The 57,671-nt window shown below is 63.5% G+C and carries 44 protein-coding genes and 2 tRNA genes (1 of these 46 running past the window's edge); 19 read left to right on the plus strand and 27 right to left on the minus strand.

Annotated features, from left to right (window positions below; genetic code table 11):
- The 14 genes from ACZY1F_RS19700 to ACZY1F_RS19765 form a co-directional block, all read right to left on the minus strand.
- The coding region (locus ACZY1F_RS19700; protein WP_463944135.1) for a N,N-dimethylformamidase beta subunit family domain-containing protein at positions 1–2,622 on the minus strand (2,622 nt) is incomplete at its 3' end.
- 292 nt (positions 2,623–2,914) lie between these two features.
- Positions 2,915–4,255: a M18 family aminopeptidase gene (locus tag ACZY1F_RS19705; RefSeq protein ID WP_463944136.1), complete on the minus strand. Its 1,341-nt coding sequence runs from the start codon at positions 4,253–4,255 to the stop codon at positions 2,915–2,917.
- 10 nt (positions 4,256–4,265) lie between these two features.
- On the minus strand, positions 4,266–5,159 hold the full coding sequence (locus ACZY1F_RS19710; protein WP_463944137.1) for an intradiol ring-cleavage dioxygenase: 894 nt from the start codon (positions 5,157–5,159) through the stop codon (positions 4,266–4,268).
- A gap of 81 nt (positions 5,160–5,240) precedes the next feature.
- A complete protein-coding gene (locus ACZY1F_RS19715) occupies positions 5,241–5,933 on the minus strand; it encodes a response regulator (RefSeq protein WP_463944138.1) in 693 nt (230 codons plus the stop codon).
- The gene (locus tag ACZY1F_RS19720; protein WP_463944139.1) at positions 5,926–7,290 is read right to left on the minus strand and encodes a sensor histidine kinase; all 1,365 of its coding nucleotides are present in this window, start codon (positions 7,288–7,290) and stop codon (positions 5,926–5,928) included. Before ACZY1F_RS19720 ends, ACZY1F_RS19715 begins: the two co-directional genes overlap by 8 nt.
- Before the next feature lie 20 nt (positions 7,291–7,310).
- A complete protein-coding gene (locus tag ACZY1F_RS19725) occupies positions 7,311–8,198 on the minus strand; it encodes an ABC-2 transporter permease family protein (protein ID WP_463944140.1) in 888 nt (295 codons plus the stop codon).
- A 14-nt stretch (positions 8,199–8,212) separates the two neighbouring features.
- Positions 8,213–9,175, minus strand: coding sequence for an ABC transporter ATP-binding protein (locus ACZY1F_RS19730; protein WP_463944141.1), 963 nt, complete (start codon positions 9,173–9,175; stop codon positions 8,213–8,215).
- A gap of 171 nt (positions 9,176–9,346) precedes the next feature.
- Complete coding sequence (locus ACZY1F_RS19735) at positions 9,347–10,843, minus strand: bifunctional phosphatase PAP2/diacylglycerol kinase family protein (protein WP_463944142.1); 1,497 nt, start codon at positions 10,841–10,843, stop codon at positions 9,347–9,349.
- Positions 10,844–10,900: 57 nt separating this feature from the next.
- The gene (locus ACZY1F_RS19740) at positions 10,901–12,097 is read right to left on the minus strand and encodes an MFS transporter (protein WP_463944143.1); all 1,197 of its coding nucleotides are present in this window, start codon (positions 12,095–12,097) and stop codon (positions 10,901–10,903) included.
- Positions 12,094–12,867, minus strand: a complete 774-nt coding sequence (locus tag ACZY1F_RS19745) for a DeoR/GlpR family DNA-binding transcription regulator (RefSeq protein WP_463944144.1) — start codon at positions 12,865–12,867, stop codon at positions 12,094–12,096. The genes ACZY1F_RS19740 and ACZY1F_RS19745 overlap by 4 nt, the downstream gene beginning before the upstream one ends.
- Before the next feature lie 45 nt (positions 12,868–12,912).
- A complete protein-coding gene (locus ACZY1F_RS19750; protein WP_463944145.1) occupies positions 12,913–14,595 on the minus strand; it encodes an ABC-F family ATP-binding cassette domain-containing protein in 1,683 nt (560 codons plus the stop codon).
- Between the two features lie 99 nt (positions 14,596–14,694).
- On the minus strand, positions 14,695–16,683 hold the full coding sequence (locus ACZY1F_RS19755) for a penicillin-binding transpeptidase domain-containing protein (protein ID WP_463944146.1): 1,989 nt from the start codon (positions 16,681–16,683) through the stop codon (positions 14,695–14,697).
- 55 nt (positions 16,684–16,738) lie between these two features.
- Entirely contained in the window at positions 16,739–18,178 is a 1,440-nt protein-coding gene (locus ACZY1F_RS19760) for a phytoene desaturase family protein (RefSeq protein ID WP_463944147.1), read from the minus strand.
- The gene (locus ACZY1F_RS19765; RefSeq protein ID WP_463944148.1) at positions 18,171–19,637 is read right to left on the minus strand and encodes a glycosyltransferase family 87 protein; all 1,467 of its coding nucleotides are present in this window, start codon (positions 19,635–19,637) and stop codon (positions 18,171–18,173) included. Before ACZY1F_RS19765 ends, ACZY1F_RS19760 begins: the two co-directional genes overlap by 8 nt.
- A gap of 170 nt (positions 19,638–19,807) precedes the next feature.
- On the opposite strand from ACZY1F_RS19765, the gene ACZY1F_RS19770 reads away from it, so the two are divergent.
- Positions 19,808–21,337, plus strand: coding sequence for a glycosyltransferase family 39 protein (locus tag ACZY1F_RS19770; protein ID WP_463944149.1), 1,530 nt, complete (start codon positions 19,808–19,810; stop codon positions 21,335–21,337).
- Positions 21,338–21,346: 9 nt separating this feature from the next.
- Here ACZY1F_RS19770 and ACZY1F_RS19775 read toward each other — a convergent pair whose 3' ends face one another.
- The 3 genes from ACZY1F_RS19775 to ACZY1F_RS19785 all read right to left on the minus strand — a co-directional run bounded on the left by ACZY1F_RS19775 (position 21,347) and on the right by ACZY1F_RS19785 (position 24,200).
- Positions 21,347–21,508: a hypothetical protein gene (locus tag ACZY1F_RS19775; protein WP_463944150.1), complete on the minus strand. Its 162-nt coding sequence runs from the start codon at positions 21,506–21,508 to the stop codon at positions 21,347–21,349.
- A 602-nt stretch (positions 21,509–22,110) separates the two neighbouring features.
- Positions 22,111–22,695, minus strand: a complete 585-nt coding sequence (locus ACZY1F_RS19780; protein WP_185262037.1) for a histidine phosphatase family protein — start codon at positions 22,693–22,695, stop codon at positions 22,111–22,113.
- Entirely contained in the window at positions 22,692–24,200 is a 1,509-nt protein-coding gene (locus tag ACZY1F_RS19785) for a CCA tRNA nucleotidyltransferase (RefSeq protein WP_463944151.1), read from the minus strand. Before ACZY1F_RS19785 ends, ACZY1F_RS19780 begins: the two co-directional genes overlap by 4 nt.
- 207 nt (positions 24,201–24,407) lie before the next feature.
- On the opposite strand from ACZY1F_RS19785, the gene ACZY1F_RS19790 reads away from it, so the two are divergent.
- The 5 genes from ACZY1F_RS19790 to trxA all read left to right on the plus strand — a co-directional run bounded on the left by ACZY1F_RS19790 (position 24,408) and on the right by trxA (position 30,490).
- Positions 24,408–24,908, plus strand: coding sequence for an NUDIX hydrolase (locus ACZY1F_RS19790; protein WP_463944182.1), 501 nt, complete (start codon positions 24,408–24,410; stop codon positions 24,906–24,908).
- 92 nt (positions 24,909–25,000) lie between these two features.
- Positions 25,001–27,157 (plus strand): murein biosynthesis integral membrane protein MurJ, encoded by a 2,157-nt coding sequence (gene murJ / locus ACZY1F_RS19795; protein WP_463944152.1) that lies wholly within the window; start codon positions 25,001–25,003, stop codon positions 27,155–27,157.
- Positions 27,158–27,339: 182 nt separating this feature from the next.
- Entirely contained in the window at positions 27,340–28,923 is a 1,584-nt protein-coding gene (locus ACZY1F_RS19800; protein ID WP_463944153.1) for a protein kinase family protein, read from the plus strand.
- 247 nt (positions 28,924–29,170) lie between these two features.
- A complete protein-coding gene (gene trxB, locus ACZY1F_RS19805) occupies positions 29,171–30,127 on the plus strand; it encodes a thioredoxin-disulfide reductase (RefSeq protein WP_463944154.1) in 957 nt (318 codons plus the stop codon).
- Positions 30,128–30,163: 36 nt separating this feature from the next.
- On the plus strand, positions 30,164–30,490 hold the full coding sequence (gene trxA, locus ACZY1F_RS19810; RefSeq protein ID WP_111908381.1) for a thioredoxin: 327 nt from the start codon (positions 30,164–30,166) through the stop codon (positions 30,488–30,490).
- A 5,233-nt stretch (positions 30,491–35,723) separates the two neighbouring features.
- Here trxA and ACZY1F_RS19815 read toward each other — a convergent pair.
- The 8 genes from ACZY1F_RS19815 to rpmH all read right to left on the minus strand — a co-directional run bounded on the left by ACZY1F_RS19815 (position 35,724) and on the right by rpmH (position 41,451).
- Positions 35,724–37,028, minus strand: a complete 1,305-nt coding sequence (locus ACZY1F_RS19815; protein ID WP_463944155.1) for a ParB/RepB/Spo0J family partition protein — start codon at positions 37,026–37,028, stop codon at positions 35,724–35,726.
- Positions 37,029–37,094: 66 nt separating this feature from the next.
- Positions 37,095–38,162 (minus strand): ParA family protein, encoded by a 1,068-nt coding sequence (locus tag ACZY1F_RS19820; protein WP_463944156.1) that lies wholly within the window; start codon positions 38,160–38,162, stop codon positions 37,095–37,097.
- Positions 38,163–38,249: 87 nt separating this feature from the next.
- Entirely contained in the window at positions 38,250–38,900 is a 651-nt protein-coding gene (gene rsmG / locus ACZY1F_RS19825; protein WP_160676066.1) for a 16S rRNA (guanine(527)-N(7))-methyltransferase RsmG, read from the minus strand.
- A 20-nt stretch (positions 38,901–38,920) separates the two neighbouring features.
- A complete protein-coding gene (locus ACZY1F_RS19830; protein WP_463944157.1) occupies positions 38,921–39,487 on the minus strand; it encodes a Jag family protein in 567 nt (188 codons plus the stop codon).
- Positions 39,487–40,458 carry a membrane protein insertase YidC gene (gene yidC / locus ACZY1F_RS19835; protein WP_463944158.1) on the minus strand — a complete coding sequence of 324 codons (972 nt, stop codon included), beginning with the start codon at positions 40,456–40,458 and terminating at the stop codon, positions 39,487–39,489. The genes ACZY1F_RS19830 and yidC overlap by 1 nt, the downstream gene beginning before the upstream one ends.
- Before the next feature lie 16 nt (positions 40,459–40,474).
- Positions 40,475–40,870 carry a membrane protein insertion efficiency factor YidD gene (gene yidD, locus ACZY1F_RS19840; protein WP_111908386.1) on the minus strand — a complete coding sequence of 132 codons (396 nt, stop codon included), beginning with the start codon at positions 40,868–40,870 and terminating at the stop codon, positions 40,475–40,477.
- Complete coding sequence (gene rnpA / locus ACZY1F_RS19845) at positions 40,863–41,273, minus strand: ribonuclease P protein component (protein WP_463944159.1); 411 nt, start codon at positions 41,271–41,273, stop codon at positions 40,863–40,865. The genes yidD and rnpA overlap by 8 nt, the downstream gene beginning before the upstream one ends.
- A gap of 40 nt (positions 41,274–41,313) precedes the next feature.
- On the minus strand, positions 41,314–41,451 hold the full coding sequence (gene rpmH / locus ACZY1F_RS19850; RefSeq protein WP_003800212.1) for a 50S ribosomal protein L34: 138 nt from the start codon (positions 41,449–41,451) through the stop codon (positions 41,314–41,316).
- A 469-nt stretch (positions 41,452–41,920) separates the two neighbouring features.
- Between rpmH and dnaA the strand changes: the two genes are divergently transcribed.
- The 12 genes from dnaA to ACZY1F_RS19910 all read left to right on the plus strand — a co-directional run bounded on the left by dnaA (position 41,921) and on the right by ACZY1F_RS19910 (position 55,204).
- The gene (gene dnaA / locus ACZY1F_RS19855) at positions 41,921–43,342 is read left to right on the plus strand and encodes a chromosomal replication initiator protein DnaA (protein ID WP_463919671.1); all 1,422 of its coding nucleotides are present in this window, start codon (positions 41,921–41,923) and stop codon (positions 43,340–43,342) included.
- Between the two features lie 528 nt (positions 43,343–43,870).
- Positions 43,871–44,995 carry a DNA polymerase III subunit beta gene (gene dnaN / locus ACZY1F_RS19860; protein ID WP_463919674.1) on the plus strand — a complete coding sequence of 375 codons (1,125 nt, stop codon included), beginning with the start codon at positions 43,871–43,873 and terminating at the stop codon, positions 44,993–44,995.
- A 99-nt stretch (positions 44,996–45,094) separates the two neighbouring features.
- The gene (gene gnd / locus ACZY1F_RS19865; RefSeq protein ID WP_463944160.1) at positions 45,095–45,979 is read left to right on the plus strand and encodes a phosphogluconate dehydrogenase (NAD(+)-dependent, decarboxylating); all 885 of its coding nucleotides are present in this window, start codon (positions 45,095–45,097) and stop codon (positions 45,977–45,979) included.
- A gap of 45 nt (positions 45,980–46,024) precedes the next feature.
- Positions 46,025–47,227, plus strand: coding sequence for a DNA replication/repair protein RecF (gene recF / locus ACZY1F_RS19870; RefSeq protein ID WP_463944161.1), 1,203 nt, complete (start codon positions 46,025–46,027; stop codon positions 47,225–47,227).
- Positions 47,220–47,777: a DciA family protein gene (locus ACZY1F_RS19875; protein ID WP_463944162.1), complete on the plus strand. Its 558-nt coding sequence runs from the start codon at positions 47,220–47,222 to the stop codon at positions 47,775–47,777. The genes recF and ACZY1F_RS19875 overlap by 8 nt, the downstream gene beginning before the upstream one ends.
- A 374-nt stretch (positions 47,778–48,151) precedes the next feature.
- Positions 48,152–50,242, plus strand: coding sequence for a DNA topoisomerase (ATP-hydrolyzing) subunit B (gene gyrB, locus ACZY1F_RS19880; RefSeq protein WP_463944163.1), 2,091 nt, complete (start codon positions 48,152–48,154; stop codon positions 50,240–50,242).
- A 59-nt stretch (positions 50,243–50,301) separates the two neighbouring features.
- Entirely contained in the window at positions 50,302–52,980 is a 2,679-nt protein-coding gene (gyrA, locus tag ACZY1F_RS19885) for a DNA gyrase subunit A (protein WP_463944164.1), read from the plus strand.
- Positions 52,977–53,645 carry a DUF3566 domain-containing protein gene (locus ACZY1F_RS19890; protein WP_463944165.1) on the plus strand — a complete coding sequence of 223 codons (669 nt, stop codon included), beginning with the start codon at positions 52,977–52,979 and terminating at the stop codon, positions 53,643–53,645. The genes gyrA and ACZY1F_RS19890 overlap by 4 nt, the downstream gene beginning before the upstream one ends.
- A 99-nt stretch (positions 53,646–53,744) precedes the next feature.
- Positions 53,745–53,818 (plus strand) — tRNA-Ile (locus tag ACZY1F_RS19895).
- Positions 53,819–53,887: 69 nt separating this feature from the next.
- A complete protein-coding gene (locus tag ACZY1F_RS19900) occupies positions 53,888–54,004 on the plus strand; it encodes a DLW-39 family protein (protein WP_210412373.1) in 117 nt (38 codons plus the stop codon).
- A gap of 72 nt (positions 54,005–54,076) precedes the next feature.
- Positions 54,077–54,152, plus strand: a tRNA-Ala gene (locus ACZY1F_RS19905).
- Between the two features lie 107 nt (positions 54,153–54,259).
- The gene (locus ACZY1F_RS19910) at positions 54,260–55,204 is read left to right on the plus strand and encodes a DMT family transporter (protein WP_463944166.1); all 945 of its coding nucleotides are present in this window, start codon (positions 54,260–54,262) and stop codon (positions 55,202–55,204) included.
- Positions 55,205–55,251: 47 nt separating this feature from the next.
- Here ACZY1F_RS19910 and ACZY1F_RS19915 read toward each other — a convergent pair whose 3' ends face one another.
- Entirely contained in the window at positions 55,252–56,127 is an 876-nt protein-coding gene (locus ACZY1F_RS19915) for a glycosyltransferase family 2 protein (protein WP_463944167.1), read from the minus strand.
- Positions 56,128–56,264: 137 nt separating this feature from the next.
- Positions 56,265–57,242, minus strand: coding sequence for a hypothetical protein (locus ACZY1F_RS19920; protein ID WP_463944168.1), 978 nt, complete (start codon positions 57,240–57,242; stop codon positions 56,265–56,267).
- 155 nt (positions 57,243–57,397) lie between these two features.
- On the opposite strand from ACZY1F_RS19920, the gene ACZY1F_RS19925 reads away from it, so the two are divergent.
- On the plus strand, positions 57,398–57,671 hold the 5' portion of the coding sequence (locus ACZY1F_RS19925) for a peptidylprolyl isomerase (RefSeq protein WP_463944169.1). The gene runs 272 nt beyond the window's last position; 274 of the gene's 546 nt are visible here — the first part of the coding sequence; it begins with the start codon at positions 57,398–57,400; its stop codon lies beyond the right edge, outside the window.

Raw genomic sequence — 57,671 nt, forward strand, 5'->3', positions numbered from 1 at the left:
AGCCACCACAGCATTCGATGCATCCTTCAAACCGAACACCACCGAAGAACCCGTCACCGCCTGGTTAAACGTCGCCGCCGGCTTCACATCCACCGCCGCACCCGAAGCATTACTCACCGGCGACACCGACGACACCGCAGGAGCCGGCGGAGCCGGTACTCCAGAGGGATTGAAGATTGGATCCACCCAGTAGTACTCGGCGTTGTAGATCTGATCCGGGAAAGCGGAGGAACTTGCATAGCGGTAGAAGCCGTTGGGATTACCGGGTGTGCTTCGTGTGAAATGGAGCGGTGCACTATCAGTGCTTCCGCCTCCCGCTGGTGCCGGCGAAGGATTGTTGTAAAAGTAGCCGTTATGTTGGGCGTAGTGTCCCCTCGGTGCAAAGTAGGAGGCGACGTAGCGTGTGTTAGCCGTGACCGACAAGGGTGGGTTGATGGTTGCAGTTTGCCACCCCGTTGCTGACTCCCCTGAAAAGGTCGCCGTCGCAAGCCGCTGTCCCGTCGCACTCCAGATGTTTCCGACATGCGTTCCGGTGTTCAGGGCTGACTTGTAGAAGCGGATCCCGGAGATTGTTCCATCAACATCCGAATAGAACTTTGCCCCAAGCTCCACGGACCCGCCGTCATCGGAATCGGCCACTTCCGGCGTCGTGTTTACGCCGAACAGTGAACACGGGCAATTTACCTGCAGTGATCGTCCCGAAGCCGGAATCTCGAGGTTCCCACTGTCATCGACCGCACGGGAACGCAGGATGGAGCTAGGACTTCCGTGTGCAACATATTGGTAGCTCCAAGCGGTTGTGCCGTTGGCAAGGCGCCACGTTTTGCCGCTATCTGTGGAGACTTCCACACCTGCCACCACGCCGCCGACGTCCACCGCCATGCCGTTGACTGTCAGCAAGGAGCCGTCCGCCACCGCCGCTCCGGCAGCGGGCGAGGTAATGGTTGACGTCGGGCTGACGGTGTCACCGGACGCCTGGGCGATGGTCAGGCCAGCTATCAGCGTGGCAGGCTGCGTGCCCATGTCGGCAAACAGATTGACCGTTGCCTGTTGCATTGTTCGGTCTACGGGTTTATTTGTCGCGTAGCCGTCCAGACCCCATGGCCACTGGACGGTCCCTGCACCGAAGACGAGAGCGCCGCTGGGCGCCTTGTACATGGTGAGGTTGTGAGTTGTGGGGGTATTGCCTTGGACTCGGGAACCATAGTCAACAAAGACTTCAGCGTTGCTGGTGGTGCTGGAGAGCCTGAACTGACCGGCTGGTCGGAACCCATTTTCCGCATCGACGTCCCACTCGTAGCCAAGGGTTCCAATGTCCGCTCCGAGTGTTATTTGGCCTCCGGCCGGCATGGAAGAGATAGGCGTATTGCGCCAGAGCCTGAGCTTGCTGTAGGCAAAGGGAACTTTGATATCTGTCGTGCCTGAGTTGACCAGGAAGTACTGGCCTGTCAGTGCGTTTTCTGGATTTCCCCCGCCGCCGCTTGTCCCGAAGCGTGGGTCGCGCCATGTTCCCGTCCATGAAACAGGGTCAGTTGGCGCATCAAAATGGGTGTCCTTGTAGGAAACCAGAGTCCGGCCCGCGGTGTTCGAACCGTCGAAGCTCGGTTCCCAGCGGGTCTTCCAGAACATTTCGTTGCCGCTAAAGAAGGCAAGGTTTACACCGGCGTCCCTCGCTGCCTCCACATTCGCCCGCTGGTCAGCTGACCAATATTCGTCATGCCCCACCGAAAGAAAAGCCTTATGGTTCAGCAGGAGAGGCGCCTTGGTGGCCACGTCCAAACCACTCATGTAGCTGACGTCGTAACCGTTGGCCTCCATAAAGCGGATCATTGGATATTCGCTGTACATAAGCCAGCTTCGGCCAATGTCGTCTGCAGCCGAGTTGAAGGGACGGTTGTAGGAGACCTTGAAGGCTGCCTTATAGGCTTGCGGATTGCCTGGCGGACACGCCACCGTGCATTTGTAGAGACTGTTGCCGCCATACGAGTTATACGCCTGCCAGGTCGTGTCCGACGTCTGGAACAGCAGGCCCGAATGAGCTGCATCATCACGGACTACAAACGGAATCCAACTGGCTCCGCCGTTGTCTGTTCGGACCAGCCGCGCCAGGTAGACCCCTGAGACCGCCGACGCCGGCACCGGCCAGGACGCAGATACCGCCCAGTTGCCACAATCGATCAGCCCGGTCGCGGAGAACGTGGCGCAGTTCGGCTGGGACTGGGGTAGAGGCACTGAGGGAAGAATGTTTGCGGCGACTTTGCGGGCGCCAAGCCCCTGGTAGTACCCCAGCCGGTAGATGTCGATCCGGTATGCACTGGCGGTGCTCTTGACCTTGAAAGTCACCGTCTGCCCGAGGTTGACGCTCATCGATGTGGCGTAGCCCTGGATCGTGCTGTTGCCCGCGCCAGTTACCTGCCACTCCGAGGGTTGACTGCCCGGTTGTGTGTTTTCGCAGGCGACCTTGCTGACCACCGGCACATCGCACGGACCTGCGGCGCGGGCAGGAGCCAGCCACGAAGGGTCGGCCGCGATGGAAAAGGTGGAGACGATCAACGCAAGGACCAGCGCGGGCACGCACTGCTTGAGGATCCGCCGGGAGAACAATCCAGGTGCAGACTTCATTTTTCGGCTCCATAGTCGCGGCACAACCACGCAGCGGCCGGATCCGGGGCCTGCACTCCCGTGTCCTGCCAGCGGCACCGGCTTCCCGGCACCTGCTGTCGCGTACAGCTAGTTGTTACCGATGTCCTGGGTGGCGATAAATGAACCGCCGCAGCAGCCCGGAACCAAGGGCCGCATACCCAAAGGGCATCCGTGTTTTTCAACCGTAGGCGCGGCTGAGCGCCTCCACTACTGAAATGGTGTGACTATGTGGATATCCGCACCGGCAGTGCGGGGCTAAATCGTCCTGGCGCTATGCCGCCGACCGGAAGAACAGCTCCGTGACCGTAGCCAGCCGGTGCGGGTCCGCCACGCCGCAGAGCTCGCGGGCGGAGTGCATCGAAAGCAGGGGAACGCCGACGTCGACAGTTCGGATCCCGAGGCGCGTTGCGGTCAGGGGGCCAATGGTGGAGCCGCAGGGCATCACGTTGTTGGACACAAATTCCTGGTACGGCACGTTCGCCTCGCCGCACAGCCTCGCCCAGAATGCCGCGCCGGCGGCGTCGGTCGCGTACCGCTGGTTGGCGTTGATCTTCAGCAGCGGGCCGCCGTTCAGGACCGGGTGGTTGGCCGGATCGTGCCGCTCCGGGTAGTTGGGGTGGACAGCGTGGCCCGCGTCCGCGGAAACGCAGAACGACGCCGCCAGCGCCTGCCGCCGCTGGCTCGCCGTTGCGCCGAGGCCGTCGGAGACCCGCACCAGCACGTCTTCGAGGATGGGTCCGCACGCTCCCGAACGTGAATTCGAACCGATTTCCTCGTGGTCGAACGCGGCGAGGACGGCAATCGGCGCACCTTTGCCACCCGCCGCGGGGGCGGAAGAAGCGGAAGCACTGTGCGCGATCAGCGCCGCGAGCCCGGCGTGCGTCGCGGAAAGGTTATCCAGGCGCCCGGAGGCGAAGAACTCCCCGTTTGCCCCGAAAACCGCAGGTGCCTGCGTGTCCGCAATGACGACGTCGTACCCGCCGATCCGTGCAGGATCAACCGAAGCGCCACCGGGCACATGGGCCGCCAAAACGCCCAGCAGGTCGAAATCAGAGGGGCTACCCAGGCCCCACACGGGGTTCATGTGCCGCTGCTTGTCCAGAGTCAGGCCGTCGTTCACCGCACGGTCAAGGTGGATGGCCAGCTGCGGGAAACGGAGCATGGGCCCGGTGGCGGTGAGGTGTTCGGTGCCGTCCAGCATGACCAGCCGGCCCGCCAGCTGAAGTTCGCGGTCCAGCCACGAGTTGAGCAGCGGACCGCCGTAGACCTCCACCCCGGCCTGCAGCCAGCCGAACGCTCCGGTGGTGGGCTTGGGCTTGAGCTTGAAGGACGGGGAGTCCGTGTGCGCACCCAGGATGTTGAACCCGGTGGTGGGTCCGGCGCCTTCCGGGACCACCCAGGCGATCAGCGCGCCGTCGCGGACCAGATAGAACGATCCGGCCCCGCCGGCCCAGGGCTCACGCTCGTCCAGGCCCGTGAACCCGGCCTCGTCCAGCCGACGGGCGGCCTCGTGGACGGCGTGGAAGCTCGACGGAGATGCGCTGACGTACGTGCCAAGGTCCTGGATGTGGTCAACGGCACTGGACGCGGCGGCAGCGGAAGGTGAAGGCATGGTTCCGAGTCTAGATGGTCACATTGAGCCCGGCGGTGTAGCCGGCGGACGCCGAGCCGGTCATGGTGGCCAGCTGGTAGATGCCGCCGTCGTCCCCGAACACGTTGTCCGCCTGCAGCGTGGTGCGGGGGAAGTTCCGGGCGCTGGATTCATAGCCGGCCGTGGCATAGACCTCCTTACAGGCTGCGTCCGTCAGGGCGATCTGCGATACAGCCAGCACCTGTCCGGCGGCCGTGGCGTTGCTCATCGATTCGAACACCTCGAAGTGGATGTGCGGCCAGCGCCCGGAGTAGGCGCCGGGGAAGATGGACGTAAAGGTGACCTGGCCGCTGGCGTCCGCCTCCTGGACGCCGCGGAGATAGTTTTCGTCTGCCAGCCCGGAATCGTACATGGAGTACCTGCCGTCCCGGTCGCAGTGCCAGGCGTACACGGCCGCGCCGGCCAGTGGCACGCAGCCGTTGGCATTATCCAGCAGGGTCAGGGTGAACGTCAGCGGCACACCCTCGGCCGTGGCGCTGCCGGTTCCGAAGCTCGCGGTGATGTCCTGCCGCACCACCCCGGAGGCTGCCAGCACGTTGGGGCCGTTGGAACCGTCACCGGGGTACGGCCCTGCCGTTTCCTCCGGAATCTCCACGCCGCACTCCGCGATCGCCCGGGTGAGCGTGGGGCTGGCGGTGGGAGTCGCCGTCGTGGTGGCCGCGCTTGCGGTGGCTGAGGCACTCTCGGTGGCGGCCGACGTCGATGTGCCGGCTGTGGTGCCTGACCCGCCGGAGGTGCACGCTGCCAGCGCCGCTGCCGCACCGCCGGCGCCGAAGAACATTCCGAGGGAACGGCGGCTGACCAGGGTGGACAGGTCAAACTCGAGGCCGCGGTCGTGGTTGGGGTGGGGAAGGTGGTTGCTCATGGCTCCATCCAACGCGTCCCGCCTATCCCCTGCATAGGCCCGTCCTGTGCGGGACCTGTGCGTCAGTAGGCCGCGCCAGCGTCAGTAGTCAGGATTGCTCGGGACCACCAGGCCGGTCTCGTACGCGTACACCACCGCCTGGACCCGGTCGCGCAGGTGGAGCTTGGTCAGGATCCGGCGGACGTGGGTCTTCACCGTTGCTTCGGACAGGAAATACCGGTGCGCGATTTCGGCGTTGGAGAGGCCTTCCGCCATGGCTTCGAGCATTTCGGTTTCGCGCGGGGTGAGGTCTTCGAGCAGGGGGTCCCGCGGTGCGACGGAGGGGGCCGGCATGGCAGCGCCGCGGACATAGGTCTCCAGCAGCCGTTGCGTGACACGCGGGGCCACCACGGCATCCCCGCTGGCCACCACCCGGACGGCGCTGACCAGGTCCGACGGCGCCACGTCCTTGAGGAGGAACGCGGACGCGCCTGCCTGGAGCCCGGCGAACGCATATTCGTCCACATCGAAGGTGGTGAGGATGATGATCCGGGCACGGGATCTGGAGGCCGTAATGGCACGGGTTGCCTCGATACCGTCCAACACGGGCATCCGGACGTCCATCAGCACCACGTCGGGGTTCAGGTCGCGGACCAGCCGCACGGCTTCGGCACCGTCGGATGCCTCGCCGACAATATGCAGGTCTTCCTCGCCCTCAAGAATGAGGCGGAAGCCCATCCGCAGGAGCGGCTGGTCATCCACCAGCAGGACGTTTATCGGTTGGGTCTCAGTCACGGGTGCCTTGCAGTTGGGGTGGATGGGTGGGGGTTTCCGCGGGCTCGTCAGCCGGCCAACCCAGGACGGCATACACCCGCCAGCCGCGGCCGCGCCGTCCGGCCACCACGGCGCCTGCGTAAATACGCGCCCGTTCGGCCATACCCGCCAGCCCCTGGCCGGAACCGGGCCCGGCGGAACCCAGCCCGCCGGAACCCGGCACGCCGCCGTCGGAGGTTCCCGGACCCGGGACTCCGGCGCCGTCGTCGAGCACTTCAATGGTGACCCTGGAGCCGGCCCGGACAATGGCCACGTCCACCCGTCCCAGCGACCGGCCGTAGCGGAGCACATTCGTCAGGGACTCCTGAACTATCCGGTAGACCGTCAGCTGGAAGGCCGCGTCGGCGGGCAGCGCCGGGCCGGTATGCGAGTAGTGCAGCGGCAGGCCCGCGGTGCGAAAGCCTTCCAGGAGCTTCGCCAGGCTGTCGCCGGAAGCGAGGGGCTGACGCGGCGCCGCCCCGCCAGCGTCGTCCCGGAGTACGCCAAGGACACGCCGCATGTCCGCCAGCGCCGTCCGGCCGGTCCGCGACAGTTCCCCCAGCACCTCGCCGGCGCGCTCGGGACTTTTCCGGACCACGACGGCGGCACCGTCGGAGAGGCTGACCATCACCGTCAGCGAGTGCGCCACGACGTCGTGCATTTCGCGGGCGATCCGGTTGCGTTCGTTGACGGACGCCAGGCTGGCCGTCCGAGCCGCCCACGCGGAGATCTCCTGCTCGTGCTCCCGCCGTTGCCGCACCGAAATGCCAATCCCTGTGGCGATGACGTTGGACAGGGCGATGGTGGCGCCGGTGGCGATGCTGGTCAGGAGGTGGAAGTCCCCGGGATTGCCGCCGGCATCGTGGATGAAGGAATTCTCCATGGGGCCGACGGCGGCCAGCAGGTATAGCAGGGCCAGCGGCGCCGTGGCGGCGGCCATGGCCACCAGCGCGAACCGGCGCGTGTGCACCACGGCCACGGCGTAGAGCGAGAACCACAGCCCCGCCGAAACGTTGGAGCCCCAAGGGTGCAGCAGCGTGACGGCCACTTCCATGACCGCGACGAAGGCTGCCAGCGCCACGGGGTGGGAGCGCCGGAAGAACAGGGCCCCCGCGACCGCGAAGAGGAGGGCCGCCGCCAGCCAGGCGCCGGACACTATCGCGTCCACCACGGTCGGCGCCACCAGCAGTGCGTAGCTGAACACCACCACGCCGTCCATCACCCGGGGACGCTGGAAGAGGTACCGCCGAAGCAGGCCGCGGCGCTTGGCCGTGATTTCGGCAAAGGACGCGTCGGCCTGGCTGGCCGACGCGTCCCTCACAAGTGCCGCTTCATTCATGCTCTGAGCCTAGTGTCCGCCTAGACGTCGCGTTTCTTGAGCACGATCATGGCCGGAACCAGGAACAGCAAAACGTAGCCCAGGAAGATCAGGCCGCCCTGCCAGGGATCGATGACGCCGTCGGTGTGGCCAATAGACAGGAACCGTCCGCCGGCGTCGCTCGGGAGGTACTGGGGAACGTACTTCCAGAAGTCGCCCGGGATGAAGGTCATAAAGCTTGCCGCGATGGAGACCACGAAGAACAGGCCCACGAGGACTGTGATGCCGCCGGCGGAATTGCGCAGCAGCGCGCCGAGCGACAGGCCGATCAAGGCCACCCCGGCAACGTAAAGTCCGCCCGTGAAGACGCTGTACAGCACGCCCTCCGTGGACCAGCCCAGGTCCAGACCCAGTCCTTGGAAGACCGGCATGGCAATCAGGAACGTGGCCACTGCGGCGATGGTGGTGATGACATAGGAGATCACTGCGAGCAGGATCGCCTTGGCCACAAAGGCCGGCGTGCGGCGCGGGACGGCGTTCATGGTGGAACGGATCATTCCGGTGGCGTATTCGGAGGAGATGAACAGGACAGCCAGCGAGCCCAGCACCAGGGTGCCGATCTGCAGGCCAGCGTTGGGCAGGTTGTACAGGTCAAAACCAGATCCCGGCGGGAAGGATTGCGTCATCATTTCGGGCGTCAGGGCCTGGCCCTGGTCCCGCGCCATCCGGGCCATGGAGTCCAGGAAGGAGAACCGGATCAGGACGGCAAGGGCCCCAACGCCGACAATCGCCACCAGGGTCAGGAGCAGCAGGATGCGGGTGGACATCAGGGAGAACAGCTTGATCCATTCGGACCTCAGCACGCCGGAGAAGGTCACCCCCCTGGTACCAGCGGAGGTACGGACACGCGAAGTTTGGGTATCAGTCATGGTGGTCATCGTCCTTACTTTCCTGCCGCTGCCGGGGCGGTTTCCGGGGCGAACTCGCCGGCGGGTCCACCGGTCAGGTGTGAGTGGTATTCCACTTCGTCCTTGGTGAGATCGAAGTAGGCGTCTTCCAGGGACGACTGCTGCGGGGTGAGTTCGTAGACGAGGACCCGGTTGTCCAGTGCCACCTGGGCGATCTGCCGCGCGTCCAGGCCCGTCACTTCCAGGGTTTCGGGCTGGCCCTGGTCCACGGTCACGCCATCGCCGGACAGCAGGGCTGACAGCTGGGTAGCCGCGGATGTGCGGACCAGGGTCTTGACCTGACGGGTGCCAGCAATGATGTCCTGGACGGGGGCGTCCGCAATGATTTTTCCGCGGCCGATCACGATCAGGTGATCTGCGGTCTGGGCCATTTCGCTCATGAGGTGTGAAGACAGGAAGACGGTCTTGCCCTGTCCGGCGAGGTAGCGGACCAGGTTGCGGACCCACAACACACCTTCCGGATCGAGGCCGTTGACCGGCTCGTCAAGGATCAGGGTCTGCGGATCGCCGAGCAGGGCGTTGGCAATGCCCAGGCGCTGCCCCATGCCCAGCGAGAAGCCGCCTGCCTTCTTCCGGGCCACGGCCTCCAGGCCGGTCATCTCGATGACTTCGTGCACCCGGGATGTGGGGATGTTGTGCGTGGCCGCCATGGCCCGCAGGTGGTTGTAGGCGCTGCGGCTCGTGTGGACCGCCTTGGCGTCCAACAGCGCACCCACCTCGTGCAGGGGGGCCTTATGGTCTGCGTAGTGCAGGCCGTTCACAGTGACCGTGCCCGACGTCGGGCGGTCCAGTCCCATGATCATGCGCATGGTGGTGGATTTGCCGGCACCGTTCGGGCCCAGGAAGCCCGTCACCTGCCCGGCTTTGACGGTGAAGCTGACGCCGTCAACCGCCGTTTTGCTGCCGTAGACCTTGGACAGGCCTGTTGCCTCAATCATGGAATGTTCCTTAGAACAGCAGCCAGGTGGCTGCGGGATGCGGGGAAGGTTTCTTGCGTACGTTCCACGCTACCGACGGCTTGGCCTGATTTCGCCTGTCTCAGGGATGATTCAGGGTCGAATCAGGGTAGTCCGCACGGATGACGAGGGGTCCCCTCAGGGGCAGCCGCCTTAGGTGCGGGGCGAGTAGTAGGTCAGGGCGCGCGGTTCCACCCGGATCCGGACGCTGCGCACGCCGGCCAGCGCTTCGCCGTCCACCGCCAGCGCCATGGGCGATCCCTCCGACTCAATGCGGACTTCTGTGGCCTCCCGCAGGTGGGTGATCCGGGACGTCGCCACTGTGCCGGTCAGCACCGACCACAGGAGCCGGAGCCGGGCAAAGGATTCGTCGGCGGTGATCATGCGGACGTCCAGGACGCCGTCGTCCAGCACGGGCCGCGACAGGGGAGCATGGTCCCGGGGGTAGTAGCGGCCCCGGCCAATGTACGCGATCCAGAGTTTATGCCGGACACCGTCCACGGTCAGGGTGGTGGGGGTTCCTGCGGCGAAGGTCCGGAACATTGCCGCAACGCCGGCCAGCGGTTTGCCGAGGGCCGGCTGAAGCTGCTCCCTGCGCCGGACGAGGTTGGGGTAGAGGCCGACGCTGGCGGTGTTCAGCATGATCAGGTCTGCTGTTTCCGGATTGCCCGCAAGCCCGCGCTCCACGGTCACAATGCCGACGTCGGAGCGGGCGGCTTCACCCGCGGCAGCCGCTGCCACAGCGTCCTTAAGGTTGGCAGTCCCCGTGTCCCGGGCGAAGTGGTTGAGTGTTCCACCCGGGAGCACCAGCAGGGGAACGGAATGCTCGACGGCGGCCGCGGCCGCGGTGCCAACGGTTCCGTCGCCGCCCCACACGCCCAGTGCGCGGGTGTCCGGATGGGAAGCCAAGGCCTGGATGGCCTCGTCAAGGCTCTCACCCGGCTCGACCGTTTTTATATACGCTTTGGGGAATACTTCCTGGAGGGCCCCCGCGGTTTGTTCCGTGAAGGAGCCGCCGAGGGTATTTACCACGATGCTGAGGCCTTCGCCGCCCGGCAGCTCGGGAGCTTCGGTTGCGGTGCGGGACACGCCGGGAAACGGTGGGCGGACGGGCCACCACTTGCGGGTCACCAAAGCCGCCCCTGCGCCGATCGCCGATCCGAAGAAGACATCCGATGGCCAGTGGGCCCCCGTGTGGACGCGTGAGTAGGCCACCCCCAGTGCGGCCGGTGCAAGGGCCGCGCCAACAGCAGGCTTGACCAGTCCGGCGCCAAGCGCGAAGGCAATGGCCGAGGCCGAATGCCCCGAGGGCATGGACGAACTGGTGGGCTGGGGATGGACGAACCGGAAAACCGGCAGGTGCTCGGGGAGCGGCCTGGCCCGCGGCAGGAGTGTTTTGAACACTACGTTGGTCACAGCCGAGGCCACGGCCTGGGCGATCAGCCCGTGCAGGGCGGCCCGGCGGGGCTTGCCGGGAAACGCGGCCATGATCGCCGCTGCCCCCATCCACAGTTTGCCGTTGTTCGCGGACGCGGAGAGGCGGCGGAAGAACGCGTCGTGGTTGCCGCCCGGGAACGACGACACACCGCGGACAAGGCGCCGGTCAACTCGGCTGATCCAACCCGGTTCTTGGCGCGACACTCTGTACATCTCCCCACCCTAATACCGGCGGTGTTCCCCATCTTGGAGGCACATGTTTGGAGGCCGCTATTTGGAGGACAGGGGCCTCGCGGCTCCGGCGAGGAGCAATGCCACCACGATCGGGGCGAGGATCGCCAGGAGTGCCACATGGATTCCCGTGAGGTCACCCAGGTACCCCAGCAACGGCGGGCCGGCGAGGAAGGAAACATACCCCAGGGTGGATACAACCGAGACCCTCGCGGCGGCGTGCTTCGGATCGTCGGCAGCAGCGGACATCCCCATGGGGAACGCCATCGCGGCGCCCACACCCCATAGCGCAGCGCCTACGCCGGCCAGCCAGATGTTCCCCGCGAGCACAAACAGGCACAGGCCAGCAGCCGCGGCGGCCATGCTTGCCCGGAGCACCACAACACGTCCGTAGGTGTCGATCACACGGCCACCGAAGAGCCGCATGGCTGTCATCGCCAGGACAAACAGGGCGAACATCAGGGCGCCGGTCGATTCCGAGGCACCCAGCCCGTCTACTGTGGCCTTGGCGATCCAGTCGTTTCCGGCGCCTTCAGTAAGTGTTGCACCCAGGACCACAACGCCAATCAGGAGGGTGCGGCTGTCACGCCAGGCAGACGGCCCCTTGATGGCCTTCGGCTCACCATCCACGGGGAGGGCCTGAGCTATGTGCGGGAGGAAGTAGCGGGGCGCCACGAGGGCCACGACCACCACCACGCCGGCGATGACCAGCAGGTGCAACGGCAGGCCAACACCGATCGTTGACAGGCCTGCGCCGATCAGCGCCCCCAGAAAGGCCCCGCCGCTGAAGGCCGCATGGAACTGCGGCATGATGGTGCGCCGAAGCTTGTGCTCGACGTCAGCCCCTTCAATGTTCTGCGAAACGTCCCACAGCCCGACGCCGATGCCGAAGAAGAACAGCGCCACGGCAGTGCCCGGCACCGATTCCGCCGACAGTGAGAATGCAATGCCCACCCCGGCCAGGGCTGACAGCAAACCGCCTGCGCGCACCGCATTGGCGGTGCCGATTTTCCCCACCACAAGTCCCGCCGTCGGAAGGGCCAGCAGTGAGCCGACGGCAATGCACAGCAGAAGCGTGCCCATCTGGCCGGAGGTCAGGTGCAGCGTCTCGGTGACGGCGGGGATCCTGGCGGCCCAGCTGGCAAAAACAAAGCCGTTGATACCGAAGACCACAAAAGTGGCGGCCGCGGCTGCCCTGAGGGACGGCCCGGCCGTTGTGCTGGTGTTGATGCTCATGCTTTGACTACTTCCACCGAGAGCTTGTTGAGGTGTGCGAGTTCGTCCGCACTCAGGTTTTTGTCCGTGACTATCACGTGCACTGCGTCCAAGGAGGCAACCAGGGCCATCGCGGTGGCATTCCATTTGGCACCGGCACAGGCAACAATCACCCGCGCGGCGGATTCGAGGCCGGCCCGTTTCACTGCGGCGTCATCCAGATCATGGGCCAGGAGCCCGTCCTTGAGGTTCAAGGCGCAGGGCGTGACCACCGCAGTATCGAAGCGCAGGGACCGGATGTTGGCTTCCGCGAGCGGGCCGCGGAACGACAGCTCGCCGGGTACCAGGCTTCCGCCGGGGAGCAGCAGGGCAGGGCGCTGGCCGGCATGCGGGTCGCCGTCGGTGACCGTTGTCAGGGAGCGCATGGACATGGGCATCAGCGTCAGTTCGCGCCCGCGGAGGACTCGGGCAATTTCCGTGGCTGTGGTCCCGCTGTCCAGCCACACACGTTCACGCTCTCCCAGCAGGCCGGCCACAGCGACGGCGATCCGGGCCTTCACGGCCTGGTCTTCGAGTTCGCGCTGGCCGTAGCCGGGGTTTTCGCCGCCGGCAATGAGGCTCCTGGCACCGCCGTGGACCCGGCGGAGCACGCCATGCGCTGCGAGCAGCTCAAGGTCCCGCCGGATGGTGGCGCCCGATGCGTCGCATGCCAGAGTCAGCTCATCCACCGAGACCTCGGTCTTGCGGCGTAGCAGCTCCCCGATCAGGCGGTGCCGCTCTTCTGTCTTCATGCTCATATGATAGCAATTCTTGATCATATGAACTTTGCCTGACGCTTAGCGGGCGCGCTCAACCCGCTTTTCGTCCCACACCGGCTCGGGGGACTCGTAGACCTTGCCGTCGGAACCGAATACCAGGAACCGGTCGAAGGTGCGGGCGAACCAGCGGTCGTGGGTGACCGCCAGGACGGTTCCCTCGAAGTGGTCGATGGCCTTTTCCAGTGCCTCAGCCGAATGGAGGTCCAGGTTGTCTGTGGGCTCATCCAGCAGCAGGAGCGTGGCGCCGGAGAGCTGCAGCAGCAGGATCTGGAACCGCGCCTGCTGGCCGCCGGAGAGGGACTCGTACTTCTGCTCCGACTGCGATGCCAGTCCGTAGCCGTCCAGGGCGCCGGCGGCTGCCTCACGACCCAGGCCGGACCGGTGCTCGTCGCCGCGGTGCAGGATCTCCAGCAGGGTCTTGCCCAGGAGGTCGGGCCGGACGTGGGTCTGGGCGAAGAAGCCGGGCCGGATGCGGGCGCCGAGTTTCACGGTGCCCTCATGCGGCACTTCGGCAATATCGACTTCGGACACGGGGAGGTGTTCGCGTTCCGGGTCCGTCCCGCCCGTGGCGAGCAGCCGCAGGAAGTGGCTCTTGCCGGAGCCGTTGGAGCCGAGCACACCCACGCGGTCCCCGAACCACACTTCGGTGGAGAACGGCTTCATCAGCCCGGTCAGTTCCAGGCTCTCGGCCACCACAGCTCGCTTGGCGGTCCGGCCGCCCTTCAGTCGCATACGCACGTTCTGTTCGATCGGCAGTGCCTCGGGCGGGCCGGCCTCGAGGAACTTGGCCAGCCGCGTCTGGGCGGCCTGGTAGCGGTTGGCCATGTCGGAGCGGAAGGCCGCCTTGTTCTTGTACATGTTGACGAGTTCCTTGAGCTTCACGTGCTCCTCGTCCCAACGCTTGCGGAGCTCCTCGAAGCGGGCGTTCCGGTCGGCGCGGGCGTCAACGTAGGAGCCAAAACCTCCGCCGTGCACCCAGGCACCTGCGCCGTTGATGCCCGGTTCGAGGGTCACGATCCGGCCGGCCGCATTGTTCAGCAGCTCGCGGTCGTGGCTGATGAAGAAGACAGTTTTTTTGGACTCGTTGAGCTTGTCCTCAAGCCAGCGCTTGCCCGGCACGTCCAGGTAGTTGTCCGGCTCATCGAGAAGGAGCAGCTCGTCGGGGCCGGCAAACAGGGCCTCCAGTACCAGGCGCTTCTGCTCGCCGCCGGAAAGGCTCGACGCCGGGCGGTGCTGCGCACGGTCGAAGGGCAGTCCGAGGGCGGCCATGCAGACCTCGTCCCAGACGGTCTCGACGTCGTAGCCTCCTGCGTCTCCCCAGTCCACGATCGCCTGGGCGTACCGCATCTGGGAGGGCTCGTCGTCGTGCTCCACCATCGCGAGCTCAGCTGCGTCCACTTCCTTGGCCGCAGCGGCCAGGGCCGGCGGGGCAGCGGAAACGAGAAGGTCGCGGACCGTGGATTCATCCCTGACCTGGCCCACGAACTGGCGCATGATGCCCATGTTTCCGGAGCGCCCGATTACACCTTCGTCCGGAACGAGGTCACCGGAAATGATCCGGAAGAGGGTGGTCTTTCCGGTGCCGTTGGGCCCGATCAGGGCTGTTTTGGTGCCGTCCGGGACCTTAAAGGTCACTCCGTTGAGCAGCTGGGTGCCATCGGAAAGGAAGTAGTCAATACCGGAAATGTCTATGTGGGCCACGCCAACAATCCTCCCACGCCCGCCCCGCACGAGTTTTTGTCCGGATAACCTGCCTTGGCAGCAGTTCTGCCCGCATTATCTGGACAAAAACTCGGCGGGTTAGCCGGCGGCGGTCAGGAACTGCTTGAGCAGCGGCCCGGACGTGGTGGCTCCGAGGCCGCCGTCTTCGACGAACACGGCCACGGCCAGGTCACCGTGGACAGCCACAATCCAGGCGTGCGTCTTGGGCGGGGTCTCGTTGCCGAACTCCGCCGTGCCGGTCTTGGCGCCCACGGGCGCGCCCGGCACGGTCGACAGGAAGCCGGCGTGTCCGGACGTCACCACTGCGCGCATCATGTCGGACAGCGCCGCGGCCTCGGCGGCGGTGATCGGCTGGCCGGACGCCTTGGACGGCGCCTCGGGCGTAACGCTCGACGACGGCGCACCAGCGTCCGCCGTCGCCGCGCCGGAGGTGTCTGCCGTGCCTGCGCCGGCGTCGGGATTCAGGACCAGCTGCGGTGAGACGGGGGATCCCTTGCCCACGGAGCCGGCCATGACGGCCGCGGCCAGCGGGGACAGGAGTACCTTGCCCTGGCCGATCATCGAGGCGGCATGTTCGGTGCCGGCAGCCTCGCCCGGAACGGACCCGAGGAACGCCACGGCGCCCAGCGCGGGGGCCTCCACAGCGACGCCCATGGCGACCGCGGCGGCCTCAAGCTGGGCCTGCGTGACTGTGTCGCGCGCAGCGATGAAGGCCGTATTGCACGAATGGGCAAAAGCGTCGCGGAGTGCCACCGATCCCAGTGAGGTTTCCGGGTAGCCTTCCGCGTTTTTGAACGTGCGGCCGTCCACGGTGAGGGTAGGTGTGCATTCCACCTTCGAATCGGGCGTCAGTCCGTTGCGGATCATGGCGAGCGAGTCGATGATCTTGAAGGTTGAACCGGGCGCGTACTGGCCCAGCATTGCGGTGTTGTAGCCGTTGCTTCCCGGGCCGGAGGCGGCCGCGAGAACTGCGCCGGTGGAAGGACGGAGTGCCACGATGGCCGACGCCGGACCCACACCGGCAAGCGTGCTCTCGGCGAGTGCCTGGAGGTTCGGATCCAGCGTGGTTTTCAAAGGCGTGCCGGGGGTTGGGGCCATCTCGAACACCACTTTGCGGGGATCTGTCCCTGCGGCCTGGATCTGTTCGCGGGTCAGGTCGGCCCGCTGCGCACGGATCACCACGGCGTCGGTGCCACGCAGTTGTGCGTCGTACTGCTGCTGTAGGCCGCCGATGCCGGTCACGTCTCCGGCAGTCAGGACACCGCCTGACGACTCGATCTGTTCCGCCGTAACCTCTCCGACGGTACCGAGGACAGCCCTTGCGAACGTGCGGCTGGGGGCCAGTGGCTGGGCTTCGGGGACGGCGCGGCCACCCGGAATGGCCGTGATCTGCGCGTCTGTGACGGTGCGGCCCTCTTCACGGAGGGTGATGGCCCGGACGAACGCCTCCGGGCCGGATCCTGCCACCTGTTGGGCATAGGTGGCGGCATCCACGCCCACCAGTTCGGCCAGCTTGGTGGCCGACGCGGCGGGGTCCGCGGATCCCAGAAGCAGTCTGTCAATCCCCACGTTCACCACGGGCCGGTACGTAACAAGCTTCGCGTCATTGGCGCCCAGAATGTCGGCGCGCTGCGGCGATTGGGTGCCTTTGCTGAGGATTTCGTTCTCGGCGAGCCCCGGAACCAGGGTGGCAGTGTTCCAGACGGCCAGCCATTTGTCCCCGGACTTCGTGAACTCTGCGGAGACCGTGTATTTCCACTCGCCGGTGCCGATTTTCCACGCGTAGTTCAATGGAACGGTTGCTGTGTCGCCGTCCAGCGTCAGCTCGCCGGCCGCCACGGTGGGCTTGTCCGGATCCAGTGACTTGAAAATGTCCTGGACCTGTTGTTTGGCCACCCCGGAGTCTTTGCCGTCAAAGGCGACCGAGCCGACGTCGAGCGTGGAAAGCGCAGAGGCCAACTGCTTGGCCGCGCTTTCAGCACCCCCTCTGCCGTCGTCGCAGGCAACCAGCGAGGCGCCGAGAATGAGTCCAGCTATGGCAAGTGACAGTTTTCTTGAGTTCCCCACGGCGCTATTATGCCCCGATTTGAACCGTGCCTGCTGTCACCAATCCGCGCCCGGTTCAAAGCCGGAGCGAGGGCACCTCAAGACTAAATATGTCTTTGAGGGCATATTTAGCGGCAAAATACCCTGGCATCCCTGTCACGCCGGGGCCAGGCGGCGTAGAGGACGAACAGAGATATACGCCGGTCACGGGCGTCCGCCACGGAACACGGGAGACCACCGGGCGCTGGACCAGTCCGCGCACATCCATGATGCCGGCGCTGAAGTCCCCGCCCACGTAGTTCCGGTTGTAGCTGGCAAGCTCTGCCGCCGTGGTCACGTGTCTCTGCACCACCACGTCCCGGAACCCCGGCGCGAAGCGCTCGAGCTGGGCGGTGACCGCCTCACCCATGTCGCGGGTTGATCCGGCCGGTACATGGCAGTACGCCCAGAGAATCTGCCGCCCGGCCGGTGCACGGCCGGTGTCGAAACGCGATGGCTGGGCCACCAGTACGTACGGCCGCTCCGGGTGCCTTCCGGCGGATACTTCGTTCTCGGCACGGGCCAGTTCAGCACGTGTGCCGCCGACGTGCACTGTGCCGGCGTCACGCAGTTCCTTTGCTGCCCACGGAACGGGCCCGGACAGGATGAAGTCCACCTTGCAAGAACCATTCCCGTAGCGGAATGTCTCCAGGGCTTGCCTGTACCTGGCCGGGAGCCTGTCGCCGGCAAGGGCCAGGAGACCCTTTGGGGCCACATCCAGCAGAGTGGCCCGCGCGCCGCGGAGTTCGTGGAGGCTCTCGATCGGCGCCCCCGTGTGGATCACTCCGCCGTGGGCACGGATGTCAGCCTCCAGCGCGGCCGCGATGGAGGCCGATCCGCCCAGCGGAACCGGCCAGCCCTGGCCGTGGGCAAGGGCCGTGAGCATAAGCCCGGCACCGGCGGAGGCCAGCGAGGGCAGCCGCGAGACTGCATGGGCAGCCACCCCGCTGAGCAGTGCAGGCGCGAGGTCCCCCTTGAACCGCGTGTTCCACAGCAGCGATCCCTGTTCCATTGTCCGCAGTCCGAAGAACGCCGCGGCCAGGGGATCCCGGGGGATGCGGAGCAGCTGGTGCTGCGTCAGATCCATCACGCCGTCAACGCGGTCAACGAGCGGGCCAAGTAGCCTGCGGTAGGCGCCGCCGTCCCTGCCCAGGCCCTGGACCGTCCGTTCGAGGCTGTGATAACCGAGGGCCGCCCGTCCGCCGTCGAGCGGCGATCCGAACGAAAGCTCCGGCACCACCAGGTCAATCCGGCGTGCCAGCTCGAAGTCACGGAAGAAGGGGGACGCCAGTGCCATGGGGTGCACTGCAGAACAGATGTCATGGAGGTGTCCCGGCTGCATCAGCTCGGCGGTCCGCGTGCCGCCTCCGATGGTGCCAGCCGCCTCGTGGACTTCGACGGAGAGGCCGGCGCGGGCCATTACGGCGGCTGCGGCCAGCCCGTTGGGTCCGGAACCGACGACGGCGACGTCAGGCATGGTGTTTCGCCCGCCAGGGGAGTACCGCGTGTGAGCCATGGCGGAGGCTGAACCGTAGCCAGTCCGGCAGTCCGTCGAACGGCCCGCCCTGCGGATCATCAAGGTGATGGCGACGGACGGGATCGTAGTCCGGGTCATGGATGTCCCACACAACCCGGAACATCAAATATGCCGTTACAAGCATGTGTGCTGCTACCGCCAGGACGTAGTAAGGCATATCAATATTGTGCTGCGTCGCGCCCTGGCTGGTCACCTGCCCCAGGTACATCCAGACGGCTGCCCAATGCAGGCCTTCAACGCCCTGCCAAATGAGAAAATCACGCCACCGAGGCCGGGCCAGCGCCACCAGCGGGATGAGCCACAGGACATGCTGTGGCGAATAGACCTTGCTGGTCAAAATAAAGGCACCCACGATGAGGAACGCCAACTGGGCCAGCCGTGGCCGGCGGGCTGCTGTCAGCGCCACCACGGCGATCACGGCACAGGCCAGCAGGAATACGGCCAGGGCCAGCCAGTTGATGGTTGCAGGATCCAGCACCGGCCAGCGCACGCGCCGGGCCACCAGGTTGTAGGCGAACCACAATGACCCGTAGCCGGCTTCACTCGTCTCGGCGAACCTGAAGAAATACCCCCAGCCCGAGGGGTTGGAGACGGCGACAGGCACGTTAGTAGCCAGCCACGCCGCTGCACTGGCGCCGGCCGTGACCAGGAACCCGCGGATCCGCCCTGTCCGCAGGGCCAGCAGGAGGATGGCTCCGAGAACCAAGGCGGCGTAGGGTTTGGTCGCTGCGGCCAGGCCGATCAGGATGCCTGCCAGGACCAGCTTTTCACGCGAAAAGCACAGCATTCCCAGCGCCAATAAGGCGACGGCCCACAAATCCCAGTTGATGGTTCCGGCCAGCATAATACCCGGTGCCAGCGCCACCATGGCCGCATCCCAGGGGCGCCGCTGCGACATCCTGGCCGTAGCCAGCACCGTGACAATCCAGACGGCGGCAACCAGCGTGGCATTAACGTCGAAGTAACCGAGGATCCGCGCGTCACTGACGCCCTTGCCCGGCACCAGCCAGGCAGTCACACCGGCAATAAGTCCCGTCAGGACGGGATCTTCAAAAAGGGATCCCGGGCTCAGGACCGGGAACGTGCCGTCTCCCAGGCCGCGGTTGCGGAAAAATTCCGGGAAATCGGAATAGCACGTGGAATAGAACTGGCCGGGGCTGGACCAGCCGTTGGCCCGGCAGTAGCCCTTGATTGCGATGCCGGCCAACGCTGCCAGTACCGTCAGGATGATCAGGACACGTTCCACGGTATAAACACCGGGGGAGACGAGGCCGGGAGCCGACCGGGCACCCATCGGCCCGCCGATCAGTTCCGTGAAGTTCTTCAGCAGCAGGTCACTGCGGCTGGGAACAACCAGGCGGGTGCGCTGTCCGTGCCCCGGCGGCTTCGTCTCCTGCATGCCTTTGAGCTTACCGGGACGCCGTCCTGACAGCCCGTGGGTTCAGCCCATAGGTATAGGGTCGAATTCGCATGCGGGCCGATTTGGTCCGGCCACTCGCGATATTCTCGCAGGGGAGCAGGTCTCGGGTCAGGCTGCTTCCGAGAGACATGGACCTCAAGGGGATTGTTGTGCTGAATCAACTGCCGGACGTTCCGGAGCGGCTCCAGCGGCAGAACGCCGCCCGGAGGGGTAAGCGGCGGCTGCCTGCACGCGCCAACACCTGGACGGTTCCAGCGGGCATCGGGCTACTGGCGTTCTGCGTCGCTTTTGTCGGTTCCTGGATTCCCTCGTTCTGGGATGACGAGATCGCGACCATCTCCGCCGCCGGACGCAACCCAGCGGACCTCGTAGTGCTCCTGCAGTCTGTCGATGCAGTCCACGGGCTCTACTACTTCCTGATGCACGCGTGGACTTCCGTCTTTGGTTTCTCCGAAGTGGCCATGCGGGCGCCGTCAGCCCTGGCCGTCGGACTGGCATGCGCCGGAACGGTCGTCTTGGGGCGGAGGTTGGGGTCGGATGCCCTCGGCGTCGCTTCCGGCCTGGTGTTGGCAGTGCTTCCCAGGATGGTGTGGGCCGGAACCGAAGCACGGCAATCCGCATTCACAGCGCTGTTGGCCGTCGCCCTGACCTACCTGCTGGTCAGGGCGTGGAAGTCCAACCGGGTCATTGACTGGGTGCTCTACGGCCTCTGTGCGGTGCTGGGGGTCTGGATGTTCATGTTCTTCGTCCTGGCCGTGGTGTCGCACGCTGTGGCCGCCATACTTCTCCGCCGGCGGCGGCTCGCTACGATGGCGGCCTGCGCTGCCGCCGGTGCCGCTGCCCTGCCATTCCTCCTCCTTACAATGGGACAGAAAGCCCAGGTTGACTGGATCGAGAACCGGTCCCTGGCACAGACCATCAGCACCGCGGCCGTCAAGCAATACTTCTACGGAGAAGATCGCCCCACCGGGAATCTTCCGCCGAACTGGATCCTGGCCTTCGTGGCTCTTCTCGGAGTCATTGAGACCGCGCTGATCGTCTGGGGGTTGTGGGCATCTCGCCGGACGCCAGCGCGGCGCCCCCTGCTCGTCCTTTGCCTGGCAGGCGTAGCCGTACCGATAGCCGGGCTCATGCTCGTGAGTATCGTCGCCCAGCCGGTATACGTGGCCCGCTACCTCACGTTCACGGCGCCCGCATTCGCACTCCTGGTGGGCATGGGCATTGTCAGTATCCCGGCCCGACTCCCGTGGCTCCGCTACGTTGCCATGATCGCCGTCATCGCTGTGAGCCTCGTTCCCCAGCTGACCATCAAGAGCCTGGTCAACGAACCGCCAGACACGGAGCGGAAGATCGGCCACCTCGTTGCCTCCGAAGCCCCAGCACCGGCAGCCATGGTCTTTGAATATCCGTATCTTCGTGACATGACCCTTGCCTATCCAGACGATTTCGCAGGAGTGCAGGATCTTTCCCTTGCCGACAGCCCCGCAGCGTCAGGAACTCTTTGGGGGGAGAACGCCGCGGTTGGACCGGACCGGCTGTCGGGCAAGGGAAACGTGTGGTTCGTCGGAGACGGCAGCGCCGATGCCGATGATCTGTCTGCATTCGCATCGGCAGGGTGCACGGAAACAGGAACGATGCCGTACCAGCGGCTGAAGCTGGTGACCTTCAACTGCCCGTAGCAGTTCCCGTCATTTCATGCCGCCCATCTGCTGGTGCAACAGGACGAAAACGTCTTCGCGTCGCTGCTCCAGGAGCTGCTCGTTGAATTCCCGGCGGTCATCCCGGCCAGGACGATCATTCCGGATAGGCCGCCGCAGGGAGAACAATGCTTTCTTGATTCTCTTAATCATGGTGGTCACCTCCTTTCGGCGTAAAATTGGGCATGACAAATAAGGCCCTTTAATGCCAGGGCAATAACGGCATAATTAGGCAGGGAAATGCCCGGTGTTTATGAATTGTTCGCAAATGCGAAGACGGAGCCCTGTTGCAGCGGCAGTGCAGACCCCAACAAAGAAGCTTGAGTTCCGAACTATGGGGATGCTGCAGCGCCGCGCGGACCAGCCTTGAAGGGATGCCGACAGGGGAATTCCAACAGGTGTCGCCTAAGGCGAGTCGTCCGAGGAGGAGCGGCCTGTATGTACCTCAATGCAGGTGACCCCGCCGCAGGGCGGGATCATTTGCAGGAAGGTTAGGCGGCAGACACTCCTTTAAGACGGCGCGCAAAAGCATCAGAGGCCGGGTTCGCGGTGATGGTCATCTTCCATCCGCTAGTCAAAGTAATCATTTTCCCAACCTCCTTTTCCGTTATGCCGCTGCCTCGGCTGACTGGCCTGGCAACGCGCGCCGCGACCCCGGCAAAGACGCTCTGGGGTCAGGAATAAAATTACCCTACGAATGCGGCCATGCGCCACTTAATTCGGAAAATTTTTCAAGAAAGTTTATAAATGCTCTTTTAGAGCCCCCAGCGGACAATGGCCGGGGTCCGCTTATCCCACCCGAGCGTGCAGACTTTCGCGGTTCCCAGGATGAAATGGCGGCCCTCGGCAGGTGCGAGTTCCAACCAGCGTGCGGTGAGGATCCGGGAGAAGTGCCCGTGCGCCACGATCAGCACGTTGTCCAGCCCGGATTCCAGCACGCTGGCCACAATCTTGTCGGCGCGGGCTGCCACTTCGTCCAGGGTCTCGCCGTTGGGCACACCATGGGTCCAGATCAGGTAATCCGGGTTGTCCTTGCGGATCAGGTCCGAACTGATGCCCTCATAGTCGCCGTAGTTCCATTCCACCGCCAGCGGCTCATGCTGCGCGTCGGGGTAACCAGCCAGCTCCGCGGTCCGCCGGGCGCGGCGGAGTGGGGACGTCAGGACCAGGTCGAAATCCACCTGGTCCAGCACTTTCCGGGCCTCCACGGCCTGCTGCTCGCCTTCCACGGTCAGGGGCAGGTCGGTGAGCCCGGTGTATTGTCCGCTCTTGGACCACTCGGTCTCGCCGTGGCGCAGGATCCAGAGCTGGGGGCGGGGCGCGGTCATCGGGTTAATCATTTGGACTCCTCGTTCGGGAAAAGTTCGACGGCGGCGGGAGGCTCTGCTGCTTCCGGAACCGGGGGTGCCGCCTCGGGCTGCTCCGCCCACCAGGCGCGCAGCCTCGCTTCGGCGTCGTCCGGTTGCAGCGGTCCGTGTTCCATCCGTTCCTCGAGCAGGAACTTGTAGGCCCGGCCCACCACGGGACCAGGTTTAAGGTTCAGGAGGGCCATGATTCTGGCACCGTCCAGATCGGGCCGGACCGCGTCCAGCGACTCCTGCTCGCGTAATACGGCGATCCGGTCTTCCAGGTTGTCGTAGGCGAAGGCGAGCCGTTCAGCCTTCCGCTGGTTACGGGTGGTGACGTCCGAGCGGGTCAGCCGGTGCAGCCGGTCCAGCAGCGGACCGGCGTCCGTGACGTAGCGGCGCACGGCCGAATCGCTCCACCCGGCATCACCGTAGCCGTAAAAACGCATGTGCAGCTCTACGAGCCGGGCCACCGCCTTGATGGTGTCGTTGTCGAAGCGGAGTGTCTTCATCCGCTTGGCAGTGAGCTTGGATCCCACCAGGTCGTGGTGGCGGAAGCTGACCGCGCCGCCCGGTTCGAAGCGCCGCGTAGCCGGCTTGCCGACGTCGTGCATCAGCGCTGCGAACCGCAGAACAAAGTCGGGGGCCGGCACGGCGCCGCCCGGATCCGTTTCCAGGGCAGCGGCCTGTTCCAGGACCTGGAGGGAGTGCTGGTAGACGTCCTTGTGGCGGTGGTGCTCGTCAGATTCCAGCCGTAGGGCTGACACCTCAGGCAGCACGAATTCGGCGAGGCCGGTTTCCACGAGCAGGTCCACACCAACCCGGGGGTGTGCGCCGCAGATGAGTTTGACCAACTCGTCCCGGACCCGTTCGGCCGAGATGATCTTGATCCGCTCGGCCATCTGGCTCATGGCCACCCGCACGTCATCGTGCACGGAAATGCCCAGCTGCGAGGCGAACCGGGCGGCGCGCATCATACGGAGGGGATCATCGGAGAAGGAGGCCTCGGGTGAAGCGGGCGTCGCCAGGACGGCGGCGTTGAGATCCCGGACGCCGCCGAACGGATCAATGAGTTCAAGCGACGGGAGCCGCAGGGCCATGGCGTTGATGGTGAAATCGCGGCGCAGCAGATCATCATTAAGTGAAGTACCGAAGGCCACGATCGGCTTGCGCGACTCCGGATCGTAAGCCTCGGCCCGGTACGTGGTGATCTCGATCTGGAAGCCGGCCTTCCGCATCCCGATTGTCCCGAAGGCCCGGCCGATTTCCCAGTAGTTGTCCGCCCATTTCCTGATCAGGGCAACTGTCTGGTCCGGCGTGGCGTCCGTGGTGAAGTCCAGGTCGGGCGAGGTGCGTCCCAGGAAGAGATCCCTTACCGGACCGCCCACCAGGGACAGCTCGTGGCCGGCGTCAACAAAGCGCTGCCCGAGCTCCAGGACCACCGGGTCCACCTGGAAATCGACGGTGTTGGAATCAATCTTGTGATGTGCGTGCGCCATAGTTACTTAAGCTTGTCAGAAACCAGCGGCTTGGCAGGCCAAAATCTCGTCAAGTTCGCACCTATTCGCCTGCAGCCCCTCAAAGTGCGTCATACGCAGTCCACTTTGATGTCATGTTCCGGTCATCATGATCGGACAAGAGTCGTTAGAGTGGACTCCATGGCCCATCCCGTACCGAGCGCTCCCGGCAGGAGGACAAACGCACCGTTGCCGTCGGCAATTGGTGCCCACGTCGCGCCTGCCTTGCACTCGGCACCGGCCTCGCTCCCCACCGTGGAGGAAATTTCCGCCGGCGGCGTTGTGGTGGACACGTCCGACGGCGAACTAAGGGTTGCCATCATTGCCCGCCTTAACAGGGGCGGACGGCTGGAGTGGTGCCTTCCCAAGGGGCATCCGGAAGGCAAGGAAGACAACGAGCAGGCAGCAGTCCGCGAGATTGCCGAGGAAACCGGCATCGAAGGCTGCATCCTGGCCCCGCTCGGCAGCATCGACTACTGGTTCACTGTCAGCGGGCACCGCGTCCACAAAACCGTCCACCACTACCTGCTGCGCGCCACCGGCGGCGAACTCACCATCGAAAACGATCCGGACCACGAAGCCGTGGACGTCGCATGGGTCCCCATCAAGGAACTCGCACGGAAGCTCTCGTTCCCCAATGAGCGGCGCATCGCGGATCTGGCCCGGGACGTCCTGCCAGAACACCTCTAAGGCCATCTCCGCCGGAGCTGCGTGTATGCCTCTGCGGGCATATAGCCGTTGCGTTGCGGAACAAACAGCGTCCGGGTGAGACGATGAACTCGATGTCAGCTACCAATCCCCCCTCCGACAAAGCCGGCCCCGCCGCCCCGAGCGGAACCGCGAGTGAAACCCGGTCCAGCGCCATCATGGCTGCAGGCACCCTGGTGTCCCGGTTCCTTGGCTTCGGCAAAACGTGGATGCTGGGAGCTGCCCTGGGGTTGAGCTCCACGGTCAACGACACGTTCATCAACGCCAACAACCTGCCCAACCTGATCTTCCTGCTGGTGGCCGGTGGCGTGTTCAACGCCGTCCTGGTCCCGCAGATCATCAAAGCAAGCAAGGCTCCGGACAGGGGAGCGGACTACATCAGCCGGCTGCTGACGCTGGCCGTGCTCCTGCTGCTGGGCCTCACCGCGCTGGTCACGCTCGCGGCTCCGTGGGTCATCGAATTGACCACGCAGGGTTATTCGCCGCAGCAGAAGGCGCTGGCAGTCGCGTTCGCCTTCTGGTGCCTGCCGCAGATCTTCTTCTACGGCCTCTACGCGCTCCTGACCCAGGTGCTGAACGCCAACGGAGCTTTCGGCCCGGCCATGTGGGCGCCCATCCTGAACAACCTCGTGGCCATCGGCGGCCTGGGGATGTTCATCTGGATCTACGGCGCCAACGAAATCAATGCGCACACCCTGGACAACTGGGGGCCCTCGCAGACGCTGTTCGTGGCCGGTTTCTCCACCATCGGCGTGGTGGCCCAGACGGCCATCCTGCTCATTCCGGTGTTCCGGCTCAAACTCGGCCTCCGCCCCCGGTTCGGGTGGCGCGGGGTGGGACTCGGCCAGGCAGCGAAGCTGAGCGTCTGGACCCTGCTGACCGCCGCCGTCGGGCAGCTTGCCTTCCTGTATGTCATGAGGATCGCCACCATCCCGGGCGCCGAGCGCCTCCGGCTGAAGGAAACGGGGGATCCGGCGGCAGACATGCTGCCCGGTAACGCCGTCCTGGAGGTGGCCAGCCAGCTGTACCTGCTGCCGCACTCGATCATCGCGCTCTCCCTCGCCACTGTCCTCTTTAACCGGATGACCCGTGCTTCGCAGGATGGCAACCGCGCAGAACTCCGCGACGCCCTCTCGCACGGCCTCCGCACGATGGCCGTGGCCACAGTCTTTGGTGCCCTTGCCCTGTTTGCGCTGGCCGGGCCGCTGGGCATGTTCTTCTCAGGCGGGGAGAGGCAGGACGGCGTGATGCTGGCCCAGACGCTCACCATCCTCGCGCTGAGTACGCCGTTCATGAGCGCCAACTTCATGATGTCGCGGGTTTTCTACGCCAACGAAGATGCCCGCACGCCCTTCAAAATCCAGCTGCTTCTTGCAGTGGTCTACGTGGCCGGTGCCTTTGGGATCCAGTTCCTGCCGGTGGGCCAGATCATTTACGCCATCGCCCTGCTGTACATGGTGGGCAACATCCTCTCGGTGGTCATCAGCGCCTTCTTCCTACGCCGGTTCCTGGGCCACCTCGACGGGCCGCGGATCGCCAACTCGTATATCCGGATGGGCTATGCGGCGCTGGGTTCCGCGATCGCGGGCGCGGGGGCGTTGTGGCTGATGGGCAGCTACAGCGCGGACGGCTTCGCTTGGAAGGACCGGCTCGCCGCCCTGGTGACGGTCGTTGTGGTCGGACCCATCATGTTGGTCGCCTATGTCTTCCTGCTGAAGATCTTCCACGTCGCCGAACTCCGCGACCTCGTGCGTCCCCTGCTGGGGCGGCTGGGGCGCGGTGCCGGACCCTCCGGTGGTACCGGGGGAACACCGTCGTCGGCTGCGGATGCCGACGTTTCCGGCACGGAACGTCCGACGCCGGAACGCGCCACGGTCTCGGTGGACACCGGCCTGATTCCCCGGATCTCCGGAGAATTCGACGCCGTGTCGTTCCGCGCAGGTCCCGAACCAGAACGACGGGCGGCGCCTTTGGCGCCGGAAACCTTCCGCGGCGAACCCGGAGTGCGTGCCAATTCGGGCCCAGGCAGTGAAGGCGCGGACGGGGAAACTGCCGGAGTTGGCAACGGAAGCATTGAACGCGCCGCGGAATACCTTCCCGCCGAGGACCTGCCCGCCACGGCGCGGGGCGGGCTGCTGCGCGACGAGATTCCCCTTCCCGGCCGGCGCACGTTCCAGGGCCAGTCCGGACACAACCCCCATTTCAAGCCACGACGGCCTCGGAAGAAGTGATCTTCTCGCGGTTTTTGGTTGCCTGTCGACCACGGCGGCCATGGCCGATCGGCTAGGATCGACAGTGAACAGGGGTAGTTGCAGGCAAGCGCAGACCGGCTCGCCGGCCTGCTTTTGACCGGTTTCTGACCGGCGGTGGCATCATCTACGCCGGCATTTCCCGGACAGTCTAGGAGGAACACGTGTCCCACCCGATCGACGTTGGATCAGTACTTGGCGGCCGCTACAAGGTCACAGCCACGGTATTGACCTCACACGACCAGGATCTGGTGCTGGACGGGGTGGACCAGGTTCTCAACCGACCGGTGAGCATTCTGGTCGCTGGCCCGGACAACACCGAACAGGTGGCCCAGAGCGCCCGCGAGGTAGCTACCGGTGAGCGCCCGGGCAACGTCCAGGTCCTGGACCTCGGAGTCACCGAGGCCGCCACCTACCTCATCACCAACCACACGTCCGCGGCAGACCTGCTGGACCTCGTGGTTGCTGCCGATGCACCTTATGTCGAGCCGTTCTTCACGGATACCCTTGGCAGCGAGATATTCGGCCAGGCGCGTTCCCACGAACCTGAACCGTACGACGACGAAGAGAACGTCGACGCCGGATACATCAGCTACGCGGATAGTCACCCAGGCCTGGTTGACCCACACCGGTCGGCCGCACCGGTGGTTCCGCCGGTTGTACCCCCGGTTCTTCCTGCCCGTCCGCCACTACGCCCGGCTGTCCGTCCGGCGTCGGGGTCTGCCAGGACAGGGGCCGCCGGAGCAGGGGCCGCCGGAGCAGGGGTCGTCGCGGGCGCTGCTGCTGGCGCCACTTCCGCGCATCAGCACGTCACTGCGCCGCAGCAGGTGCAGCCTGCAGAAAACCGATCGGTTTCCGGATCGGCTGAGCCCAGGACCGGTGCGGGTTCCGATTCGCCCAAGGTTTCTTTGTGGTCCGAAGACGACTACTCCAACGATTCCCAGGACGCAGGCTACGACGACGCCGTGGGATCCGGGGCGCCCGAGCGCTCCGATCGCGCAGCGGGCGCCTTTCCGTTGCTTGCCCGAAAAGTGTCTCCCGCGGCCGCAGTACCGCCTTCCGGCGGGACGGATGACTTTTACGACGACGACGATGAGCCCGAGCGCGAGCCCCGGTCCATGCGTTGGCTGGTGGGCGGCCTGCTTGCCGTTGTGCTCATTGCAGGGCTCGTCTTCGCGGTCACCAACCTGGGCAGTCTCTTCAAAGCGGGTCCCCAAGCCGCCCCCTCCTCTAACTCGACAGCCACGCAGCCTAACACCGGGTCGGCCTCCGCGAACCCTAGCTCCGCACCGCCAGCAGCACCGCCGGCCATCGACAGCATCACCCGCCAGGGCAATTTTGACTTCGCAGCCACCTACGACGTGGACCTTGTGAAGGCGTTTGATGGCAACGCGGCGAGCTACTGGTCGGACATGGAATTCGCCACCGAGGGCTGGGGCGGTCTCGCAACCGATGGTGTGCCGTTGTTCGTCAAACTGAAGAATCCGGCGAAAGTTTCGTCCATCACCCTGACTCAGCTCGGGGCCTCGGGCGGCAACCTCAGTGTCTTTACCAATGACCGTCCGTCACTGGACGGCGCCAAGCTTGTGGGGACCAACAGCTTCACTTCAACAGATCTGACCATGCCGCTGGCCGAGCCGGTGACAGCACAGTACGTGATAGTGTCCATCAAGTCGCTTCCGAAGCTGGCTGCCCCGAAGACCCGCTACGGCTTTGGCATCCGTCTTGCGGAGATCAAGATCCAGTAGGGCCATCAGCGTCGTTCATGTTGAGCCGTGGCTGTTCTGCCCGGAGCGTTGCTCCGCAGTAACAGTCGCGGCTCAGCTGTCTGCAGACGGTAATCTGGTAGGGCGTCCCGTCCAGGTGACGGGGTCATGACCTCTGATGGTTCCTCCGTTCGCGCGGCGCCCGGAATATTCACCACCAGGATTCAGTTGTGCCATGTGGCCGGCCGTAGAAGCCGGCGCATCGACTAAGGAAGAGGTTCACCGTTCAGTGAGCAACGCAGAAAACACCGCGTCCGAAGTACGTGATGTCATCATCGTAGGCTCGGGCCCGGCCGGGTACACGGCCGCTGTCTACACGGCGCGTGCCAACCTGAAGCCTTTGCTTCTGGCAGGATCAGTCACCGCCGGCGGCGAACTGATGAACACCACCGACGTCGAAAATTACCCGGGCTTCCCCGAGGGCATCATGGGGCCGGACCTGATGGAGAACTTCGAGAAGCAGGCAGCCCGGTTTGGAACCGAGATCCAGTTCGAGGATGTCACTGCGCTGGACCTCGACGGCGACATCAAGACTGTCACGATCGGCACGGGGGAGACCTTCCGTGCGCGCGCCATCATCCTCTCCACCGGATCCGCATACCGTGAACTCGGCCTTCCGAACGAAAAACGTCTCTCCGGCCATGGTGTGAGCTGGTGTGCAACCTGCGACGGTTTCTTTTTCAAGGACCAGGACATTGCAGTCATCGGGGGGGGAGACTCAGCCATGGAGGAAGCCCTCTTCCTGACCAAGTTCGCCAAATCCGTCACGGTTGTGCACCGCCGTGACACGCTCAAGGCTTCCAAGATCATGGCAGACCGAGCCCTGGCCCACGACAAGATTTCGTTCGTGTGGAACAGCTCCGTTGACGACGTCATCGGAACGGACAAAGTCACCGGGCTCAAGATCAAGAACCTCCAGGACGGGACCGTGTCCGACCTCGCCGTCACCGGCGTCTTCGTGGCCATCGGAAACGATCCCCGCACCGACCTGGTCAAGGACTCCTTGGAGATCACGGCGGCCGGCACCATCGCGGTCGAGGGCCGGAGTTCCAAGACCAGCATCCCGGGCGTCTTCGCCGCCGGCGACGTTGTTGATCCCACGTACCGTCAGGCCATCACGGCCTCCGGTTCCGGCTGTGTTGCCGCTATCGATGTGGAACACTACCTCGCAGACCTCCACGCGTAATTCGCGTAACCGCCATTCGAAGAGAGAGACAAGATTATGAGCAACGCTAAAGACGTAACAGATGCAAGTTTTGGTGCGGACGTACTGTCGGCCGACAAGCCAGTGATTGTGGACTTCTGGGCTGAATGGTGCGGACCCTGCCGCAAGCTGGGACCCATCCTCGACGAGATATCGGTCGAATACAGCGAGAAGGTTAACGTCGTCAAGGTCAATGTCGATGACAACCCGGCCATCGCTGCAGAGTACGGCATCACGTCCATCCCCGCCGTGTACCTCTTCCAGGACGGCCAGGTAAAGAGCACTGTAATCGGCGCGAGGCCGAAGCAGTTCTTCGAAAAGGAATTTGCGGACGTCCTGTCCTAGTAATTAAGGCCTCCGGTCCCTCGTGATCGGAGACGCCGGTCTGTGGCCACTGCTTCCCCGAAGTGGTGGCCACAGATATTTAAGTGGCAACCTCTTCAATACTTGATGTGGTTGTATTCGACCATGATCATCTCCCAGACGTCGCCAACTGATCGGCGGCACTGGAGCGCCAGTGTCCAAGTCCCGGATGCATAGGTGTGACGACCGGCGGCCACAAAACCCCGGTCAGTGGAACTGGCACTGACCCACCCCTCGGCGTTCCATGTTCTAAGTCGTGTTTCACGTGAAACATTGACCATCAGAGCGCGGGGCGTCAAAGGTCAGCCTCTTGTCGGCCAAACATCCACTAATCCGGCCCGCTGCCGGTCCTGCCTCTCGTTCTCTGCACGGATTCGATCCGTGCCCTGTTTCACGTGAAAGATTGATGCCCTCCGAAGGGACCACTACAGGCCCAATTCTTCATTCCCAGGACACGGCAATTCCCATCGATAGCATGATCCTTCAGCGCAAGAACAACGACAGTGTTTCGGCTCGCTGGCAACAGTTGAATGCACCCAACTACCCCCGGCAACGAAGATCATGATCCGTGCACAGACGAACCGGGGCCCATGTTTCACGTGAAACACCTCCATTCCTGCAGGGTGTGTTTCACGTGAAACACACCCAATCCTGCAGGGTCGAACCTCATCCTGATAAATAGCCGTTTTGCCACCCTTCACGGCTACCCATACATCAGAGACAGGGGACGCCCGCCTGCCACGCTGGTCACGATGTGGACGGTATGTTCGCTAAAATCATTCTCCGTGGTCACAGAGCAAATTAATAAAGTTGAATTGACCTTTCCCATGAGGTCATCGGCCAACCGCCCCTCCAATGGCTTGCTCAGGCACGGCGCGGCTGACAGGGTTGACTGGTACGGGGGCTGGGCCACTGACAGCCTGAGCATCCGACCAACGCAAGCGAACCCTGGGTGTGAAGGAACATGTCGTCCAAAAATCGAAGTCTTGCTCCTCAACTCACCCCATCCTCATCAGCAATTTCAGCGTGACGGAGATTGCACCTGCCGTCACTCCAGCCGCTCAGTGGCGGTCAGATCAGTAGCTTGAAAACCAGTGTCGCGCACGGTGATCGGCCTCCGCGTGGACTGCCAAGTCCTCGGAGGCAGAGTGCAGTCACGCTATACGGGTGGTCTGCAGAAACCATGAGGATGGCGTCGAGATGGATTTGAGATGGATTCGCCGCACTCCGCCGCGGTCCTCGCGCTGCTTCGCCGAAAAGTCCTTCAGTCTCGAACAATGACCAGAATTCATGCGGGGGAGGCGGCCACGCCCCGGGTCTGCCCTCATTCATTCGCCCCAGTGGACAAGTCCCACTCCTGCGCACAGCCTTTTAGTGCCGGCCTCCGTGGATATGGTTGGCTCGAAGGGCAGGCGCCATGCGGAGATGTTCCGTGGCCGACATCGCCGGTGGACTGTCCATCGGCCGTCCCGGCACGCACGTGTTGCGCCTCATCGCCTGCAGAAAGCCTTACACGCAGTAATGACCCCCGTAACCATCGATCCACCGCGTCTTGTGAGGACAATCCAGGGAGAGGGCCTGGAGGACGGGCCTCCCTCAGGCGCGTACTGTTTCACGTGAAACACCCCAATGCCAGTTACCGCCTCACGATGGGCTACGCCACGTGCGGAATGTTTCACGTGAAACGAAACAGCGACGGGATGCCGCCCCTCACTGGACAGGAGTCAGGGATTCTGGCTTCACGGCAGCTGGCAGGTAGCCAAGGACAGCGACTGCCGCCAGCCTCAAACACGAAGTGATGACCCTAGCAACACGATCCATGGTCCGTAGGGCTTCGTGTGCCGGACAACCGACTATGCCGGGCAGCAATGCCACACTGAGCGCACGAGGCCTATTCCTCCATACAGGAAAGTACCGTACCCATTGCACGCTCCACAGTTCGCAGGCAAGCTCACACATCCCAGATAACTTCCACGGTTCCCAGGGCCATATGCAGGCCTCGGCATTGGCTGTGCCACCGCTCAAGCGAACCAGTTTGCTACGCAGTGGGGCTACCGTCTGCACGAACCCCAACTGGACCACCACGGGCCCGGCCGCCCGCTACCTGGCGCATGCACCTGGACCCCCACTCAGACCTCGATTCGCGGCTGCCGACAGCCGCTGTCCGATCAACGCATGAGAGTGTTGGCGCCAACTACCGCCAGCATCAACACGTCTGCCAGCGCTACGGTTCACGGTCCGGGGCGCCACTCACCGTCGACGTCCGGCAAGGTAGGCGTCCTGCATGGTACCGATCGGAGCAAGGCGCCTGGGGCTGGCCGCGTACGGTCACTGGGAGCGAGCTGCAAACCCAACACGCCAGGCCGATCCAATCGGAGGTATCGCGGAATGTACGTGCCCATCTGCTTCCACCTGCGTGAGCGTCGATCAGATGAGAGTGTCAGCAGCTGAGCGAATCCTACTGACCAGAAACGTTGGCTAGCGGGTTCTCCTTGACGGTTCCCCGCCGTGGGTAATCAGCCGACTTCTAAGTTATCCCCAAATGTTATCCACAGTGATATCCACAGGCATATCCACCGGCCAACAAATCGATGGATGCGGCGTCGGGGAGTCTTCATTCCGTTGAGCGGTGGCCGCCAAATCGGAAGCAATCCCGCGACCTAGAACGCGGAGGAGGGGACACTCATATGGAACTCGAGATATGGCACAAAATCCAACTATTCACGGCTCTTTCCGAGTAAAAGGAGCACTGTGCAGGGGCCTAGCAATGTTTCACGTGAAACGGAGTCATAGACGCACTCTGATGTGGAGGCAGGCTAGTGGTTTCCTGGTGCACTGGCGTGCCACGAATCTCTTTGTGAGGCTCACCACCAAACAATCTATCCACAAAGTTATCCACAGCACTATCCACCGTCGGATCCACACACAGCGGGCCCGGAGGCGGGTTTGCTTCAAGTGCTTTTGTGGAGAGTTTCTCTTGCCGCCTGAGGACCGGGTGTCACGGGACTCACAATCAATCTGGCGACGGGCGTGCCCTTTCGCCAGAACAGTGGCTGTCCGTATCTCTGGGCAGCGTCCATCTCGCGACTTGACTGAGGTACGCGCGATGGGACTCCGCAGGCCCTCGGGGCCCACCTGCTCAGGCAGTCCACTCTGCCACCTGCTGCCGCAGATCCAGTCGACTGTCCTCACCATCAATTTCATTCCATTGCCAGTCAATCCGATTCTGGACTTGTTCCTGCTAATGCCCGGAATGCGCCGTACGGGGGAGGCGCAGTTCCGGGCTGTCCCGGAGAAACCGTTGGGCGAGCTACTTCGACTAGGTCGTGACTGCCGGAGATGTTCCAGGACGCGTCGTTGATGTTGCTGCCGGATGCAGAGGTCGGCGACCCCATGGGGCAGGCCCAGGCATCGACATGCATTCCTGAGGTTGGTGCGTGCTGAGCCGTACCGGTGATTTGATTCTCCCGATGAATGCCAACGCTGCAGAACAAGATTCGACGGCCGCCAAATGGGGCGAGACACAACATGCATACCTTCTGCTGGTTTGGCTGGCGGTGTTACGGATCCACATGCACAGACCGCACCACGACGCAGCCCGTCATCTGTGTGCTAGCCCAGGTCAAGGCGCGACGCTCCCCGCCGTCCTCGCAGGGGACATGGGCTGCTCGGGTGTGTTCCGGTGGACCCCTGCGCCTACCAATGGATCACGAGCACGAGGGGTGGCCCGAGGACAGCCTTGACCACGCCGACCTCCGGTTATCCCCCTTCACTGGGCGCTGGCCCTTAGGAGCGCCCTGCCATGGCTCTCCTGCGTCGTGGAAGGCGTCCAGCTACGCCACATCGTATGTGGTCTGCCGTGAGCACCCGTCACCGCCCACGGGACTGGGAGCAGACTCCTAAAGGCGAAGTGTAAGGACTCGCAGGCAATGTGCCGTGAACCCCACGTAGTCCGTTCCGCTAGTTGCCCGTCGGGTCGCTATTGGAGTGTTTCGGGGATGGAGCGGCAGCACGTGGGAATCTATCCGTACGCTGGCACCCTCATGTTGGTCGGGGCATAGGGACAGCCAGCACAAGCGGATAGTCCGGCCACGGCACAGTCGGGTCGACCCGATGTTTCACGTGAAACCATTTGAACTACTGCCGGCGCCGGCCGGGCTCGCTCAGCCATCAATGCGGGAGTAGCCCTGCCCGGCAGTGGCCGCAGACAAAGGTAAGAGTGTCTCTGTTCAGCGGAGACTGGGGGCAGGCATCTCGGACGCTGATAGGCGTGAGCCCATGCCACCGCATCCACCCGATGGAGACCAGGCGACGACGGCAGGATTAATCGCTGGACTCAACATCGACTATTCGCGGCCTAGGCACAACAAGCCGCGACCACCATGTCCTGAGCTACCGCCATAGTTTCGCACGAGGCCTACCGTTGTTTCACGTGAAACGACAGGTGGGGCGTCGCATTCTCCAGTCGAATCTGACTCTGCCGGATTCCTTTGCGGAGGCGATCCAACCAAGCCGCAAGGCCGGGGGAGACGTCCGCTCTGGGGGTATCCCTCATACGCGGCCCGTTAGCCAGGCAACGAATCAGGCAGCTAGATAGGCAGCTAGACAGTCGGAGGCTCAGACCACTCACCCGCACGGACAGCACGGAGACCGCCTATGACATTCGAGCAGACTGGATTCAGAGGGCACAAACACGGCATTCTCCCCGCTGAGCGGGCCAGGCGCCAGAACTAGCCGAGAAGAATACCCGGCAAAATGGACGCATCCTTCAACTACTCCGGTGCACCAAGGTGTCCCGCCGCAAAGATAAATGAGTCTATTCGGGGTTTCCAGGGCTCCTACATACTCCACCTACCGTTAGTCTCCAGAGAGATGGCAGCCCTGACCACCTGCATCTCGGCCTGCGCACACCTCCAGTGGGTCAGCAATCCGGACTTCGCCGATCTCCACCGCTGCAGCGGAATCACAACCAATGACACGAGTCGTTGGGATATTCCACGGCCGCGGACAGTGCAAAACCAACGCTCCACCGACCCTACGATCGATCATGCCCTGGTGATATCCACGCGAACCGGAGGCGCAGGATGCAAGGCGGATCCTACTATTGACGTGGTCGCAACCGGAATCGCCTCAGGGAAATGCAGGAGCGGAATGGATCGAGACGCAAAAAAGGGCCTGTTTCACGTGAAACAGACCCTTCTCTGAACGGAGAGCGCTAGTTTTCAGATCCCGGCGCCAGGACTTCCATGATGCGGTTCAGGTCTTCAACACTGGCGAATTCAATGCTGACGCGCCCCTTGCGGACACCCAGCGAAATTTTGACGTTGGTATCCAGGCGGTCGGACAGCGAGGATGCCAGGTAGTCCAGGCGCTCGTGGCGGGCTCCCGGGCGAGGGATGTTGTTTTTCGCGGGCTTCGCAGGATCCTGGTAGAGAGTGACGGCCTCTTCGGTTGCCCGAACAGACATGCCCTCAGCCACGATCTTCTGGGCGAGGCGTTCCATGGCTGCTGCATCCGGCAGGGCCAGCAATGCACGGGCGTGGCCAGCGGAGAGAACGCTTGCCGCCACTCGACGCTGAACCAGCGGTGGAAGCTTTAGCAGTCGCAGCGTGTTCGTAACCTGGGGACGTGAACGGCCAATGCGATCCGCAAGCTGCTCGTGAGTAGTTCCGAAGTCTTCGAGCAACTGCTGGTAGGCCGCAGCCTCTTCGAGCGGATTCAGCTGGCTGCGGTGCAGGTTCTCCAGCAGTGCGTCCCTGAGGAGGTCATCATCAGTGGTGTCCCGGACGATGGCAGGGATGGTTTCCATCCCGGCCGCCTGTACCGCCCTCCAGCGACGCTCACCCATCACCAGCTCGTAGGGTTCTCCACCCTCTTCGGTTGAAGTACGCACCACAATTGGCTGGAGGACGCCAATTTCACGAACGGAGTGAATAAGCTCCGCCATGTCATCTTCATCGAAGACTGACCGGGGCTGTTTCCGGTTCGGATGGATGTCGGTGACCAAAATCTCGGCGAAGCGTACGCCGGGGACTTCCACAAGATCTACACCGTTATCCGGCTCACTGCTCTGGGTTTCGGGTGCCTCGGATACAGGCACACCAGTCACGGCTTCAACCGGCGCGGGCGCAGCCTCTGCCGCCGGTGCATCTGCACGGCTCTTTGCCGGAGCTTTAGCCGGAGCCTTCGCGGCCGGCTTGTCTGCGGCCTTGACGGGCGGCTTCGCGGGGGAGGCCGTCCTTGGCCCAGCTGTCTTCTTCGTTACCGGTGCGTCGTTGGCCTGAGCCGGCGCAGCCGGGTCGGAAGCAACCGACCCGGAAGATGCGGAGCTTGTGGAAGCATCCGAAGCCAGCCCACCATTCCCTGAGGTGTCGTCGGAAGAAGCGACTTTCTTACGGCCTTCCGGAAAGAAGAGATCCACGGGCCGCGACACAGCGCTGCCATTGCCCGACGCACTACCGGCGGAACTTGGAATGAGTGCGCCAAGACCGCGGCCTAGGCCACGTCGCTTTTCGCTCATGGATAAATCCCTCCGATGGAAGAGTCAGAACTTGCCGGACTCCGGTTGTTGCACTTCTTGAAGATTCTAGCGTTCAGCGATTTCGGCTGCGGCTTCCAGGTAAGACAGGGCTCCACTGGAGGAAGGATCGTAGGTCATGACTGTTTGCTGGTAGCTCGGGGCTTCTGATATCCGCACCGAGCGGGGGACTACAGCACCCAGGACCTGTTCCGGGAAGTGCAGGCGAACCTCCGCTGCCACCTGGGCCGCAAGGTTGGTTCGCCCGTCATACATCGTGAGGAGAATGGTGGAGACCTCCAGATCCGCATTCAGGTGCTTCTGGATCATCTCAATGTTCTTAAGGAGCTGGCTGAGGCCTTCCAGGGCGTAGTACTCACACTGGATGGGAATCAGGACCTCACCGGCAGCGCAGAAGGCATTAACCGTGAGCAGCCCGAGGCTCGGCGGGCAGTCAATGAAGATGTAGTCGAGGCGTTCTTCACCGTTCTTCGCCCGGGTCTTGGCATAAACATCGATCGCCCTGCGGAGCCGCTGTTCACGCGCCACCAGCGAGACAAGCTCAATCTCCGCGCCGGCAAGATGAATGGTGGCAGGAGCACAGATCAGGTTGCTGACGTCCGGGCATGGGGCCACTACATCGGCGAGAGGGAAATCGTTGATCAGGACATCGTAGATGCTGTCCACATCGGCATGGTGCTCGACTCCGAGGGCCGTGGATGCGTTGCCCTGGGGATCGATATCAATGACCAGGACGTTCAGGCCCGCTGCGGCCAGGGCAGCCGCGATGTTCACCGTGGTGGTGGTCTTGCCGACTCCACCCTTTTGGTTGGATACCGTGAAGATACGCGTCTTCTCCGGCTTGGGAAGTTTACGGCCAACCAGCCGTTCGCGGCGCCGGGTCTCGTGCGCGAGCTCCCTGGCGATAGGACTGGAGTCATCCATGGTGTCCATGACGTTGATCCTGCCACCAGTTGTTGTTTCACGTGAAACAGAGGCAAGAGTTGCCATTTCTGAAACCGGATTAGGGTGGATTTCCCCACGTCCCGGCGCGGAACCCATGCCAGCAACTGATCGTGCTGACCCCAAAGACACAAACGGGGGTATCCGCTGTGTGGAGGCTTCGCTACTGGTCACTGGGACACACTCTCTCTCATTCGGCTTTTGCTGCCGTTGTCTAGCCTAACCGCTTCACCCTGCAGACCAAGGCTACCGGGCCCGGGACTAGGAGATCTTTCGGGACTTGTTGACGACGATCCGGACCACCGTGGTGGGTTCCTCCAAGAGGCTTTCACCGACAGTCACTACAGAGGTCTTGACACCACCGAGCTTCCGGATGACCTTCGCTGCTTTTTCGATTTCCTCGCCTGCGCTGCGTCCCTTAATGGCCACAACCTCGCCCTTGCCGGCGAGCAAGGGGATGGTCAGGCCGGCGAGGTTGCTCAGCGCGGAAACAGCCCGGGCAGTCACAACATCAGCGTTAACCATGCCGACTGCGAGTTCAGCGCGGGTCCGCATCACCGTGACGTTAGTCAGGCCTAGGTCGTCCACCACTTCCTGAAGCCAGATCACCCGGCGTTCCAGTGGTTCGATCAGTGTCAGTTCAAGGTCAGGCCGCGCGATGGCGAGGCAGAGTCCGGGAAGTCCGGCTCCGCTTCCGACGTCGGCGACGTGGCTGCCGTGCGCGATCTCGCTTTCGATGACGGCACAGTTGAGCACGTGCCGGCTCCACAACCGCGGGATCTCTCGCGGCCCGATCAGCCCACGCTCCGTTCCGGAAGTGGCCAGGTGCTCGACGTAACGTTTCGCCAGGTCCAGGCGGTCACCGAAAATCTTCTCGGCCGCCAGCAATTCTGCTGCCGTGATGTCAACCATGATTAGCGGTTCAGCATTCTCTAGTCTGCGGATACAACGATGTGACGCCCGGCGCCTTCGCCTTCGGACTCGCTGACGAGTCCAAGGTCAGCGACGGCATCGTGAACAATTTTGCGTTCGTAGGCGCTCATCGGCTCCAGTGCCACGGATTTGCCGGACTCCTTGACCGAAGCTGCCGCATCCTCGGCGATCTTCTGCAGGTGGCCGGCGCGCTCCTGGCGGTAGCCGTTGATGTCCAGCACCAGGCGTGAGCGGTTCTCCGTTGCGGAGAGGACAGCGAGCCGGGTCAGTTCCTGCAGGGCTTCCAGGACTTCGCCGTCTTCGCCGACGAGGCTGTCGAGGCTGTCGGTTTCTTCCTCGGCAACGATGGAAATATAGGTACGGCCGTTCCGGACTTCGATGTCGATGTCGCCGTCGATATCCGCAATATCCAGCAGCTCTTCCAGGTAATCGGCAGCAACGTCGCCTTCCTCTTCGAGTCGGCTGGCAGCGGATCCCGTGGGGGAAGCATCGGCGTCGGTCGCTAATTCGTCCTGATCGTCAATGATCTCGTCGGAAAGGGCGTGTTCGGTGCTCTCGGCAGACATTACTTCTTCTTCCTGTTCTTACGCTGTGGCTGGACGCGCTGTCCCTTTTGCTCGAGGATCGCAGCTGCTGCAGCTGCCTCTGCTTCGGCGTCGGCCTTCTTCCCGCTCAGAATGGGCAGGACCGGCAGGCCCTTGGCCGCACGGCGTTCGGCGAGTGCCTTGGCGGCTGGGGATCCCGGCGTCGGCATGCGGCGGATGACGAAGAACTGCTGTGCCATGGTCCAAAGGTTGGTGGTGGTCCAGTAGATGAGGACACCGATGGGGAAGTTGATGCCACCCACACCGAACACGACGGGGAGGATGTAGAGCATCATCTTCTGCTGGCGCATGAACGGGCTGGCCATAGCCTCTTCAGACATGTTCTTGGCCATGATCTGCTTCTGCGTGATGAACTGAGAGGCAGTCATGGCCAGAATCATAACGATGCTCAGGACTACCACGGAGACATTGGTGGAACCGCCGTGCAACAGGGCGGAGGACAACGGAGCTCCAAAAATACTGGACTCGTCGAACTGGATGACCTGTTCCTGGCTCATGGCACCGATGCCTTTGCCTTGCGTCTTCGCAGAGCTGATACCTGAAAGCACCTGGAACAGCGCGAAGAAGAACGGCATCTGGATCAGCATGGGCAGACAGGCCGAGAACGGGTTGGTCCCGTGCTTCTTGTACATGGCCATCTGTTCCTGCGCCATGGCCTGGCGGGAGAGCTGATCGGTCTTGCCCTTGTACTTGTCCTGGAGCTTCTTCAGGTCAGGCTGCAGGAGCTGCATGCCGCGCTGAGCCTTGATCTGCTTGACGAACACGGGGATCAGGGCAGCACGGATGACCAGCACCAGTCCGATGATGGACAGCGTCCAGGTCCAGCCGTTGGCCGCTGGCAGCCCGATGATGGTCAGGCCCTCATGGAAGCCCACCATAATGATGGAAACCAGCCACTTGAACGGAAACATGATTGTTTCAAAGAAGTCCATACGATATCCCTATTCGTCAGGCCGCAAGGCGGCCTTCTCCATCAGTCTGAGCAGCCAGGTACTTGTCCGGGTTGTTCAGCACAACAATTGTGGGGGTCCGGTGTTCGGGCCAGTGGCGGTGGCCGGCGGGGACATGGTCCACACCACCGGCATTCCACGGATGGCAGCGCACAAGGCGGCGGGCCGCAAGCCAGCTGCCCTTCACTGCCCCATGGACAGTAATCGCCTCGAGGGCGTACGCCGAGCAGGAAGGAAAGAAACGGCACACCTGGCCGTACAAGGGGGAAATCACCTTGCGGTAGGCCATGAGCAGCAAGATAAGAATGTTTCTGGGCAGGTTCCAAAGGAAGGTGCCCACAACGGCAGCAACAGGCTGAAGGTAGTGGACGACGGCGGCAGTTACCTTACGCACGCGGTGTCCCCTCCTGTGTTGTACCGGTTGAACCGTTTACAGCAGCCCGCGGAAGGCGGCTGCCCAACCGGCCCATAGTTGTTTCCAGTGCGGCGTTGTAATCCGCCAGCAGTTGATCCCAGCTGGCGACAGCGGACGCAGGCAGGGCCCGGACCACTATGGCGAACCCGGTACCGTACTCGCGCAGCGAGGCAGCACCGGCTTCTCTCAGTCTTCTCTTAACGAGATTCCTGACCACAGCGTTCCCGACACCTTTGGAAACGATGAACCCGATCCGGCTGGGTTCGTCGGCATCAATAGCTGCCGCATATAACACTACGTTCCGGCGTCCATTGCGGACACCGGAACGTACGGTTATTGAAAAATCGGTTGCAGTTCTCAAACGGTTACGGGTGGCCAGCACCTTAAACTCGCAAAGAAAAGTTTACCGACGAGTCAGTTATCTAGGCCGACAGTTCGGTGCGGCCCTTGCCACGACGGGCTGCCAGGATGGCACGGCCGGCACGGGTACGCATACGAAGGCGGAAGCCGTGCTTCTTGGCTCGACGGCGGTTATTCGGCTGAAAAGTCCGCTTGCTCACGTTAGTTACTCCAGTGGATCAAAGGTGCGCCCACCCGATCAGTAAAAGGGGAAGAACTGGCCGACGCTAAGTTTTGTATGTGCATACTTCCCCCGGCTGCTCAAACGCGGTGCGTCAGAGAGGTTCAGAAGAGGTCAAAAAGCGTACACAAAGGACTTCACAACGTTAGGGCAAAATGCCTGCCAGAGTCAAACCGGGGTACCCCTGGGTCCCGGGTCCAGGCTGTGGTTAACCTGGCCCCACAGCCTGTGGATGAAGTGGCTCACAGGGCCTGTTTTCGAACCACAACCGTGTAATTATCCACAAGCTACTTCCCAGCTATCTTCTGGCCTTTTGTTCCCCTAGAGTGGCTCAGTAGCCGATTATCCACGGACTGTGCATAACCCTGTGGATGAAGCTGAACCAGCATCCTGGTTCGGGACTTGGGGCTGCACGTAATGCAGGCACGCAAGTTTTGAGGAACTGATTGATGACAGTAGACGAAGCCAACCACGCCAATACTGTCGGAAGTTCCTGGCGCCGGGTTGTGAGCCTGCTCGAGCAGGACGACCGCGTATCACCACGGCAGCGGGGCTTTGTCATTCTGGCGCAGGCGCAAGGCCTGATCGGATCCACACTCCTGGTGGCAGTCCCCAACGAACTGACCCGTGAGGTCCTCCAGACCCAGGTCAAGGACGCCTTGGACGACGCCCTGCACAACGTTTTTTCCGAGGACATCCGCTGCGCAATCGACGTGGACACCGACCTGGTGCCGATCCACAAAGAGCCGGAACCCGTCGTCGAACCTTCCTACTCACCAGATCAGCTGATCGAGCAGAAGCCGCAGCCGATGCTGCCGAGCACTTCGCACGAATTCGGCCGGCTGAATCCCAAGTACGTCTTCGATACCTTCGTGATCGGCTCGTCCAACCGCTTTGCCCATGCAGCGGCCGTGGCGGTAGCCGAAGCGCCCGCCAAGGCCTATAACCCGCTGTTCATCTACGGTGACTCCGGACTGGGCAAGACCCACCTTCTGCACGCGATCGGCCACTATGCCCGCCGCCTCTACAGCGGAATCCGGGTCCGGTACGTGAACTCCGAAGAATTCACCAACGACTTCATCAACTCCATCCGCGATGACGAAGGCGCCAGCTTCAAGACCACGTACCGCAACGTGGACGTGCTGCTGATCGACGACATCCAGTTCCTGGCCGGCAAGGACCGGACCCTGGAGGAGTTCTTCCACACGTTCAACTCGCTGCACAACAACAACAAACAGGTGGTCATCACGTCGGATCTGCCGCCCAAGCAGCTGGCAGGTTTCGAGGACCGGATGAAGTCCCGCTTCGAGTGGGGCCTCCTCACCGACATCCAGCCACCGGAACTCGAGACCCGGATCGCCATCCTGCGGAAGAAGGCCCTGAGCGAAGGCCTCTCTGCCCCGGACGACGCCCTGGAGTACATCGCCTCCAAGATCTCCAGCAATATCCGCGAACTCGAAGGCGCACTGATCCGGGTCACGGCATTCGCCAGCCTGAACCGCCAACCGGTCGATGTGGCGTTGGCGGAGATGGTCCTGAAGGACCTCATCACCGACGACGGTGCCCAGGAAATCACATCGAGCCAGATCCTGAGCCAGACGGCCGAGTATTTCAAGCTCAGCATGGAAGAACTCTGCAGCAAGTCGCGGACACGCACGCTGGTCACCGCTCGGCAGATCGCCATGTACCTGTGCCGCGAACTCACGGACATGTCCCTGCCGAAGATCGGCCAGGAACTCGGCGGCCGCGACCACACCACGGTGATCCACGCAGACCGCAAGATCCGTGAGCTGATGGCGGAGCGTCGTGTGATCTACAACCAGGTCACGGAACTCACCAACAGGATCAAGCAGCAGCAGCGCAACTCCTGAGCCGGCGCCTCTATACCTTATTAACAGGTGCATGTGGATAACCCTGTGGATAGTTAAGGGGACAACCGCGCTTAATGGGCTTAAAACCCTTAAGGCGCCTGTGGATCAGCGAAAAGCCAAAAATTGTTATCCCCATCCACAGCCTGTTTAAAACCTGTGTCACCCACAATCCATGAACAGGTCTTAACCGCGGGATCCTGCGGCCGGAGCGAGTTATCCACAGTATCCACAGCAGTTATTAACACTACTAATCCCAAGAAATTGATTTCCCTCAAATAACAATCTCGATCCGCACCCCGAACCGGGCCAGGCCCAAGGGCCTCAGGACCCCAGGCGCCCAGCCCGGGGATGGGTTAATCAGCAGTCTTCCGGCTAAGCTGTCAGCAGCGCTCCCATCCTCGGGATTCTTTGTGGTTCAGCAATCGAAGAACCATGCAGGTTCCGTTGTTGGGGCGCCACTACTTTTGGGCTCCCTGTGGGAGTTTCCGGTTCAAACAAGGCAGCAGCAATGAAAGGCGGCACCCTTCCGTGAAGTTCAGAGTCGAACGGGACGTCCTGGCAGAAGCCGTCACCTGGACAGCCCGGTCGTTGTCTCCGCGGCCGCCGGTTCCCGTGCTGTCCGGCCTGCTCCTGAAGGCTGAAGCCGGCACGGTCAGCCTCTCGAGCTTTGACTACGAGACCTCCGCCCGGTTGGAAATCCCTGCGGACATCACCGCCGAGGGAACCATCCTCGTTTCCGGCCGCCTCCTCGCGGACATTTGCCGAAGCCTCCCTTCCGCTCCCGTGGTTGTAGAGACCGACGGCAACAAAGTCACACTGACCTGCCGCCGCAGCAGCTTCCACCTGGCCACCATGCCCGAGGCTGAATACCCGCCCCTGCCTGCCTTGCCCGCCATCAGCGGTACCGTCCCGGGTGACGCCTTCGCCCAGGCCGTGTCCCAGGTCATCATCGCGGCCAGCAAGGATGACACCCTCCCCATCCTCACCGGCGTCCGCATGGAGATCGAGGACGATCTCATCACCCTCCTGGCCACTGACCGCTACCGTCTTGCCATGCGCGAAGTGCCGTGGAAACCCACCACACCGGGTATTTCCACCAGTGCCCTTGTCAAGGCAAAAACCCTGAACGAGGTGGCCAAGACCCTCGGCAACAGCGGCGACATCAACCTTGCCCTTGCTGACGACGACAGCCGCCTGATCGGTTTCGAAAGTGGCGGCCGCACCACCACGTCTCTGCTCGTCGACGGTGATTACCCCAAGATCCGCTCGCTTTTCCCGGATTCCACGCCCATCCACGCAACCGTCCAGACGCAGGAACTTGTGGAAGCCGTGCGCCGAGTGTCGCTGGTGGCCGAACGGAACACACCGGTTCGCCTCGCCTTCACCCAAGGACTGCTGCACCTGGATGCCGGCACCGGCGAAGATGCCCAGGCATCTGAAGAGCTCGAAGCCCAGCTCTCCGGTGAAGACATCACTGTCGCCTTCAACCCGCACTACCTGGTGGAGGGCCTGGCCGTCATTGAAACGAAGTACGTCAGGTTCTCCTTCACCACCGCGCCGAAGCCCGCGATGATCACAGCCCAGGCAGACGCTGACGGTGAGGACCAGGACGACTACCGTTACCTGGTCATGCCGGTCCGCCTACCCAACTAGTCCCCACCGCCCCCCTCGCCTCGCAAGCTCGGCCAGGGAACCCTGGCGGCGTGGGCCCCAAAACGACAGCAGCCAACCCCGCGCAGAAAAGAGACTCCCGTGCACATTGGACTGATCGGCCTTGGCAAGATGGGCTTCAACATGCGCGAACGTCTGCGCAAGGGCGGCATCGAGGTCACGGGTTTTGACCGCAACCCGGAGGTCACGGATGTTTCCTCTGTCGATGAGCTGATTGCGGCCCTTCCGGCCCCGCGGCTCATCTGGGTCATGGTCCCGTCAGGCGGCATCACCGATGCCGTCATCACCGAACTCGGGGACAAGCTCGACGCCGGCGACCTGGTCATCGACGGCGGTAACTCCCGCTTCACCGAAGACCAGAAACATGGTGCCGCGCTGGCTGAGAAGGGCATCCGTTTCGCCGACTGCGGTGTTTCCGGCGGAGTGTGGGGCCTCAAAAACGGGTACGGACTCATGGCCGGTGGCGCGGCCGCTGACATAGAGCGGGCACTGCCGGTTTTTGATGTACTGCGCCCCGAAGGCGAGCGGGCGGACAGCTTTGTCCATGTCGGCGGAATCGGTGCCGGACACTACGCCAAGATGGTCCACAACGGCATTGAGTACGGCCTGATGCAGGCCTATGCCGAAGGCTACGAACTGCTGGCCGCCAAGGACATTGTTGATGATCTGCCCGGTACGTTCCGCGCGTGGCAGAAGGGCACCGTGGTCCGGTCCTGGCTGCTGGACCTGATGGTGAAGGCGCTGGACGAGGACCCGGGACTGGAATCCATTGATGATTACGTCGAGGACTCTGGTGAGGGCCGCTGGACCGTTGAGGAAGCCATCGCCAACGCTGTTCCGGCACCGGCCATCACGGCTGCACTTTTCGCGCGCTTTTCTTCCCGCGAAGAAAACTCGCCGGCAATGAAGATGGTTTCCGCGTTGCGTCACCAGTTCGGCGGGCATGCCACCCGCCCCGCCAAGTAACATCCACCCCGGGACCCGCCGGTTCCGAGAATTGTCGAACACCGCGTGTACCTAGAACACCTTTCGCTCACTGACTTCCGCAGCTATGCCCAGGTTGACCTTCCCCTCGAACCGGGTGTCACCGTGCTCGTCGGGTCAAACGGCATCGGCAAAACCAACCTCATGGAGGCCATCGGGTACCTGGCCACGCTCAGCTCGCACCGGGTCAGTTCCGATGCCCCGCTGCTGCGGTTCGGCGCGGACCGGGCACTGGTCCGCGCCCGCCTTGTCCGGGGCGAACAGACCACGGTCCTGGAACTTGAGATCAATGCCAGCCGCGCCAACCGGGGCCGCATCAACCGCAGCAATCCCGTCCGGGCCAGGGACCTCCTCGGAATCTGCCAAACCGTGATTTTCGCCCCGGAGGACCTGGCCCTGGTCAAGGGAGATCCGTCCAACCGGCGCCGGTTCCTCGACGAGCTGCTGGTCAGCCTTATGCCCCGACATTCGGCGACGCGAACGGACTATGACCGTGTCCTGAAGCAGCGCAACGCCCTGCTCAAATCTGCCCGTGCCGGAAAGTTCACTGCCGGACATGAGGCCACCCTCGATGTCTGGGACCAACACATGGCCCGGGCGGGCGCCGAGTTGCTGCACGCACGGCTGGAACTGGTTGAACTGCTGCGCCCGCACCTGACCAAGGCGTATGCCCAGCTCACTGATGGCTCCAAGGAAGCCAACGCCGTCTATCGTTCCACACTGCAAAATCTGATGGACGACGACGGCGGCGCAGCACCGGGTACCGGCGGCAGTTTGATGGTGGACGGGTCCGCCGCTTCCGAAGATTTGCGGGACCTCACAGTTGAGGACCTCACCGGACGATATGTCCAGGCCTTTGCAGCTTCCCGCCGCAAGGAACTTGAACGCGGAATCTCCTTGGTTGGGCCGCACCGGGATGAACTGGAACTGATTCTGGGCGAAGCGCCTGCCAAGGGATATGCCTCGCACGGCGAGACCTGGTCCATGTGCCTGTCCCTCCGGCTCGCCTCGTACTACGTTATGCTCGACGACGCCAGGACCGGCGGCTCTGCCCCGATCCTCATACTCGACGACGTTTTCGCCGAGCTGGATGTGGGGCGCCGGCGTAAACTGGCGGCAATAGTCTCCGGCGCGGAACAGGTCCTGGTGACCGCCGCCGTCGACGCCGATATCCCGGAGGAGCTCTCCGGCCGGCGGGTGAAGGTCATTCCGGGAGGAATCGATGAATAAGGATGAAAAGGGCGGGCTGCAGCCCGGCCGGGATCCTGACAACATCGATGCGCCCCAGGCTGCGCTGAACCGCATGCGAGAGGCCGCGGCAGCGCGTGGTGAAATTCGCCGCAAGGCACCCCCGAAGGCCGGCGCTGCCAAAACAAAGGGTGGAATCCAGGACACGCGTGGCTTCCGTCAGTTCCACTCCACCGGCCGGGATCCGCTTGGACTCGGCAAAGTGGTGGGACGCCTCGTGGCCGAACGTGGCTGGAGCTCGCCGGTAGCGGTGGGGTCGGTCATGGCGGAGTGGACCACGCTGGTTGGCCCGGAAATTTCGGCGCACTGCACCCCGGAGAGCTTCACCGATACCACCCTTCACGTGCGCTGCGATTCGACGGCCTGGTCCACGCAGCTGCGGCTGTTGAGTAACAGCCTGCTGGAGAAATTCCGCACGGAACTGGGCGAGGGTGTGGTCACCAGCATCCAGGTGCTCGGACCGTCGGCACCCAGCTGGCGCAAGGGCGGACGTACCGTCAACGGCCGCGGTCCGCGGGATACCTACGGCTAGCAACCGTCGTCGGCTCTTGAATATTCCTCCGGCGGCGTGTAGGGCGGTCTAACGCCCGTGGGGCGTATAGGCACCCGGAGACGGGACCTCGAGGGCTCCCAAGGCGGGGTCAACGGCCTCGCACAGGCATGTCCGGGTCCCGCGACGCCCGCCGGAATGCGGGTTTGCGGCCCATTTCACGATAGAATCACAGCAGATAACTGGGCGCCGGTGAAACGTTGACTGAGTCCGTTTTCCGCACGCTCTCCGCAGGCGGACTTCGGTCCCGCACGTCGACGTATCCGTCGGCGCCATCAGCTTGTGCCTGTTGGCGGATGCTTTCCCATGGAATGCCGCCGCCGGCCATCATCGAAAAAGAGGAGTCGACAGCACCTGTGGCTAACGACAATACAGATACCCAGGCAGTGGAACGCGCAGCGGAGGACGTACCTACCCCCGATACGCCGGCGGAGGCCGTGACACCCCGGGAATACGGTGCAAGCGACATCACCGTACTTGAGGGCCTCGAAGCCGTCCGGAAACGCCCGGGCATGTACATCGGCTCCACTGGCCCGCGCGGCCTGCACCACCTGGTCTATGAGGTGGTGGACAACTCTGTTGATGAGGCGCTGGCCGGGTACTGCACGCACATCGAAATAGTCCTGCAGGCCGACGGCGGCGTCAAAGTTGTCGATGATGGCCGCGGTATCCCGGTGGACATGCATCCCACCGAGCACAAGCCCACTGTTGAAGTTGTTATGACCATCCTGCACGCCGGCGGCAAGTTCGGCGGCGGCGGTTATGCAGTTTCGGGCGGCCTCCACGGCGTGGGTATTTCCGTAGTGAACGCGCTCTCCAGCAGGGTGGACACTGAAGTCCGGCGGCAGGGCAACGTCTGGCGGATGTCCTTCGCTGACGGCGGCAAGCCCCAAGGCGGGCTGGTCAAGGGCGAAGAGAGTGCCACCACCGGCACCACCCAGACCTTTTACCCGGACGCCGGAATCTTCGAATCCACGGAATTTGATTTCGAGACGCTCCGCGCCCGCTTCCAGCAGATGGCCTTCCTGAACAAGGGCCTGCGGATCACCCTCACGGACGAGCGCACCGCAGCGTCGCACGCGGATGCCAATGAGGACCTTGACCTTGACGCTGTGGTCACCGAAGGTGAAGTTTCCGCTGAGCACCGCACCGTGGTGTACCAGTACGACGACGGCCTGCTGGACTACGTGAAGCACCTGAACTCGGGCAAAAAGGTTGATGTTGTCCACGAGGACGTCATTTCCTTCGAAACCGAGGATACGGAACGGCATATCGCGCTGGAAATGGCGATGCAGTGGACCAACGCGTATTCCGAAAGCGTCCACACCTACGCCAACACCATCAACACCCACGAAGGCGGCACCCACGAAGAGGGCTTCCGCGCCGCGATGACCTCCCTCATCAACCGCTACGCGCGGGAGAAGAGCATCATCAAGGAAAAGGATGACAACCTCACCGGTGACGATATCCGTGAAGGCCTCACCGCGGTCATCTCCGTGAAGCTGGCCGAGCCGCAGTTCGAGGGCCAGACCAAGACCAAGCTCGGCAACTCCGAGGTCAAGGGCTTCGTCCAGCGCGTTGTCACCGACGGCCTGGGCGACTGGCTGGAACGCAACCCCGGCCCCGCCCGCGATGTGATCCGCAAGGCCATTTCCGCGGCCCAGGCGCGGATGGCTGCCCGGAAGGCGCGTGACAATGCGCGCCGCAAGAGCCCGCTGGAATCCTTCGGTATGCCCGGCAAGCTGTCCGACTGTTCCTCAAAGGATCCCGCCCGCTGCGAGGTGTACATCGTGGAGGGCGACTCCGCCGGTGGTTCCGCCAAGCGCGGCCGCAACCCTGAGACCCAGGCCATCCTGCCGCTACGCGGCAAGATCCTGAACGTGGAGCGGGCCCGGCTCGACAAGGCCCTGGGCAACACCGAGGTCCAGTCCATGATCACTGCGTTCGGCACCGGCATCGGCGAGGACTTCGACCTCAGCAAACTCCGGTACCACAAGATCGTGCTGATGGCCGATGCTGACGTTGATGGCCAGCACATCACCACGCTTCTCATGACGCTGCTGTTCCGCTACATGCGCCCGCTGATCGAAAACGGCTACGTGTACCTGGCGCAGCCACCGTTGTACCGGATCAAGTGGTCCAACGCGCCGCACGACTACGTGTTCAGCGACAAGCAGCGCGATGCCAAGCTCCTGGCCGGGCAGGCCGCCGGCCGCCGTATACCGAAAGACAACGGCATTCAGCGCTATAAGGGTTTGGGTGAGATGGACTACACCGAGCTGTGGGACACCACCATGGACCCGGACCACCGGACCCTCCTGCAGGTCACCATGGACGATGCCCTGGCGGCGGACCAGACCTTCTCCACCCTGATGGGCGAAGACGTGGAGTCCCGCCGAAACTTCATCCAGCAGAACGCCAAGGACGTCAGGTTCCTGGATATCTAACCGGTTTACCGAGTAGATATTCCACAACCGACATATACCTGAAACGGAAAATATAAACGATGAGTGACGAGACACCCGAGAACCCGGCGGAATCCGCGGATCTTCCGGAAACCGTTCTTGAAGGCGACGTGCTGGTTGACCGTGTGGAGCAGGTGGACCTGCAGACGGAAATGCAGCGCTCCTACCTGGACTACGCCATGGCCGTTATTGTGGGCCGTGCCCTGCCCGACGTGCGCGATGGCCTCAAGCCCGTGCACCGCCGCGTGCTGTACGCGATGTTCGACGGCGGCTACCGGCCGGAACGGTCATTCAACAAATGCGCCCGTGTGGTGGGCGAGGTCATGGGTCAGTACCACCCCCACGGCGACACCGCGATCTACGATGCGCTGGTCCGCCTGATCCAGGACTGGACTATGCGCTACCCGCTGGCCCTGGGCCAGGGCAACTTCGGTTCGCCAGGCAATGACGGTGCGGCCGCCCCGCGGTACACCGAAACGAAAATGTCCCAGCTGGCCATGGAAATGGTTCGCGACATCGACGAGGAAACCGTCGACTTCCAGGACAACTACGACGGCAAGAACCAGGAACCCACCATCCTGCCGGCGCGTTTCCCCAACCTGCTGGTCAACGGTTCCTCCGGCATTGCCGTGGGCATGGCCACCAACATTCCGCCGCACAACCTCCGCGAGGTAGCTGACGGCGTCCAGTGGTACCTGGCCAATCCGACGGCCAGCCGCGAGGAACTGCTTGAGGAGCTGCTGCTCCGTATCAAGGGACCCGATTTCCCCACCGGTGCGACCATTCTCGGCCACAAGGGCATTGAGGACGCGTACCGGACGGGCCGCGGTTCCGTCACCATGCGCGCCGTGGTCAACGTTGAAGAACTCCAGGGCCGCACGTGCCTGGTTGTCACCGAACTGCCCTACCAGGCCAACCCGGACAACCTCGCCATCAAGATTGCCGAGCTGGTCAAGGACGGGAAGATTTCCGGCATCGCGGACCTCCGCGACGAGACCTCCGGCCGCACCGGCCAGCGGCTGGTCATTGTGCTCAAGCGCGACGCCGTGGCCAAGGTGGTGCTGAACAACCTCTACAAGCACACCGAACTGCAGAGCAACTTCTCCGCCAACATGCTGGCCATCGTGGATGGGGTTCCGCGCACGCTGAGCCTGGACGCCTTCATCCGCCACTGGGTCACACACCAGCTGGACGTTATTGCACGCCGCACCCGCTACCGCCTGCGCAAGGCCGAAGAAGAGGCGCACATCCTGCGTGCCCTCCTGAAGGCCCTGGACGCGCTGGACGAAGTCATTGCGCTCATCCGTGCGTCCAACACCACCGAAGCCGCGCGCGACGGACTGATGCAGCTGCTGGACATCGATGAACTGCAGGCCCGGGCCATCCTGGACATGCAGCTGCGCCGCCTGGCAGCCCTGGAACGCCAGAAGATCCAGGACCGCCATTCCGAACTCGAGGCCCTGATCGCCGAGTACAACTCGATCCTCGCCTCCGAGGAACGCCAGCGCGAAATCATCAGCACCGAGCTGGGCGAGATCGTGGCCAAGCACGGAGATGACCGCCGGACCAGGATCCTGATGGGCTTCGACGGTGACATGTCCATGGAGGACCTGATCCCCGAAGAGGAAATGGTTGTGACCATCACCCGCGGCGGTTACGTTAAGCGCACCCGCAGCGACAACTACCGGTCACAGCAGCGCGGCGGCAAGGGCATCAAGGGGGCTCAGCTCCGCGGCGACGACGTAGTGGAGCACTTCTTCGTGACCACCACCCACCACTGGCTCCTGTTCTTCACCAACCTCGGCCGGGTATACCGGGCGAAGGCCTATGAACTGGTGGAGGCCGGCCGTGACGCCAAGGGCCAGCACGTCGCCAACCTGATGGCCTTCCAGCCGGACGAGCACATCGCCCAGGTCCTGGACATCAGGGACTACCAGCAGGCTCCGTACCTGGTGCTGGCCACCAAGCGCGGCCTCGTCAAGAAGACACGGCTGGAGGACTACGACACCAACCGCTCAGCCGGCGTCATCGCGATCAACCTGCGCGATGAGGACGAACTGGTTTCGGCGCAGCTGGTCTCCGAAACGGATGACCTCATGCTGGTGTCCCGCATGGGCCAGTCCATCCGCTTCACCGCCACCGACGATGCCCTGCGTCCCATGGGCCGGGCCACGTCCGGTGTCACGGGCATGAAGTTCCGCGAGGACGACGAACTGCTGGCGGCTGACGTCGTCACAAACGGTTCCTTTGTCTTTGTGGTCACGGAGGGCGGGTACGCCAAACGCACCGCGGTGGAGGAATACCGCCTGCAGGGCCGCGGCGGCCTCGGCATCAAGGTGGGCAAGTACCAGGAGGAACGGGGCCACCTCGTGGGCGCCCTGATTGTCCAGGAAGAGGACGAAGTCCTCGTGGTCATGGAAGGCGGCAAGGTTGTCCGCTCATCAGTGACCGGCGTACCTGCCAAGGGCCGCGACACCATGGGCGTGATCTTCGCGAAGCCGGACAAGAATGATCGCATCATTGAGGTGGCCAGGAACAGCGAACGCGGCCTCGAGGGCGAAGAATCCGCGGACGATGACGTAACGTTGGCTGAAGAGGCCGGGTCCCCCGAGGGATCCGCAGGGTCAGTATCAACGGCAGAAACATCACCGGCTGTTGAGTCAGAGGACGCCTCCGGCGACGCTGAGCCGAACGAAGACTACACCGGAGGTAACGAGTGAGTAATCCCGACTCATATCCCAAACCGAGCAGCAATGTCCCCGGCGGAACACCGCCCGCGGCCGCACCACGGGTGAGCAACCCCGCCCGTCCGCAGCAGCGTCCACAGGCCCCTACCGGTGCGCCGGGGCAGCGTCCGGCCGTTCCCGGCCAGCGCCCTGCGCAGGACCGGGTGCCCGCAGGCCAGAATGGCCAGCGTACCGGGCAGGGCAGGCCTCCGGCAGAGCAGGCCAGCCAGCGCCCAGTGCAGGGCCGGCCTCCGCAGGGCCAGCCCGGCCTGGTCAAGCCTGCACCGAAGGCCAAGGTCAGGCGCGCACGGCTGCTGGTGAGCAAGGTGGATCCCTGGTCGGTCCTGAAGATGGCATTCCTCCTCTCGGTGGCGTTGGGAATCGTCACTGTCGTGGCTGCCATCGTCCTGTGGACGGTCCTGGACCTCACCGGAATTTTTGATCAGGTGGACAGCCTCCTGGGCACCCTGGCAGGCTCCGAAGGCGGCGGGTTCGAACTCAAGAAGGTCGCATCCCTGGGCCAGGTGGCTTCCTTTGCCACAATCATCGCTGTGGTGAACGTTGTCCTGCTGACGGCGTTGTCCATGCTCTCAGCGGTGCTTTACAACATCTCCGCAACGCTCGTTGGCGGCATCGGCGTCACCCTCACGGATGACTGAAAACCCATAATTTCACCGGAATTTCTCCGGCGAAATGCCTCGATTTGAGATCGGGCCGGGATGTGCTGTAAAGTCGTGTCTCGGCCCGATGAGGCATCGGGGCGTATAGCTCAGGCGGTTAGAGCGCTTCGCTGATAACGAAGAGGTCCCAGGTTCAAGTCCTGGTACGCCCACGGAACCTGTGCAGGTTCGAAGGAAGGTTTGGTTTGCTTCACGGCAGACGGGACCGGAACGGGGAGCATGTGAAGAAGTTGCTGGTACTTGCAGCTGCGATCGCAGGCGTCCTGCTCTACAGGAAAGCACAGGAATCCGAGGCCCGGAAAACAGTCTGGAGCCAGTCGACCGATAAGGTCGAATAGGCCGGATTCCCGGACCGGGAGCCTGCAAAAGGCTCCATGGTTCTAGGGTATGATTGACGGGTTGCTTCTTATGGGGGCATGGCGCAATTGGTAGCGCACCTGCTTTGCAAGCAGGGGGTTCGGGGTTCGAGTCCCCGTGCCTCCACCATAAGGAAGTCCCGGACAGCCGAAAAGCTGTCCGGGACTTTTTCGTTAAGACGGCACAGCCTTAATTCAAGGCGGCACAGTGTTAATGCAGAACAGTAGGGTTGAACGGTGAACCTCCTTCTTGCGGCCCTTGGGGTCCTGGGCGTGGCTTCGTCCGGGCCGTTGATCGCCGCAACGCTCGGTGCCACCACCGTCAGCGCCCTCGCCATCGCCTTCTGGCGCAATGCCATCGGGGCTGCAGTGATGGCCACGCCCAGCCTGGTCCGCGAGCCCCGGCAGTTCGGCCGGATCACCGGCCCCGAGTTCCGCTGGTCGCTGCTGGCCGCCGTAGCCCTGGCCCTGCACTTTGCCTGTTTCATTACGTCCCTCCAGCTCACCTCCGTGGCTGCCGCTACCGCCCTGGTCTGCCTGCAGTCCGCCTGGATCGCCGTCTTCCAGCTGTTCCGTGGCACCAGGCACCGCTGGCAGGTGCTGGCAGGGCTCGGGATCGCCTTTGGCGGCGTTGTCACCATCACCGGGTTCGACATGGGGTCCTCGCCTGACGCGCTCCTCGGCGACCTGCTGGCCGTCGCTGGCGGGGCCCTGGCCGGCCTCTACACCCTTGCCGGCGGCACGGCCCGCCAGACCATGACCACGGGAACGTACACCACGCTCTGCTATGGGATGTGTGCGGCCTTTGTGGCGGTGCTGGCGCTCTTCAGCGGCCAGCCGCTGGTGGGGTTCGACGCCGTTGGCTGGGTCGGGATCCTGGCCATCACCGTGTGTGCCCAACTGGTGGGCCACACCGCCTTCAATCACCTGCTGGCCACCATGAGCCCGCTGCTGGTGTCGATGATCATCCTGCTGGAGATTCCGGGGGCCGCCGTTCTGGCCGCGGTCTTCCTGCATGAGACGCTGCCTGCCGGCACCTACGGCGGGCTGGGGCTCATCCTGGTGGGGCTCGCCGTCGTGGTTCTGGGCCAGAGGTCAGGTTTCCGAAAACGTCGGGAAGCCTCCGGCCCGCATACGGACGAGCCGCCGTCGGGCCGACTGGCTGACCTCGGAACGGACTGAAGCCAGTCCACCGAGGCGGGACTTGGAGGCGGGACTTGGAGGCGCGCTTACTGCCCGCCGCGGCGAGCAGGCTGCGCGGTGTTGACCGTGTGGATCGCGCGCAGGAGCTTCGCCGGGAAGTAGACCGAGAAGAACACCACCATGGGTGCCTTGAGGGCCATTTTCTTGACGTTGTGCGCCTTGTACGTGCGGTCGAAGCGGGTCACGTAATACCGGTAGTCCCGCGGTGAATCCTCGAGCCGGCGGGCGGACATCCCGGACACCATCTGGGGCCAGTACTGGACTTTAAGTTCGTGGTCGGCGAGGTGCAGGGAGAGGTCGATGTCCTCGTGCATCTCGTCCTTCTCGTCACGGCAGGTTTCGTCCCGGATGGTTTCCCAGGCCGTGGCGCGCAGGGCCATGTTGGAGCCGAAGAGGAAGTGGTACTGGTGCTTGGCGAGCTTGAGCATCAGCTGGCGCATTTTGTCGTCTGCCTTGAGCCCGAACCGCCGCATTGGCATGTCGTAGTAGACCACCGGTCCGGTGGCTGCCTGGACTGACGGGTCAAGAAAAGCCTTCTGGACTTGTTCCACCCAGTCCGGCTCGACAACCGAATCCGCGTCAATGCGTCCCAGGATGTCGCCGGTGGCGTGGTTGAGGCCAAAATTCCGGGTGGGAATCAGGCCCTGGTCCCGGTCCTGGCTGAGCAGGATGATGGGACTTTCCGGATACTCCAGCTGCATTTGCGCCACGATGGCGGCGGTGCGGTCCGTGGAGAGGTTGTCCACCACGATGATCTCGTGGGCCGGCACCGACTGGTACACCGCAGCGATGAGACACTGCCGGATGACACTTTCCTCGTTGTAAGCCGGGATGACAATGGACACGCACGGCAGCTGTGCTGCGTCGTTCAAGGCATCCCCAGAGGATTTATCGGCTGACATCAGTTCAAATTTAGCACCGATCGGGATTTGTCCTGCCAGCGACTGGGTCCGGTCCGGACAAACACTGGGAAAACACTGAAGGGGCCCCGCACCAGGCGGAGCCCCTTCAGGTGGACGGCGCGGCGCCGCCGGAAGTGCTAGTTGCTGCTCTTGTCCGCGGAACCGTTCATGTTGGCCGCGATGTTCTTGATGGCGGCCTTTGCATCGGTGGACGCCTTGGCTGCCGCGTCTGCCGATTCATCGGCGACGTGTTTGGCCTTCTCGACGGCGTCGTCCGCGGTGTCCTTCGCGTCCGTTGCAGCGTCCTGTGCCTGGTCGGCCACGGCGTCAGCGGCGGAAGCCGTGGCGGCTGCAGCCTTGCTGGCTGCGTCCTCGGCCGTGTCCTTGGCGTCGTTCACGGTCGTGGCGGGAACCGGCGCCGGCGTGACCGGGGAAGGGGTCTTCCACGGGTCTTCTACCGGCTTGGAGGCCTTCCAGGCGGCGACGCCGGCGGCGACGGCCGCGGCGATGATGCCGAACACCAGCCAGCCGCGCTTCTTGGGCTTCTGGGGCTGGGCGATCTGGACGCCCACAGCCTTGCCAGCCTCGTGCGCGGCGGCCTTGAGTTGCGTACCGGCCGTCTGTGCCTGTTCCTGGAGGGAATGCACTACGCCGGAATCGGCAAGCCGCTGCGCGACAGCGTCGACGTGGGACGGCGCGCTTTCCAAGGTGCGGTGCACGGCGTCGGACGCGTGGCCGATCTGGTCCGAAAGGCGCGGCAGGTATTCCACCACCACGCGGTCCCGTGCGTTCTGGATGACGGGCGTGGCCTTGTCCAGGGCGTCATGCAGGCGCGGCGTGGCGACCTCAACGGCGTCGTGGATTTTAGGGGCGAGCTGGGCCAGCCCCTCCTGGATGCGCGGTGTCACGGTTGCGACGCCGTCGGCTAGGTTGTGGGCTGCGGTCTTAAGCCCTTCCTGGATCCTGGGAGATGCCGTATCCAGGCCATGCTGCAGGCGGGGAACTGCCCAATCCACTGCTGCTTCCACGCGGGGGGATGCCCAGTCCTTGGCGTTCTCAACTGCGCTGTTGACTGACTGTTCAAGGTCACGGGCAATACGATCCGATTTCTTCACAACTACCTCCCGATTAATGTGACGGTTCTGTTGTTAGCCTACGTGCCATGACCTGCACGGGCTATTCTTCCAGCGGATTTACGCCTGATTTCACCCAGCGCGGAACTGCCGGTCCAGCCCCGTCCGCGTTGACCGGGCGTGAAAGAATGGGCAACATGACTGCAATCGCAACTGCAAAAGCAACCATCCACACCAGCCTCGGCGACATCGTCGTAAATCTTTTCGGCAACCATGCGCCGAAGACGGTCAAGAACTTCGTTGGCCTGGCCACCGGCGAGCAGGCCTGGACCCACCCCGAGACCGGCGAGGACAAGACGGGCACGCCGCTGTATGACGGCACCATCTTCCACCGCATCATCAAGGACTTCATGGTCCAGGCCGGCGATCCGCTGGGCCGCGGAACGGGTGGCCCCGGGTACAAGTTCGACG

Source organism: Pseudarthrobacter xylosi, from assembly GCF_055412765.1.

Coding starts and splice junctions, on each gene's coding strand:
- ACZY1F_RS19705 (WP_463944136.1), bottom strand. CDS start 4,255: ATGCCTTCACCTTCCGCTGCCGCCGCGTCCAGTGCCGTTGACCACATC.
- ACZY1F_RS19710 (WP_463944137.1), bottom strand. CDS start 5,159: ATGAGCAACCACCTTCCCCACCCCAACCACGACCGCGGCCTCGAGTTT.
- ACZY1F_RS19720 (WP_463944139.1), bottom strand. CDS start 7,290: ATGAATGAAGCGGCACTTGTGAGGGACGCGTCGGCCAGCCAGGCCGAC.
- ACZY1F_RS19725 (WP_463944140.1), bottom strand. CDS start 8,198: ATGACTGATACCCAAACTTCGCGTGTCCGTACCTCCGCTGGTACCAGG.
- ACZY1F_RS19730 (WP_463944141.1), bottom strand. CDS start 9,175: ATGATTGAGGCAACAGGCCTGTCCAAGGTCTACGGCAGCAAAACGGCG.
- ACZY1F_RS19735 (WP_463944142.1), bottom strand. CDS start 10,843: ATGTACAGAGTGTCGCGCCAAGAACCGGGTTGGATCAGCCGAGTTGAC.
- ACZY1F_RS19740 (WP_463944143.1), bottom strand. CDS start 12,097: ATGAGCATCAACACCAGCACAACGGCCGGGCCGTCCCTCAGGGCAGCC.
- ACZY1F_RS19745 (WP_463944144.1), bottom strand. CDS start 12,867: ATGAAGACAGAAGAGCGGCACCGCCTGATCGGGGAGCTGCTACGCCGC.
- ACZY1F_RS19760 (WP_463944147.1), bottom strand. CDS start 18,178: ATGCCTGACGTCGCCGTCGTCGGTTCCGGACCCAACGGGCTGGCCGCA.
- ACZY1F_RS19765 (WP_463944148.1), bottom strand. CDS start 19,637: ATGCAGGAGACGAAGCCGCCGGGGCACGGACAGCGCACCCGCCTGGTT.
- ACZY1F_RS19775 (WP_463944150.1), bottom strand. CDS start 21,508: ATGATTAAGAGAATCAAGAAAGCATTGTTCTCCCTGCGGCGGCCTATC.
- ACZY1F_RS19780 (WP_185262037.1), bottom strand. CDS start 22,695: ATGATTAACCCGATGACCGCGCCCCGCCCCCAGCTCTGGATCCTGCGC.
- ACZY1F_RS19785 (WP_463944151.1), bottom strand. CDS start 24,200: ATGGCGCACGCACATCACAAGATTGATTCCAACACCGTCGATTTCCAG.
- murJ (WP_463944152.1), top strand. CDS start 25,001: ATGTCAGCTACCAATCCCCCCTCCGACAAAGCCGGCCCCGCCGCCCCG.
- trxA (WP_111908381.1), top strand. CDS start 30,164: ATGAGCAACGCTAAAGACGTAACAGATGCAAGTTTTGGTGCGGACGTA.
- ACZY1F_RS19815 (WP_463944155.1), bottom strand. CDS start 37,028: ATGAGCGAAAAGCGACGTGGCCTAGGCCGCGGTCTTGGCGCACTCATT.
- rsmG (WP_160676066.1), bottom strand. CDS start 38,900: ATGGTTGACATCACGGCAGCAGAATTGCTGGCGGCCGAGAAGATTTTC.
- ACZY1F_RS19830 (WP_463944157.1), bottom strand. CDS start 39,487: ATGTCTGCCGAGAGCACCGAACACGCCCTTTCCGACGAGATCATTGAC.
- yidC (WP_463944158.1), bottom strand. CDS start 40,458: ATGGACTTCTTTGAAACAATCATGTTTCCGTTCAAGTGGCTGGTTTCC.
- dnaA (WP_463919671.1), top strand. CDS start 41,921: ATGACAGTAGACGAAGCCAACCACGCCAATACTGTCGGAAGTTCCTGG.
- ACZY1F_RS19875 (WP_463944162.1), top strand. CDS start 47,220: ATGAATAAGGATGAAAAGGGCGGGCTGCAGCCCGGCCGGGATCCTGAC.
- gyrA (WP_463944164.1), top strand. CDS start 50,302: ATGAGTGACGAGACACCCGAGAACCCGGCGGAATCCGCGGATCTTCCG.
- ACZY1F_RS19915 (WP_463944167.1), bottom strand. CDS start 56,127: ATGTCAGCCGATAAATCCTCTGGGGATGCCTTGAACGACGCAGCACAG.